50 protein-coding genes, 1 tRNA gene and 4 pseudogenes (1 of these 55 cut by a window edge) are annotated in these 57,181 nt (G+C 60.2%); 27 read left to right on the top strand and 28 right to left on the bottom strand.

Annotated features, from left to right (window positions below; genetic code table 11):
- From KL786_RS03850 to KL786_RS03840, 3 genes are all read left to right on the top strand, one after another.
- A protein-coding gene (locus KL786_RS03850) for a Gfo/Idh/MocA family protein (RefSeq protein ID WP_215516804.1) crosses the window boundary here: on the top strand, positions 1–251 show its end. Its footprint begins 718 nt before the window's first position; 251 of the gene's 969 nt are visible here — the last part of the coding sequence; its start codon lies off the left edge, out of view; it ends in the stop codon at positions 249–251.
- Between the two features lie 107 nt (positions 252–358).
- Positions 359–997: a ribonuclease T2 family protein gene (locus tag KL786_RS03845; protein ID WP_215516803.1), complete on the top strand. Its 639-nt coding sequence runs from the start codon at positions 359–361 to the stop codon at positions 995–997.
- 107 nt (positions 998–1,104) lie between these two features.
- Positions 1,105–1,344, top strand: a complete 240-nt coding sequence (locus KL786_RS03840; protein WP_215516802.1) for a DUF465 domain-containing protein — start codon at positions 1,105–1,107, stop codon at positions 1,342–1,344.
- A 145-nt stretch (positions 1,345–1,489) separates the two neighbouring features.
- On the opposite strand, the gene hglS is transcribed toward KL786_RS03840, so the two are convergent.
- From hglS to KL786_RS03825, 3 genes are all read right to left on the bottom strand, one after another.
- Positions 1,490–2,860 carry a 2-oxoadipate dioxygenase/decarboxylase HglS gene (gene hglS / locus KL786_RS03835; RefSeq protein WP_215516801.1) on the bottom strand — a complete coding sequence of 457 codons (1,371 nt, stop codon included), beginning with the start codon at positions 2,858–2,860 and terminating at the stop codon, positions 1,490–1,492.
- A 179-nt stretch (positions 2,861–3,039) separates the two neighbouring features.
- A complete protein-coding gene (locus tag KL786_RS03830) occupies positions 3,040–3,354 on the bottom strand; it encodes an SCP2 sterol-binding domain-containing protein (RefSeq protein WP_215516800.1) in 315 nt (104 codons plus the stop codon).
- 56 nt (positions 3,355–3,410) lie between these two features.
- Entirely contained in the window at positions 3,411–4,121 is a 711-nt protein-coding gene (locus KL786_RS03825; RefSeq protein WP_215516799.1) for a histidine phosphatase family protein, read from the bottom strand.
- A 193-nt stretch (positions 4,122–4,314) separates the two neighbouring features.
- Between KL786_RS03825 and sohB the strand changes: the two genes are divergently transcribed.
- The gene (gene sohB, locus KL786_RS03820) at positions 4,315–5,337 is read left to right on the top strand and encodes a protease SohB (protein ID WP_215516798.1); all 1,023 of its coding nucleotides are present in this window, start codon (positions 4,315–4,317) and stop codon (positions 5,335–5,337) included.
- Between the two features lie 76 nt (positions 5,338–5,413).
- Here the strand turns inward: sohB and KL786_RS03815 are convergent, their stop codons facing one another.
- Complete coding sequence (locus KL786_RS03815; protein ID WP_215516797.1) at positions 5,414–6,955, bottom strand: MFS transporter; 1,542 nt, start codon at positions 6,953–6,955, stop codon at positions 5,414–5,416.
- Positions 6,956–7,105: 150 nt separating this feature from the next.
- On the opposite strand from KL786_RS03815, the gene KL786_RS03810 reads away from it, so the two are divergent.
- Positions 7,106–7,981 carry a LysR family transcriptional regulator gene (locus tag KL786_RS03810; protein WP_065944354.1) on the top strand — a complete coding sequence of 292 codons (876 nt, stop codon included), beginning with the start codon at positions 7,106–7,108 and terminating at the stop codon, positions 7,979–7,981.
- A gap of 10 nt (positions 7,982–7,991) precedes the next feature.
- Here the strand turns inward: KL786_RS03810 and dhaL are convergent, their stop codons facing one another.
- The 7 genes from dhaL to KL786_RS03775 all read right to left on the bottom strand — a co-directional run bounded on the left by dhaL (position 7,992) and on the right by KL786_RS03775 (position 15,374).
- Positions 7,992–8,639 (bottom strand): dihydroxyacetone kinase subunit DhaL, encoded by a 648-nt coding sequence (gene dhaL, locus KL786_RS03805; RefSeq protein ID WP_215516796.1) that lies wholly within the window; start codon positions 8,637–8,639, stop codon positions 7,992–7,994.
- A gap of 3 nt (positions 8,640–8,642) precedes the next feature.
- Complete coding sequence (locus KL786_RS03800; RefSeq protein ID WP_215516795.1) at positions 8,643–9,644, bottom strand: dihydroxyacetone kinase subunit DhaK; 1,002 nt, start codon at positions 9,642–9,644, stop codon at positions 8,643–8,645.
- Positions 9,645–9,800: 156 nt separating this feature from the next.
- Positions 9,801–10,916, bottom strand: a complete 1,116-nt coding sequence (locus KL786_RS03795; protein ID WP_215516794.1) for an MDR/zinc-dependent alcohol dehydrogenase-like family protein — start codon at positions 10,914–10,916, stop codon at positions 9,801–9,803.
- A gap of 26 nt (positions 10,917–10,942) precedes the next feature.
- On the bottom strand, positions 10,943–11,698 hold the full coding sequence (locus KL786_RS03790; protein WP_215516793.1) for an SDR family oxidoreductase: 756 nt from the start codon (positions 11,696–11,698) through the stop codon (positions 10,943–10,945).
- Positions 11,699–11,846: 148 nt separating this feature from the next.
- The gene (locus KL786_RS03785; protein WP_032857235.1) at positions 11,847–12,857 is read right to left on the bottom strand and encodes a substrate-binding domain-containing protein; all 1,011 of its coding nucleotides are present in this window, start codon (positions 12,855–12,857) and stop codon (positions 11,847–11,849) included.
- 55 nt (positions 12,858–12,912) lie between these two features.
- Positions 12,913–13,890 carry an ABC transporter permease gene (locus tag KL786_RS03780; RefSeq protein WP_215516792.1) on the bottom strand — a complete coding sequence of 326 codons (978 nt, stop codon included), beginning with the start codon at positions 13,888–13,890 and terminating at the stop codon, positions 12,913–12,915.
- Complete coding sequence (locus KL786_RS03775) at positions 13,887–15,374, bottom strand: sugar ABC transporter ATP-binding protein (protein WP_032857233.1); 1,488 nt, start codon at positions 15,372–15,374, stop codon at positions 13,887–13,889. The genes KL786_RS03780 and KL786_RS03775 overlap by 4 nt, the downstream gene beginning before the upstream one ends.
- Positions 15,375–15,656: 282 nt before the next feature.
- On the opposite strand from KL786_RS03775, the gene rpiB reads away from it, so the two are divergent.
- From rpiB to KL786_RS03760, 3 genes are all read left to right on the top strand, one after another.
- On the top strand, positions 15,657–16,118 hold the full coding sequence (rpiB, locus tag KL786_RS03770; protein ID WP_032857232.1) for a ribose 5-phosphate isomerase B: 462 nt from the start codon (positions 15,657–15,659) through the stop codon (positions 16,116–16,118).
- 63 nt (positions 16,119–16,181) lie between these two features.
- Complete coding sequence (locus KL786_RS03765; RefSeq protein ID WP_029293725.1) at positions 16,182–17,162, top strand: sugar-binding transcriptional regulator; 981 nt, start codon at positions 16,182–16,184, stop codon at positions 17,160–17,162.
- Between the two features lie 394 nt (positions 17,163–17,556).
- Entirely contained in the window at positions 17,557–19,119 is a 1,563-nt protein-coding gene (locus KL786_RS03760) for a TerC family protein (RefSeq protein ID WP_215516791.1), read from the top strand.
- On the opposite strand, the gene KL786_RS03755 is transcribed toward KL786_RS03760, so the two are convergent.
- Entirely contained in the window at positions 19,116–19,478 is a 363-nt protein-coding gene (locus KL786_RS03755) for a thioredoxin family protein (RefSeq protein ID WP_215516790.1), read from the bottom strand. The two genes, KL786_RS03760 and KL786_RS03755, sit on opposite strands and share 4 nt — an antisense overlap.
- Positions 19,479–19,812: 334 nt before the next feature.
- On the opposite strand from KL786_RS03755, the gene KL786_RS03750 reads away from it, so the two are divergent.
- The 8 genes from KL786_RS03750 to KL786_RS03715 all read left to right on the top strand — a co-directional run bounded on the left by KL786_RS03750 (position 19,813) and on the right by KL786_RS03715 (position 26,329).
- Positions 19,813–20,661 carry a transporter substrate-binding protein gene (locus KL786_RS03750; RefSeq protein WP_065944348.1) on the top strand — a complete coding sequence of 283 codons (849 nt, stop codon included), beginning with the start codon at positions 19,813–19,815 and terminating at the stop codon, positions 20,659–20,661.
- Between the two features lie 52 nt (positions 20,662–20,713).
- Entirely contained in the window at positions 20,714–21,376 is a 663-nt protein-coding gene (locus KL786_RS03745; protein ID WP_215516789.1) for an amino acid ABC transporter permease, read from the top strand.
- 12 nt (positions 21,377–21,388) lie between these two features.
- Positions 21,389–22,039: an amino acid ABC transporter permease gene (locus tag KL786_RS03740; protein ID WP_032857223.1), complete on the top strand. Its 651-nt coding sequence runs from the start codon at positions 21,389–21,391 to the stop codon at positions 22,037–22,039.
- Positions 22,036–22,803: an amino acid ABC transporter ATP-binding protein gene (locus KL786_RS03735; protein ID WP_215516788.1), complete on the top strand. Its 768-nt coding sequence runs from the start codon at positions 22,036–22,038 to the stop codon at positions 22,801–22,803. The genes KL786_RS03740 and KL786_RS03735 overlap by 4 nt, the downstream gene beginning before the upstream one ends.
- 15 nt (positions 22,804–22,818) lie before the next feature.
- Positions 22,819–23,208 (top strand): RidA family protein, encoded by a 390-nt coding sequence (locus KL786_RS03730; RefSeq protein ID WP_032857221.1) that lies wholly within the window; start codon positions 22,819–22,821, stop codon positions 23,206–23,208.
- Between the two features lie 82 nt (positions 23,209–23,290).
- Positions 23,291–24,055 (top strand): IclR family transcriptional regulator, encoded by a 765-nt coding sequence (locus KL786_RS03725; RefSeq protein WP_215516787.1) that lies wholly within the window; start codon positions 23,291–23,293, stop codon positions 24,053–24,055.
- A 17-nt stretch (positions 24,056–24,072) separates the two neighbouring features.
- Positions 24,073–25,281, top strand: coding sequence for an amino acid deaminase (locus KL786_RS03720; protein WP_215516786.1), 1,209 nt, complete (start codon positions 24,073–24,075; stop codon positions 25,279–25,281).
- 139 nt (positions 25,282–25,420) lie between these two features.
- Complete coding sequence (locus tag KL786_RS03715; RefSeq protein ID WP_215516785.1) at positions 25,421–26,329, top strand: sugar kinase; 909 nt, start codon at positions 25,421–25,423, stop codon at positions 26,327–26,329.
- Between the two features lie 115 nt (positions 26,330–26,444).
- On the opposite strand, the gene KL786_RS03710 is transcribed toward KL786_RS03715, so the two are convergent.
- The 12 genes from KL786_RS03710 to KL786_RS03655 all read right to left on the bottom strand — a co-directional run bounded on the left by KL786_RS03710 (position 26,445) and on the right by KL786_RS03655 (position 42,730).
- Entirely contained in the window at positions 26,445–26,720 is a 276-nt protein-coding gene (locus KL786_RS03710) for a peptidylprolyl isomerase (RefSeq protein ID WP_029293742.1), read from the bottom strand.
- Positions 26,721–26,761: 41 nt separating this feature from the next.
- A complete protein-coding gene (locus KL786_RS03705) occupies positions 26,762–29,311 on the bottom strand; it encodes a PAS domain-containing hybrid sensor histidine kinase/response regulator (protein ID WP_215516784.1) in 2,550 nt (849 codons plus the stop codon).
- A 143-nt stretch (positions 29,312–29,454) separates the two neighbouring features.
- The gene (locus KL786_RS03700; RefSeq protein ID WP_215516783.1) at positions 29,455–31,407 is read right to left on the bottom strand and encodes an acetoacetate--CoA ligase; all 1,953 of its coding nucleotides are present in this window, start codon (positions 31,405–31,407) and stop codon (positions 29,455–29,457) included.
- Between the two features lie 169 nt (positions 31,408–31,576).
- A complete protein-coding gene (locus KL786_RS03695) occupies positions 31,577–32,350 on the bottom strand; it encodes a 3-hydroxybutyrate dehydrogenase (RefSeq protein ID WP_032861436.1) in 774 nt (257 codons plus the stop codon).
- A 7-nt stretch (positions 32,351–32,357) separates the two neighbouring features.
- The gene (locus KL786_RS03690; protein WP_032861435.1) at positions 32,358–33,749 is read right to left on the bottom strand and encodes a GntP family permease; all 1,392 of its coding nucleotides are present in this window, start codon (positions 33,747–33,749) and stop codon (positions 32,358–32,360) included.
- Positions 33,750–34,036: 287 nt separating this feature from the next.
- A complete protein-coding gene (locus tag KL786_RS03685) occupies positions 34,037–35,443 on the bottom strand; it encodes a sigma-54 interaction domain-containing protein (protein WP_215516782.1) in 1,407 nt (468 codons plus the stop codon).
- A gap of 139 nt (positions 35,444–35,582) precedes the next feature.
- Positions 35,583–37,160, bottom strand: coding sequence for an ABC transporter ATP-binding protein (locus tag KL786_RS03680; protein ID WP_215516781.1), 1,578 nt, complete (start codon positions 37,158–37,160; stop codon positions 35,583–35,585).
- 10 nt (positions 37,161–37,170) lie between these two features.
- The gene (locus KL786_RS03675) at positions 37,171–38,193 is read right to left on the bottom strand and encodes an ABC transporter permease (protein ID WP_032861432.1); all 1,023 of its coding nucleotides are present in this window, start codon (positions 38,191–38,193) and stop codon (positions 37,171–37,173) included.
- Positions 38,193–39,254 carry a microcin C ABC transporter permease YejB gene (locus KL786_RS03670; RefSeq protein ID WP_032861431.1) on the bottom strand — a complete coding sequence of 354 codons (1,062 nt, stop codon included), beginning with the start codon at positions 39,252–39,254 and terminating at the stop codon, positions 38,193–38,195. Before KL786_RS03670 ends, KL786_RS03675 begins: the two co-directional genes overlap by 1 nt.
- Positions 39,254–41,113 (bottom strand): extracellular solute-binding protein, encoded by a 1,860-nt coding sequence (locus KL786_RS03665; protein ID WP_215516780.1) that lies wholly within the window; start codon positions 41,111–41,113, stop codon positions 39,254–39,256. The genes KL786_RS03670 and KL786_RS03665 overlap by 1 nt, the downstream gene beginning before the upstream one ends.
- A gap of 135 nt (positions 41,114–41,248) precedes the next feature.
- Entirely contained in the window at positions 41,249–41,530 is a 282-nt protein-coding gene (locus KL786_RS03660; RefSeq protein ID WP_032861429.1) for a peptidylprolyl isomerase, read from the bottom strand.
- 129 nt (positions 41,531–41,659) lie between these two features.
- Complete coding sequence (locus KL786_RS03655) at positions 41,660–42,730, bottom strand: 3-deoxy-7-phosphoheptulonate synthase (protein ID WP_032861428.1); 1,071 nt, start codon at positions 42,728–42,730, stop codon at positions 41,660–41,662.
- 621 nt (positions 42,731–43,351) lie between these two features.
- Here KL786_RS03655 and KL786_RS03650 point away from each other — a divergent pair.
- The 6 genes from KL786_RS03650 to KL786_RS03625 all read left to right on the top strand — a co-directional run bounded on the left by KL786_RS03650 (position 43,352) and on the right by KL786_RS03625 (position 47,994).
- Positions 43,352–44,101 (top strand): carbon-nitrogen hydrolase family protein, encoded by a 750-nt coding sequence (locus tag KL786_RS03650; RefSeq protein WP_215516779.1) that lies wholly within the window; start codon positions 43,352–43,354, stop codon positions 44,099–44,101.
- Between the two features lie 19 nt (positions 44,102–44,120).
- On the top strand, positions 44,121–44,561 hold the full coding sequence (locus KL786_RS03645) for a GNAT family N-acetyltransferase (protein ID WP_215516778.1): 441 nt from the start codon (positions 44,121–44,123) through the stop codon (positions 44,559–44,561).
- 219 nt (positions 44,562–44,780) lie between these two features.
- Entirely contained in the window at positions 44,781–45,422 is a 642-nt protein-coding gene (gene gacA / locus KL786_RS03640; RefSeq protein WP_029293774.1) for a response regulator transcription factor GacA, read from the top strand.
- Positions 45,423–45,438: 16 nt separating this feature from the next.
- Complete coding sequence (gene uvrC, locus KL786_RS03635) at positions 45,439–47,262, top strand: excinuclease ABC subunit UvrC (RefSeq protein WP_215516909.1); 1,824 nt, start codon at positions 45,439–45,441, stop codon at positions 47,260–47,262.
- 32 nt (positions 47,263–47,294) lie between these two features.
- Positions 47,295–47,855: a CDP-diacylglycerol--glycerol-3-phosphate 3-phosphatidyltransferase gene (pgsA, locus tag KL786_RS03630; RefSeq protein ID WP_029293776.1), complete on the top strand. Its 561-nt coding sequence runs from the start codon at positions 47,295–47,297 to the stop codon at positions 47,853–47,855.
- Positions 47,856–47,918: 63 nt separating this feature from the next.
- Positions 47,919–47,994, top strand: a tRNA-Gly gene (locus KL786_RS03625).
- Between the two features lie 247 nt (positions 47,995–48,241).
- Here KL786_RS03625 and tnpB read toward each other — a convergent pair.
- The 4 genes and pseudogenes from tnpB to KL786_RS03610 form a co-directional block, all read right to left on the bottom strand.
- Positions 48,242–48,382: pseudogene (tnpB, locus tag KL786_RS30035) on the bottom strand (IS66 family insertion sequence element accessory protein TnpB); the annotation flags it as partial.
- A gap of 135 nt (positions 48,383–48,517) precedes the next feature.
- A pseudogene (locus KL786_RS30030) lies at positions 48,518–48,673 on the bottom strand (transposase); the annotation flags it as partial.
- A 422-nt stretch (positions 48,674–49,095) separates the two neighbouring features.
- Positions 49,096–49,653, bottom strand: a complete 558-nt coding sequence (locus KL786_RS29390) for a YuaE family lipoprotein (RefSeq protein ID WP_252193584.1) — start codon at positions 49,651–49,653, stop codon at positions 49,096–49,098.
- A 261-nt stretch (positions 49,654–49,914) separates the two neighbouring features.
- Positions 49,915–51,078, bottom strand: a pseudogene (locus tag KL786_RS03610) (IS3 family transposase).
- 607 nt (positions 51,079–51,685) lie between these two features.
- On the opposite strand from KL786_RS03610, the pseudogene KL786_RS03605 reads away from it, so the two are divergent.
- The 5 genes and pseudogenes from KL786_RS03605 to KL786_RS03585 form a co-directional block, all read left to right on the top strand.
- Positions 51,686–51,823: pseudogene (locus KL786_RS03605) on the top strand (hemolysin secretion protein D); the annotation flags it as partial.
- A gap of 671 nt (positions 51,824–52,494) precedes the next feature.
- A complete protein-coding gene (locus KL786_RS03600) occupies positions 52,495–53,835 on the top strand; it encodes a TolC family protein (protein ID WP_353844640.1) in 1,341 nt (446 codons plus the stop codon).
- A 449-nt stretch (positions 53,836–54,284) separates the two neighbouring features.
- Entirely contained in the window at positions 54,285–55,061 is a 777-nt protein-coding gene (locus KL786_RS03595; protein WP_215516776.1) for an AraC family transcriptional regulator, read from the top strand.
- Positions 55,062–55,161: 100 nt separating this feature from the next.
- Positions 55,162–56,067 (top strand): aromatic amino acid exporter YddG, encoded by a 906-nt coding sequence (yddG, locus tag KL786_RS03590; RefSeq protein ID WP_215516775.1) that lies wholly within the window; start codon positions 55,162–55,164, stop codon positions 56,065–56,067.
- Positions 56,068–56,093: 26 nt separating this feature from the next.
- On the top strand, positions 56,094–57,179 hold the full coding sequence (locus tag KL786_RS03585; protein WP_252193583.1) for a B12-binding domain-containing radical SAM protein: 1,086 nt from the start codon (positions 56,094–56,096) through the stop codon (positions 57,177–57,179).
- Positions 57,180–57,181: the final 2 nt, after the last annotated feature.

Here is a 57,181-nt window from a genome sequence, read left to right as displayed (position 1 = left end):
GTCGCGAGGACCGGGTCGAGTTGATTGGCAGTCAGGGGCGTATCACTTTTTCAGTGTTCGACGAGCAGCCGTTGCAACTGGAAGCCGAGGTCAGCGAGACCCTGCACATTGCCCATCACCCCCATATCCAGTGGCACCACGTGTTGGCCATGAACGCCCATATTCGCGGCGAGAGCGTGCACCCGGCCCTGGCGATCGAGGCCTTGAAGACCGACCGGATCATGGATCGGGTGTTGCAGCGCAAGCCTTGATGCCTGGAGCTGTTGTGCTTTCTGCTGCGCGGCGGCGCGTTGGCTGACTACCAGTTGGGGCGGTGGTTCAGAACACTGGCCGTTCACTTTAATGAAGGATTAGTTCGATGAAATGGAAAACCGCCTGGATCGCCCTGTGCCTGGTGTTGGCTACGCAGGCAGGCGCCGCCTCGCGTAACCAGGGGCAGGCCGGCGACTTTGATTTTTATGTGTTGGCATTGTCCTGGTCGCCGACGTTTTGCCTGACCCACCCGCAGGACCAGCAGTGCGTCGGCAAGGGCTACGGCTTTGTGCTGCATGGCCTGTGGCCGCAATATGCACGGGGCGGGTGGCCGGCCTCTTGCCTGCCGCAGTCACGGTTGTCGGCCGAAGAAATGGCCAAGGGCCTGTCATTGTTCGTCACCGAAAAACTGCTCAAGCACGAATGGGCCAAGCACGGCACATGCAGTGGCCTGGAGGCGTCCGACTATTTGGACAAGACCGACGCCGCATTGGCTGTCGTGCAGATCCCGCAGGCGTTCCAGCCCTTCAATGTGCCCGGCCCACTCGCCGCCAGGGACATTGAAGCCTTGTTTCGCGAGAGTAACCCCAGCATGGGGCGCCACGGCATGGCCGTGATCTGCAAGGGCAAGGTGTTGTCGGAGGTGCGGGTCTGCTTGAGCAAGGAACTGCGCTTGGCCGGTTGCCCGCAGAGCATCAAGACACAATGCCGTGGTGGCGAGCTCCGGATTCCTGCACAGCGCTAGTTGTCTTCTATGTCGGCCTGGGGAATTGACCCTGGGCATGACAAGAGGCCTATGGATGGGCTAGCTTCAAGGTGTACCAGTCATTGATTAACTTGCGGAGGTACTTCATGCCAGTGAAACATGATCTTTATCAGGATTTGGGGTTGAGCAAGGAAGATGTCCAGCAGCGTCGGGCAAACCACCATCGGTTGGATGTATTGCTTACCCAATATGACGTCGCCGACAAGGAGGTATTGGAAGCTGAATCCGCAAGTGCCAATGACGATGATGTTGAAAACCTGAAGAAGAAACGTCTTTTGATCAAAGATAAAATCGTTGAGCAGTTGGAGCAAACCAAGGGGCATTAGCCAGCGCTGGCGCGTGTCCATATTTGTTCAGAATTGACCAAAGGACAGCCGTCCCGCCACTGCCTATTATCCCAACCGTTCGCCCGACCCTGGGGCACGTTGACTGCGCATGGAATGCGTTGTGGTGTCGGGCGAACTCTTTTTTCTAGGTGCGCAGCGCCTGCAGGCAGGTGTCGATCGAGCGCTGCTGGGTGTCTGCATACAACTGCAACTCATCAATGGTCCGGCGACCCAGGGCCTGTTCAAATTCAGCCTGGTTGGCGTTGGCCGCGTAGTGACTCTGCGCCGTATCGCCCAGGTTCGACTGGAAAATCCCCGCCGCGCTGACCGGCAGAAAATCCTCGTATACCAAGGGTTCAATCGCCACGTAACCGGCCTCAAGCAGTGCGTCCAGGCTAGGTCGAGGGCTCTTGTCGGCTACGCGGCCCTTGTCGGTCACGAAGTAGCGAAAGAACGCCAACCCTTGTTCGCGCATGTCCCGGTAATTATCCGCAAAGGCCTGGAAGTGCTGTTCCATCAGTTCGCTGTAGCGTTGGGCGTTGGCTTCATTGGGAAAGGCGCCCAATTCGTCCCTGGCGGCGTTGAGTAGCTGGTCGTACAGCGCCCGGCCTTTGGGCGTCAGGGCCACGCCACGTTGTTCGATCTCGCCAAACCTTGCGCTGTGACTGCCTTTGGCATCGGTAAAGGCAATGGCTTCGTCGAGGGCCTTGAAGCTGGTCTGGCGCAGCAGGATCGGGCATTGACGGCGGGGTGGGCCTTCGATCACGGCCTTGGGGGTGATGCCTTTGCCGGGCATGTCGGCTTGTACGCGGTCGATGTCCAGGGTGCGCGGGGTCAGGTGATTGATGTGCGGGCCCTTGAAGGCCACCACGTCGGCAATCAACCGGTGCTGGTCGCTGAGTTGTTGGTATTGGGCGGCGCTGACCGTGGCGGTGTGGTGCCAGCGAAAGGTTTCCAGGGCCTGTTGGATAAAGGCCTGGGCATCACGGGCATTGAGGCCGCCGTCGGCTTCGGCCTGTTCGATCAGGGCCAGGGCCTGTGGGGTGAAAATCGAGCGCTTGGCCAGGGCGGCTTCGGCAAAGGCCCGCAGTTCAAGGTTTTCGATCAGCTCCAGGCGCAGCAGCGAAGTGAAGACCCGGAACGGGCTGGTTTGCAAGGCGCTTTCATGCACTGCGCGAAAGGCCGTGGAATGCACTGGCACGCCAGCCGGGGTGAGGTCGTAGTAGCCCACCGGCTGCATGCCCATCACCGCAAACAGGCGGTTGATGGTTGCCAGTTCAAGGGCGGTGCCCAGGCGGATGGCGCCGTGGCGCTCCATGTCCAGGCGCTGGATTTCACCGGTGCGCTGCAGTTGCTGCGCCAGACCGGTATCGTTTGCTAGCACCCGGGCATTGGTTTCGGCCACCAGCTCCAGCAACGCGCCATACAGCGGCACTTCCTCGCGGTACATGTCGGACATGGCCCTGGAGAAGTCTTTGCGGATGTCGTCGGGGCTGATATGGCGCGGGGTAGACATAGAAAAATTCCTGGCTGCGATAACGGTGGTATGGGCCGTAAGCCAGATTTTGTTGGGCGTTGCCTGTGGGCGCAAACGAAGATTCCTCTGGACTTCATTCTGCAAATGAATGAGCGCGACAGGCACAAACAAAAATCCCGCCTGGGTCGGCGGGATTGGTCAACCCAGGTTGCCCTGGATCAGGCCGGGAACAGCTCGCTCAGCTTCATCGCCAGCATCATGTCGCCTTCGGTGCGCAGCTTGCCGCCCATGAAGGCCTGCATGCCGTCGGTGGAACCGTCGACGATGCCTTGCATGGTTTCACCGTCCATGACCAAGGTCACTTGGGCGTCTGGGTTCTCGCCTTCTTGCAGTTCGCAAGTGTTGTCCTTGACGATCAGCGAGAAGTTCTTGGTGTCGTCGATACGGAAACCGAACACCAGGTCCAGGCCGTCGGCGGCGCTTGGGTTGAATTTGGCTTTCATTGCTTCTACGGCTTTAGCTACGTCAGTCATGGTTCGATCCTTTTATGGGTGGTGCCAGTGACCTTGGGGTCACGGTTGGCCGCAATTCATCGGAAGGTGATGAGCTGCGGCGCCTTCAACAGCTGCAAGTGGGTATGGCTGTTGAAGGAAGCCAGTGCCACTTCGCGACCACGGAACTTCAAGTGGTTGAGCGAAGTGTTGACAATCTGCCAGTTCAGCTCGAAAGCCTGGGCGGCAGGTATGTGGGTAATCAGGTGGAGTAGGGCGGTAATGGTCCCGCCAGAGGTAAATACCGCGATTTTGTGGGTGTTGTCGGCAGTCTCAAGCAGGCGTTGCAAGCCACCGCGGACGCGTTCGACAAACCCCAGCCAGCTTTCCAGGCCGGGCGTGTCGTAAGTCCCGCTCAGCCAGCGTTCGATGATCAGGGCGAAAATGCGCTGGAACTCACCACGGTTCTGGGGGGCGTTGCGCAGGGTCTCCAGGGCTTCGGGCTCGCTGTCGAGCAAGTCCGGGAGCAGGGCGCGGATGATTGCGTCAGCATCGAATTCGTTGAAGGCGCTGTCGATTTCCAGCGCAGGCACCGGCAAGCCCTGGGCGCCGATGGACTCGAACGCGGCGTTGGCGGTGTGCTGCTGACGACGCAGGTCGCCCGACACACAGCGGTCGAACGTCAGGCCCAGGTCAGCCAGGTGGCTGCCGAGGATCTGCGCCTGCTGCACACCAACGGGCGACAGCACGTCATAGTCGTCTGCACCGAAGGAGGCCTGGCCATGTCGAATCAAATAGATGCTGCCCACGTCCGTTCACCCGGTACGTTGAAAGTCTGGCGAGGTTATGAGGATGCCGGGAAGCTGTCAATGAAAAAACATACGCTTGTTTTAAAAGCTCGTTAGAGGCCCGTCTCAAGGGGTTTCAGCTCTGGCTCCCCGGCGGTCCCGTCGGTATGCTGGGGCGATCCGCGCCTGGCGCACCGTATCTGTAAGGAGTCCCATGGAGTTTTTGGCTGAGTATGCAAGTTTTCTGGCAAAAACCGTTACGTTGGTGGTCGCCATTCTGGTGGTACTGATCAGTTTTGCGGCGTTGCGCAGCAAGGGCCGGCGCAAGAATGCCGGGCAGTTGCAGGTCAGCAAGCTCAATGACTTCTACAAGGGCTTGCGCGAGCGCCTGGAGCAGACCCTGCTCGACAAGGATCAGCTCAAGGCCCTGCGCAAATCCCAGGGCAAGTCCGAGAAAAAACACAAGAAAACCCCTGAGGCCAAGCCACGGGTGTTTGTCCTGGATTTTGACGGCGACATCAAGGCCTCGGCCACCGAGAGCCTGCGTCATGAAATCACCGCGCTGCTGAGCCTGGCGACGCCCAAGGACGAAGTGGTGCTGCGCCTGGAAAGCGGCGGTGGCATGGTCCACAGCTATGGCCTGGCATCGTCGCAATTGGCGCGGATCCGCGAGGCGGGCGTGCCGTTGACGGTGTGCATCGACAAGGTTGCGGCCAGCGGTGGCTACATGATGGCGTGCATCGGCGAGAAGATCATCAGTGCCCCGTTTGCCATCCTCGGTTCCATTGGTGTGGTGGCTCAGCTCCCTAACGTCAACCGTCTGCTGAAGAAGCACGACATCGACTTTGAAGTGCTGACCGCTGGCGAATACAAGCGCACCCTGACCGTGTTTGGCGAAAACACCGAGAAGGGTCGGGAGAAGTTCCAGGAAGACCTGGACATCACCCATCAACTGTTCAAGAACTTCGTGTCGCGCTATCGCCCGCAACTGGCGATTGATGAAGTGGCCACCGGCGAAGTCTGGCTGGGTGTCGCGGCGCTGGACAAGCAACTGGTGGACGCCCTGCAGACCAGTGACGAATACCTGGCCACCAAGGCCAAGACCGCCGAGCTGTTCCACCTGCACTATGCCGAGCGTAAAAGCCTGCAGGAGCGCGTGGGCCTGGCAGCCAGCGGTTCGGTGGACCGGGTGCTGCTGGCCTGGTGGAGCCGCCTGACCCAGCAGCGTTTCTGGTAACACGGCCCCCGCCTCTGTAGGCGCGAGCTTGCTCGCGAAAAACTCAAGACCAGCGCGGTGATCCAACAGACCCGCGTTATCCTTGACGACCTTCGCGAGCAAGCTCGCTCCTACAGGGTGTGGGAATCGGATGCCTCATCAGCAGGCCTACCACCAGCGCCCCCAGCAGGCTCAACAGCCCCGCCACCCACAACACCCTGCCAAACCCACCGACAAACGCCTGCCATGCCAAAGGTTGCACCAGCCCCTGCGCCGATTCCGGCAGCAGCGCCATGGCCGCTGGCATGTCCCCGGCCACCACCCGCGAGGCAATCCCCGGTACTTGCGCCTGCCATTGCGCACCGAGGCTGGCGTGCAGCAGATGCTCGCTATGGCTGGCCAGCAGCGCCCCGTATACCCCGATCGCCAACATGATCGCGCTGAAGCGCATGGTGGTGCTCATGCCTGACGCCATGCCCGCACGGTCCCGCGGCACACACGCCATGATGTTTTTCTGGGTATCGCCATTGAGCAGGCCGGCACCGGCGCCGGTCACTGCAATTGCCAGGGCGAACGGTAGATAACCGCCGACACTCACGGCCCAGGCGCTGAGCAGGTTGCCGCTGCCCACCAGGGCCAGCCCGGCCGCCATCAGGGTGGCCGGGGCGAAGCGGCTGGCCAGGCGTGCGCCGATCCGCGGGCAGATCAGCATGGTCAGGGCAAACGGCAGCATGCCCAGACCCGAGGCAATCGCAGAAAATCCCAGGCCGTTTTGCAGGTAGAACGGCAGCAGCGTCATCATCACCTGCGCACAACCGGCATAGGCAAACATCCCGAGCAACGCGCCGATAAACCGTGGGTACTGGAACAGCTGCAGGTCTACCATCGGCCGGCGTTGCAAATGCTCGACCCACACAAACAGACCCAGCAGGAACGCGCCGCCGAGCAACCGCGCATAAGTCAGCGGGTTGTCCCAGCCGATCCGGTTGGCTTCGATCAGCCCCCAGATCAGGCACAACAGGCTGGCGCTGAAGGTCAGGCTGCCCCAGGGATCGAGGCGCGCCGATTGGCTGTCGCGCGATTGCGGTATGGCGTGCAGGACCAGCGCCAACAACGCCAGGCCTACCGGCAAGTTGAGGTAGAAAATCCAGCGCCAGCCCATGGAGTGGGTAATCAGGCCGCCGAGGGTCGGGGCGGCGGTCATCGCCACGCCCATGCAGGCGCCCCAGAAGGCCCAGGCCTTGGCCCGTTCCAGTTCATCGTGAAAGGCGTGGCCGATGGACGCCAGGGCTGAGGTCAGCAGTAATGCCGCACCGACACCTTTGACGGCGCGGGCGATATCCAGCAACAGCACGTTGGGGGCGGCGCCACAGCCCAGGGAGGCGAGGATAAAAATAGCCAGGCCCCAGAGCAGGGTTTTCTTGCGGCCGAAGCGGTCGGCAATGCTCCCGGCCGGCAACAGCAGGGCGGCGAACGCCAGCATATAGGCGCTGACCACCCATTCGATGTCGGCGAAATTGGCCCCCAGGTCGCGGGCAATTGTCGGCAGGGTCACGGCGACGATATTGGTGTCGAGGACAATCAGCGAACAGACCCCAGAGGCGGTCAACAGGGTAAGGCGTGGGCTGACCTGGCTCATGGCGTGATTACCTGGCAGGCAACAGGCAAGGTGCAATTGACGGGCATGATGAGGACTCTCTATTGTGGGCATCCTGTCAGCTTATCGTCGGCGCCCAGTGAATCTGTTAGCCGAAGCGAAGCACATCATTACCTTTGAGCTAATCCTGCAATGGAAATACGCCATTTCCGCTACTTCCTGGCCGTTGCCCGGCACCGCAACTTCACGCGTGCCGCCGAGCAGTTGGACATTGCCCCGCCCACTTTGAGCCGGCAGATCCAGGATATGGAGCGTGCCTTGGGCACTCGCCTGTTTATCCGCCGCCAGCGCGACGTCAGCCTGACGGAGGCGGGCACTGCGCTGTTGGCCGAAGCCGAGGCCACCGTGCGCCAGTTCGAGTTTGCCCAGCGCAATGCACAGCGCGCCGGGCGTGGCGAGATCGGCCATATCGAGTTGGGTTATGTCGCGTCGGCGGTGTATTCGGGAGTGTTGCAACGGCAGGTCCAGGCATTTTGCGCAGAGTTTGCCGATGTCAGCCTCAGCGTACGGGAAAGCCCCATGGCCCTGTTGCCGGGGCTGGTGGCCGAGGGGCGCTACGACATTGGCTATATTCGCTCACCGATGACCTTGCCCGACGGTGTGGAGGCGCTACGCCTGGGCAGCGAAGGTTTTGTCCTGGCGCTGCCCCAGGGGTCGTGGCTGCTGGGTTTGAAGGCGATCACCTGCGAGCACTTGCAGAACGAGACCTTCATCCTGCCCGAGCAAATCAGCGGCACCTTGCAGGTGGCCGCGCAAGGCGGGTATGCCCCGCGCCTGGGGCCGCAGCCGGGAGGCCTGGTGGCGGTGATTGCCCTGGTGTCGCTGGGGCAGGGCGTGGCGGTGGTGCCGGAGTCGGTGGTGGGGCATGTCAGCCTGCCGGGTGTGCAATACCGCAACATCCAGGGCAGCGATGCCTCGTCGTGGCTGTCGCTGATTTACCGGCGCTTTGAAAAGGCCCCGGCGGTGGCGCGGTATATCCAGCACGTCAAACATAACCCCACTTTGTAGGTGTCGGTTCCTACAGGGTCAGTCGGGGTTGGATCGAGTCTGCCAGTCGCGTGAGGATCAGGCAGCAGGACACCGCCCCGGCATCCAGTACCCCCAGCGAGCGTTCGCCCAGGCGGCTGGCGCGGCCGATCTTGGCCACCAGGTCCTTGGTCGAGTCGCGGCCCTGGGAGGCTGCAGTTTTCATCGCGTCCAGGGCATCACCGAAGGAGGCGCCCGCTGCCTGCGCCCGCTCAAACGCCTCCACCGCCGGAATCAGGGTATCCATCAAGCACTTGTCGCCCACACCGGCTTCGGTGATGTCCTGCAACGAAGTCAGGCCGCCGCGCAGTAAATGGGCGAAGGTGGCGCCATCGATGTCTTCGCAGCCGCGTACTTCGTCGGCCATGCCGATAAACAGGCTGCCATACAGCGGTCCCATGGAGCCACCGATGCCTTCCATCAGGCTCAAGGTCAGTTCATCCAGGGCCTCGGCCAGGGTCAACTGCCGGCCTTCGATGGTGCGGCCGCAATGGGCGAAGCCTTTGGCCATATTGATGCCGTGGTCGCCATCGCCAATCGCGCCGTCGACTTCGCTGAGGTACTCACGGTTGGCGACGATCACGCTGACCAGGTCGGTGACAATTGCACTGCCATCGTGGGTAGAAAAATGCTGGCTCATGGTTTATTCCGCCTGGGTCATGCCGATGGAGCGGCAAGGTTGGTCGATCAGGGTTTTCAGCTCGGCATCCAGGCCTAGCAGGGTCAGGGTCACGCCCATCATTTCCAGGGAGGTGAAGTAGTTGCCGACGTAGCAACGATGGATCTTCAGGCCCAGGGCCTTGAGCTGGCTTTCGACTTCGGCGTAGAAAATGTACAGCTCCATCACTGGCGTCGCGCCCAGGCCCGAGACCAGCACCACCACGCTGTCGTCCTGGCTGAAGTCACGGTCGGCGAGGATCGGTGCCAGCATGCGCGCGGCCATGGCGGCGGCGGATTCGATCGGAATCACTTCGATCCCGGGTTCGCCGTGGTGGCCGATACCCAATTCCATCTGGCCGTCGGGGATCTGGAAGTTCGGCTTGCCCACTGCCGCAATGGTGCAGGGTGTGAGGCCGATACCGATGGAGCGACAGTGATCGACGGCCTTCTGCGCGACGCGAATCACTCCATCCAGGTCGTAGTGCTGCGCGGCGGCGGCACCGCCGATCTTCCACATGAAAATCTCCCCGGCCACCCCGCGACGCTTGGCGATATCGGCCTTGGGCGCCGACGCAACGTCATCGTTGGCGACTACGGTGCGGATCTGCATATCTTTGCTGGCGGCCATTTTCATCGCCAGCTTCACGTTCATATTGTCGCCGGCATAGTTGCCGTACAGGCAAGCCACGCCGGCCCCATGGTCGGCGGCGCGGAAGGCGTCGAAAAAGCTCTTGGCGGTGGGCGAAGAGAAGATTTCGCCGACGGCCACGGCGTCCACCAGGCCGGGGCCGACATAGCCGAGAAACGCCGGCTCATGGCCCGAGCCGCCACCGGTGACGATGCCGACGCAGCCCTGGCTGGAGGGCTTGGCCTTGCTGATCACGCGGGGATTGGTGTCGCTCTGGCGCAGTTCGGGATGGGCGACCAGAATGCCGCGCAGCATGTCCTCGACCACTTGGTCCGGATCGTTGATGACTCGATTCATAACGCGGGTTCCTGTTCTTGTTGTGAGCAACTGACTGTAGGAGCGAGCTTGCTCGCGAAAAACGTTAACGCTAACGCGGGCTGCCTGGATGAGTGCGTCGCCCTCAGGTTTTTCGCGAGCAAGCTCGCTCCTACAGTAAAAAGCGGTTGGGGTGTTTTAGGGTTCGAGCACAACCTTCAAGGACTTGTCCCCACGCTCCATCACCGCAAACGCTTCCTTGAAATCCGCCAATGCAAACTTGTGGGTCACCACGTCGCGCATGTCGATCTTGCGCTTACCGATAAAGTCGATGGCCCGTGGGTACATGTAGGGGCCCAGGTGCGAACCCAGCACATCCAGTTCCTTGCGGTCGCCAATGATCGACCAATCTACCGTGGCCTCGTCGTTGAATACGCTGAATTCGACAAAGCGCCCCAGCTTGCGCAGCATCGCCAGGCCCTGGTTCACCGCCTTGTGGTGCCCGGTGGCTTCGATATAGATATCGCAGCCATAACCGTCGGTGATTTCGCGGATTTTTGCCAGTACATCCACCTCGGCCGGGTTCCAGACCTCGTCGGCGCCCATGCGCAGGGCCAGTTCGGCGCGTTCGGGTTTCATGTCGAGCACGATCAGGCGTTTCGGGTTGCGCATGCGCACCGCGCCGATGATGCCCAGGCCCAGGGTGCCGGCGCCGGCCACCACCACAATATCGTCGAAATCCACATTGGCCCGTTCCGCCGCGTGCAGCGAGCAGGCCAGGGGTTCGATCAGGATCGCCTCGTCTGGCGCGATGGAATCCGGCACCTGGTGGATGATGCCTTCCTTGGTGAAGATCATGTACTGGGCCATGGCGCCCTGGACGTTGTTCTGGAAACCGTAGAGGTCGTGTTTCTGGCACATCCAGTACTGGCCGTGGTTGCAGAAGCGACAACCCCAGCAGGGCACGATCTGCTCGGAAATCACCCGGTCGCCAACCTTCACCCCACGCTTTTCGGCGCCGGGACCCAGGGCGACCACGCGGCACACAAACTCATGCCCGGGAATCATCGGCGGCTTGACGTAGCGCGGCTGCTCGGCGTCGCCCCAGAACGATGGTGCGCCGCGATAGGTCTTGATATCGCCCATGCAGATGCCACACAGCTCGACCTTGGTCAGGATTTCGTCGGGGCCGGGTGTCGGGACGTCGACGGTTTCCAGGCGATAGTCTTCCGGGCCGTGGCACACCACGGCCTGCATGGTCTTGGGGATTATCGGGTTGAGTTGTTCGGCGGTACGTTCGGTGGCAGTGGACATGACAAACCTCGCGACGAATAGATGGGTTACTGAATGCTGTAGCCGCCGTCGATCACCATATTGGCGCCGGTGATCATCTGGGCCGCGTCACTGAGCAGGTACAACGCCAGCCCGGCGATTTCATCCGGCTGGGCAAAACGGCCAGCCGGGATCTGCAACTTGGCCCGTTCGCCCACCTCGCCAGCCCAGGCTTTCTTGCCCAGGGCAGTCTCGACAATGGTCGGGGAGATGGCATTTACATTGATGTGCGGTGCCCATTCCATGGCCAGTACCTTGGTCATGCCGACAATCGCCGCCTTGCTCGCGCAATACGCCACATGTCGATCCAGGCCGATCACCGCTGCCTGGGAGGCCAGGTTGACGATGCGCCCGCTGCCTTGGGCCAGCATGTATTTGGCACAAGCCTGGGCTACGAAGAAGCTGGCCTTGAGGTTGATGTCCAGGGTGATGTCCCAGGCGTTTTCGCTGACGTCGATGGCCTTGTCCAACATCACCACGCCGGCGCTGTTGACCAGGTAGTCCAGGCGTTTGAAGTGCGCGAACACGGAGTCGATGCTGCTCTGCACCTGGTCCAGCTGGCGCAGGTCGACGACGATCCCCAGATGCCCGGCGCCGAGGCTGGCGGCGACTTCGGCCACGGCCGGATCACGGTCGAGCAAAGCCACGCGCGCGCCGCGCTCCACCAACAGGCTGGCGCACGCCAGGCCAATCCCCGCGGCCCCGCCGGTGATCACGGCGCAGCGGCCACTGAGGTCGAAGGCTTGGTTCCAGAATCCAGACATTGGTTTAACTCCATTCTCAAAAACAGTGGAGATCAAATGTGGGAGCTGGCTTGCCTGCGATAGCATCGACTGGGTAACCCTGATACACCGAGGTGCTCGCATCGCAGGCAAGCCAGCTCCCACACTGGGCTGTATTTCAACTCAATATTTATTTAGTGCCACTGACCTGCTGGTACAGCGCATCCGCATTCGCAGTGGTCACGGGCACCCACGGCAGGATGTAGCTCTTGGCGGTGCCGTCGCCCCATTGCACGTCCTTGGCATAGCGCTCCCAAATCACGGATCGCGGCTTGTAGTCCTTGCCGGCCAGGGCGCGCAGGGCTACGTCCAGGGCGCCTTGGGATTGCGCCTGGGCGTCTTGCAGAAAGGTGGTGATTTCGTTTCTCTTCGCAGCCTGGATGGCATCCGGCATGCCGTCGATGGACGTCACCGGTACTTCGGTGGGCGTCAGTCCGCGGGACTTCACCGCTTGCAGGGCGCCGAGGGCCATGTCGTCGTTTTGCGCGATGATCCCGGAGATGCCGCCATTGGGATGGGCATTGAGCCAGTCTTCGGTCAAGGCCAGGGCTTCGGCCCGGGACCAGTTGGCGGTCTTCATCTCGATAATCTTGATCTGCGGGTGCTTGTTCAGTACCTCCATCTCGCCCCGTTCCCGGTCGATCTGGGCCGACTGGCCAATCGGCCCCTGGATGATCGCCACATTGCCCTTGCCTTTGAGTTGCTCGACCATGGCCTGGGCCTGGAGCCGGCCACCCTCGACGTCATCGTTGCCCACGTAAGGAATTTTGGGGTCTGCCAGCTTGGCATTGGAGGCAATTACCGGGATGTCTTCGGCCATTGCCCGGGTCACGGTACCGATGCCGGCCTTGGTATCGATGGGGACAAACAGGATTGCATCGAAGCGCTGGGTGATCATGGTTTCGATCTGGTTGTTCTGGGTCAGCGCATCGTAGTTGCCATCGAATACGGTGATTTGCACGCTGCCGTCCTTGACCGCCGGGTGCTCTTTGAGTTCGCGCACCCAGTTCTGCATGAATTGGCCCTTGAGGCCGTAGACGGCGGCGCCGATCTTGTAGGGCTTGCCTTCGGCGGCCAGGGTGATGCTGCTGGCGAGCAGGGTGAGGGCCGCAACGGCGGCAAATGATGTAGCGAATTTCATGATGAGAACTCCGTTTATTGTTGTGGTCGTTCAGTTCGTTTCAGAGGAAAAGCGACTAGCGTTTTTTCTTGCGCCACACGTCAATCAACACCGCGAGCACGATGATCAGGCCCTTGGCGACTTGCTGGTAATAGGAGGACACGCCGAGCAGGTTCAGGCCGTTGTTGATCACCCCGATCAGCAGGGCGCCGAACAGCGTGCCGACGATGGTGCCGATGCCGCCGGACAAGCTGGTACCGCCGATCACCACGGCGGCAATCGCATCCAGCTCATAAGACATGCCGGCCTGGGGCAGGGCGGAGGTGGTGCGTGCTGCCAGAACGACACCCGCCAGGCCCGCCAGCAGCCCAGAGACCACGTACACCGAGAACGTCACCTTGCGCACCCCAATCCCCGAGGTGCGTGCGCTCTTTTCGTTGCCGCCTACTGCGTAGATGTAGCGTCCGTAAGTGGTGTAGCGCAGCACCATCCAGAAAATCAGCGCGACCACGGCAAAGATGATCACCGGCACGCCAATCGGCCCGAACTTGCCGATGCCCAGGGCCAGGTAGGCGTCCGGCAGGTCGGTGACCGGGCTGCCGTCGTTGAGGATGAAGGTCATGCCCCGGGCAATGCTGAGCATGCCCAGGGTCGCGACGAAGGGCGGGATCGACAGGTTGGCCACCATGAAACCGTTGACCACCCCCAGCATCGCGCCGGCAAACATCCCGGCGCTGACGGCGGCCAGCAAGCCGTAGCCCTGGGTCGCGACCAGGGCGCTGCACAGGCCGGCGAAGGCGAGGATCGAGCCTACCGAGAGGTCAATGCCCTTGGTCAGGATCACATAGGTCATGCCTACAGCGAGGATGCCGTTGATCGAGGTCTGGCGCAGGATGTCCATCCAGTTGCGCCAGGTCATGAAGTACTCGCTGGAAAACGCCATGACCACACACAGCAGGATAAACACCAGCGGCAGGCCAAAGCGGTCGAGGGAAAGGCGCAGGCGGCTGCGCGCGGGGGTGGTCAACGGAGCGGCAATGGTTTTGGCATTCATGAGGCAAGACTCAACAAGGCTTCCTGGGAAAGGGCGGTGTCGCTGCTGATAGTCACCAGCCGGCCACCCTTGAAGACAGCGATACGGTCACTCAGGTGCAGCAGTTCCGGGGCTTCCGACGACACCACGATGGCCGCGCCACCGGCGCGCACGAACTGGTCCAGCAAGTGATAGATCTCCTGTTTGGCGCCTTCATCGATACCCCGGGTCGGCTCATCGCACAGCAGGCACACCGGTTGGGTCGACAGGCATTTGGCAAGCACCACCTTCTGTTGATTGCCGCCGCTCATGGACGCCACCGGCAGGTCCAGGGAGGTGGTCTTGATTTGCAGGCGCTTGACCATGTCTTCGGCCAACTGGTTTTCCTTGCGTGCATTGATCAGCGACCAGCTCGACAGCTGCTTGTACGCCGATAATGCGATGTTTGAGAGGATGCTGGAGCTGAGCACCAGGCCGCTTTCCTTGCGGTCCTCGGTGACCAGGGACATGCCGGCGCGGATGGTCGCCTTAGGCAGCCCGATGGGCATCGGCTTGCCTTGCAGGGTGACGCTGCCGGCATCCGGGGTGGTCAGGCCGTAAATGCAATTGAGGAACTCGCTGCGCCCCGAGCCCATCAGGCCATAGATGCCGAGGATTTCGCCCTGGCGCAATTGCAGGCTGATGTCCTGGAATTCGCCGCTGCGGCTCAGGCCCTGGACGTCCAGGCAGCACTCGGCGGCGCTTTCACGCCCGGCCTTGTGGTCGATACGTGTCAGTTCCTGGCCGACGATGCCACGTACCAGATGGGCGCGATCGATATCGGCCATACGCCCGCTTTCGACGAAGGCGCCGTCACGGAAGATGCTGTAGTCGTCGGCGATCTGCGCCAGCTCGCTGAGGCGATGGGACACATAGACGATGCCGGCGCCACGGGCGGTGAGGCGGCGGATGGCCTTGAACAGGGTTTCGGCCTCACGCTCGCCGATGGCGGAGGTGGGCTCGTCCATGATCATCACCTGGCAGTCATGGCTGAACGCCTTGGCGATCTCCACCAGTTGAATCTGCGCCACGCTCAGGCGGTGCATGGGGGCGGTGGCCTCGACCTCGAACTCCAGGCTTTCCAGCAACTCGCGGGTGCGCCGGTTCAGTTCCTTGCTGTCGACGATGCAGCCGGCGCGCCGTGGTTCGCGGCCCAGCCAGATGTTCTCGGCGACGGTCATGTAGGGGATCGGCTCCAGCTCCTGGGTGATCATCGCGACCCCCGCCGCCAGCGCTTCACTGGGGCGATGGAAATGCACAGGGGCGCCATTGAGCAGGATGTTGCCGGCATCACGCTGGGTGATGCCCATCAGGATACTGAGGAACGTGGATTTGCCGGCGCCGTTGCCGCCGCACAGGGCATGCACACTGCCGGCCCGCAGCGAGAGACGGCCGTCACGCAGGGCAGGGATGCCGGCGTAGGCCTTGGCGACGTGTTCAGCCTGGAGCAGTAATGGCGTAGCCATCGGCGTGTCCTCGTGCTGTGAATTCTTATTAGGTACACAGTCGTGTTGCTGCGTGATCATATGTGTACCAAATGAAATTCTGATCAGTCAATCTCTTTCACTGAAAACTTGTAATTGCCTGCCAGCTCTTAATTCGTGGCGTTTTAGAGGGGTTTGACTGGCGGGTCAGTTAAAACGTGCTTGACAGTTGCGAGGGAATATCCGAGAAATGACTGATAGAAATTTCACAGAGTGATCATATGATCAGTCTTAAGTTTCACCACGGCAGCGGAGCCTAATGTCATGAACTCACCTTTCCCGGTGGCTATCGGATGTGACGAAGCAGGTTATGAGCTCAAGGAACTGTTGAAGCGCCATATCGAGGCGTTGGGGTATCCGGTGACCGACTTTGGTACCCATTCCACGGCGCCCGTGCTCTACCCGGACATTGCGCTGGCAGTGGCCACGGCCATCAACGCCGGGCAACAACGCCTGGGGGTGCTGGTCTGTGGCACGGGCATCGGCATGGCCATCTCGGCCAACAAAGTCCTGGGGATTCGTGCGGCCCAGGCCCACGACACCTATTCGGCGGAGCGGGCGCGCAAGAGCAACGATGCGCAGATCTTGTCCATTGGTGCGCGGGTGGTCGGGGCGGAACTGGCCAAGAGCATCGTCACCGCGTTTCTGGCCTCGGAGTTCGAGGCGGCGCGCTCCGGGGCCAAGGTCGAGCGCATCAATGCCATTGAGCGTGATGGGCATCAGTAGTGGACGTGGCGGGGCAAGAGTCGGGAGAATGCGCCTTTGACGCCGAAACGGAAGCCCGTCCCCATGAGTGACAGTACCCTGCGCACCGCCAGCGATATCGATCTGATGACCGAAGTGGCGATGCTCTATTACCTTGAGAACGTCACTCAGGAAGCCATCGCCAAGCGCTTTGACCTGTCCCGCGCGAAAGTCAGCCGGCTGCTCAAGCGTGCGCGCGATGAAGGGATTGTCGAGGTGCGGGTGTTGCAGCATCCGGCAATGAACAATGAATTGGAGCAGGCGCTGGTGGAGCGCTTCCAGCTGGACCGTGCGTTGATCGCGGTCGATCACAGCGACGCCGACACCCAGCGCTCCGCCGTGGCCAGCCTGGTGGCCAACTACCTGAACAAGACCCTGGGCGACGGCATGATTGTCGCCGTGGGCATGGGGCGCAATGTGGGGGCGGTGGCCGATAACGTGTTTTTGCCGGTGACGCGCAACTGCACGTTTGTCTGCGCCATTGGCGGTTCGCTCAAGGCGGGCGAATACATGAACCCCGACCATATCTGCCGGCGCCTGGCCCTGCGCTTTGGCGGCGAGAGTGAAAGCCTGTATGCCCCGGCGCTGGTCGCCAACCCGGAACTGCGCAGCGTGCTGATCAGCAACGACACCGTGCGCTCCACCCTGGACCGCGCGCGCCGCGCCGATATGGCGCTGATCGGCATCGGTGACATGAGCGAAAACAGCAATATGGTGCGCATGGGCTGGTTCTCACCCCAGGAAATCGCCCAGGCCCGCTTGTCCGGCACAGTGGGCGACATGATGGGCTACGATTTTATCGACATCCATGGCCAGCCGGCGGTCAACGCCATTCAAGGGCGGGTGATCGGCTTGACGGTACAGGAGCTGTTCCGTATTCCTGATGTAGTGGCAATCGCCAGTGAAAATACCAAGGCGGCGGCGACGCTGGGGGCGTTACGCTCGGGGGTGATCAATACCCTGGCAACCACAGTGACCAATGCCCACACCATCCTGGCGCTAGACGATGCAACCCGCAAAACCTGATACACCATGGGTCAAAATGTGGGAGCGGCGGTGCGACGATTCGACTTGCTCGCGAAGGCGGTGTATCAGTCAATCTATCTTGTGACTGATGCGCCGCCTTCGCGAGCAAGCCCGCTCCCACATGGGAATGTGCGTCGCTAGGTTACAGATCTTGTAATAGTTTTAAATTGTAGGGAATTTGTATTTCGGCTGTAGGATTAAAGTCCTTTTCTCACAGCAGGACTTGCATGAACACCCTCTCGGAGCCCCCCAGTCGTCTTTCCCCAAGACCTCTACTGTCGTTGTTCCCGCTGAAACATCCTGTATTCCGACTGCTAACCTATTCCCGGTCACCTGATCGCGTTTTGCCGTGCCCGGCATTCTGAATATCAAATAAAGAGACAGAGATTTTTATATGGAATGGTTAGCGGATCCAACGGCCTGGCTCGGCCTGTTGACCTTGATTGTGCTGGAACTGGTACTGGGCATCGACAACCTGGTGTTTATCGCGATCCTGGCAGACAAACTGCCGCCGGAGCAGCGCGACCGTGCGCGGTTGATCGGTTTGTCCCTGGCGCTGATCATGCGCCTGGGCCTGTTGGCGAGTATTTCCTGGTTGGTGACCTTGACCCAGCCGTTGTTCGAAGTGTTCGACAAGAGCTTCTCCGGACGCGACCTGATCATGCTGTTTGGTGGTGTGTTCCTGTTGTTCAAGGCCACCATGGAGTTGCATGAGCGGCTCGAAGGGCATATCACCGAGCGTACCGGCAATGCGGCCTACGCGATGTTCTGGCCGATCGTGGCGCAGATCGTGGTGCTGGATGCGGTGTTCTCCCTCGACGCGGTGATTACTGCGGTTGGCATGGTGGATGAACTGGCGGTGATGATGATCGCGGTGATCGTGTCCATCGGCGTAATGATCGTGGCCAGCAAGCCGCTGACCCGCTTCGTCAATGCGCACCCGACAGTGATCATGCTGTGCCTGGGCTTCTTGATGATGATCGGTTTCGCCCTGACCGCCGAAGGCCTGGGCTTCCATATCCCCAAAGGCTACCTGTACGCGGCCATCGGTTTCTCGATCCTGATCGAGGTGTTCAACCAGATCGCCCGGGCACGTCGCAAGAAGTCCGCGCAAGGCCTGCGACCGATCCGTGAGCGCACGGCCCATGCGGTCATGCGCTTGCTGGGTGGTCGCAGCCTGGCGGTGGAAGAAGTGGGTGAAGACGTTACCGACCTGCTCGATGGCGGCGATAACCCTCAAGGCCCGCTGTTCGACCGTCGTGAACGGATCATGATCAGCGGTGTGCTGCAATTGGCCGAGCGGCCGATCCGCACCTTGATGACGCCACGGGCGAATGTCGACTACATCGATCTGGCTGACGATCCGGAGACCACTCGCCTGAAACTGATGCACTCGTCCTACTCGCGATTGCCGCTGATCCGTAACGGCGCGGTGGATGAGCCATTGGGCTTCGTGCACAAGAAGGAATTGCTCAAGGAGTACCTGGCCGGCAATGAGCCCAACCTGGAACACTTGGCGCGTCGGGCGATCAACCTGCTGGACAGCTTCTCGATCCTCAACGCCCTGGAGCAGATGCGCCAGGAGTCGACGCACATTGCCTTCGTGATCAACGAATTCGGCGACTTCATGGGAGTGTTGAGCATGACCGACATTCTTGAGTCCATCGCCGGTGAGTTGCCGGATGCCAGTGAAGTGGAAGGGCCGGACATCGTCGAAGAGCAGGGCGGTTACCGCGCCAACGGTGCGTTGAACCTGAGCCTGATTCGCCAGCGTACCGGTTTCCAGGCGGTGGCCACCGAGGATTACCAGACCCTTGCGGGCCTGGTCATGAGCCTGTTGGATCGCCTGCCGGTGGTGGGGGACAGCCTGGAGCACGAAGGCTGGCGCCTGACCGTGGCAGCGGTGGAGGAGCGGCGGGTGACGCAGGTGCTGTTGACCCCTGTTTCGGTGGGTTAACGAGGCTTTGCGCGTTTGGTCGGCACACCCCGGGTGTGCCGCTCGAAGGTTCTCTTCAGGGTCTGCTCCTGGGTCTCCCAGGGGCCGAACCCCTTGAGTTTTTCGACCAGCCTGCCGTTCTTCAAGATCAGCAGCGTTGGTGTGCCGGTCACCTCGGGATGGCGTGGGGTCTGGGTCGTATCCAGCACATAAAGCGCAACCTGGCGGCGATAACGTCCGGCCACTTTGCTGAACAGTGGCTTGGCCGCACCGCATGCCGGGCACTGGGGCGATACAAAGAGCATGAATACCGTACGTTGGGTCTCCAGCGCACTTCTATACGCATCCGCGTCGTCGATTACCGTGTTGATCAACCCCATGACAAGCTCCCTTTATGCCCATGGCTGTGTGCTGAACGCTAAGCGAGGCGGGTGGGCGGGTCTACTGTCAGAGTTCACAGGTAGCGCCTCTGATGTGTGCAAATGCGCACTCAAATAGAACCTTCCACCTTCGGTTGGGGCGCACGGTAGCAATCTGCCTGCCGAAGCTTGCGCAATGTGGTTCCGTTGAACCCTGCGTATCTGACTGATTTAAAACAGATTCAAGGCATCGATATTTTTCTGTTACTGGCTGTGGCACACTTTCTGCTGTCTATTCCGTTGTTACATACCAAGTTCCGGTATAGCGGAATACACAACTTCTGGAGTGCTTGTCATGCATCACCGACCTTCCGTGTTCAAAGCGTGTGTTTTTCTCTTCGCCGCGCAGGCGTCTTTTGCAGGCCTGGTGCAGGCGGCAGACGGCAAACTCGACAGCGTGCTCTCCCGTGGGCACCTGATCGTCGGTACAGGCAGTACCAATGCGCCGTGGCACTTCCAGGGAGCGGATGGCAAGTTGCAGGGGTTTGATATCGATATCGGGCGCATCGTCGCCAAGGGCCTGTTCAACGACCCGAGCAAAGTCGAGTTTGTGGTGCAGTCTTCCGATGCGCGGATTCCCAACCTGCTGACCAACAAAGTCGACATGAGCTGCCAGTTCATTACCGTCACCGCCAGCCGCGCGCAGCAAGTGGCATTCACCCTGCCGTACTACCGCGAAGGCGTCGGCCTGCTGTTGCCGGCCAACAGCAAGTACAAGGAAATCGAAGACCTGCAAGCGGCGGGCGACGATGTCACCGTGGCCGTGCTGCAAAACGTCTACGCCGAAGAACTGGTCCACCAGGCACTGCCCAAGGCCAAGGTCGACCAGTACGACAGCGTCGACCTGATGTACCAGGCCGTGAACTCCGGGCGTGCCGACACCGCCGCCACCGACCAGTCTTCGGTCAAGTACCTGATGGTGCAGAACCCCGGTCGCTACCGTAGCCCTACCTACGCCTGGAGCCCGCAAACCTATGCGTGTGCGGTCAAGCGTGGCGACCAGGACTGGCTGAACTTCGTCAACACGGCCCTGCATGAAGCCATGACCGGCGTTGAGTTCCCGACCTACGCCGCATCGTTCAAACAGTGGTTTGGTGTCGATCTGCCGACCCCGGCGATTGGTTTTCCCGTCGAGTTCAAATGAATTGTGAGCGCGGGGCGTCGTTGCTGGCGTCCCGGTCAAGGTATTGCCGACCATGAACTATCAGTTGAATTTTGCCGCGGTATGGCGTGATTTCGACACCTTGCTGGTGGGGCTCGGCCTGGGCCTGCAACTGGCCTTGCTGTCGATTGCCATCGGCTGCGTGATCGGCCTGTTGATGGCCTTTGCCATGCTGTCCAAACACCGCGCGTTGCGCATCCTGGCCTCGGTGTATGTGACGGTGGTGCGCAACACGCCGATCCTGGTGCTGATCCTGTTGATCTACTTCGCCTTGCCCAGTCTGGGCATCCGCCTGGACAAGATCCCCTCGTTCATCATCACCCTGTCGTTGTACGCCGGCGCCTACCTGACCGAAGTGTTCCGTGCCGGCCTGTTGAATATTCCCAAGGGCCTGCGCGAAGCCGGCCTGGCGATTGGCCTGGGTGAGTGGCAGATCCGCGCCTATATCAGCGTGCCAGTGATGCTGCGCAATGTGCTGCCGGCCCTGTCGAACAACTTTATCTCGCTGTTCAAGGACACCTCCCTGGCGGCCGCGATTGCCGTGCCGGAGCTGACCTATTACGCCCGCAAGATCAATGTCGAAAGCTACCGGGTGATTGAAACCTGGCTGGTGACGACTGCGCTCTATGTGGCTGCCTGTTACCTCATCGCCATGCTGCTGCGTTACCTGGAGCAGCGTTTGGCGATCCGTCGATAAGAGGGGTTTTCCATGTATTGGCTGCATGAGTTGTGGATCGCCCGGGAAACCCTCTGGACTGGGTTCCAGACCAGCGTGTATTGCTCGGTGCTGGCGATTATCTTCGGCACCCTGATCGGCATCGTCGCCGGGCTGGTGCTGACCTACGGCAAGTTCTGGATGCGTGCGCCGTTTCGCCTGTACGTCGATCTGATCCGTGGCACCCCGGTGTTTGTGTTGGTGCTGGCCTGTTTCTACATGGCGCCGGCGCTCGGCTGGCAGATCAGTGCGTTCCAGGCCGGCGCCCTGGGCCTGACGCTGTTTTGCGGCTCCCATGTCGCCGAGATTGTGCGCGGTGCGCTGCAAGCCATTCCCCGTGGGCAACTGGAGGCCGGCAAGGCCATCGGGCTGACCTTCTACCAGTCCCTGGGGTATGTGTTGTTGCCCCAGGCGCTGCGGCAGATTTTGCCGACCTGGGTCAATTCCTCCACTGAGATCGTCAAGGCCTCGACCCTGTTGTCGGTGATCGGCGTTGCCGAATTGCTGTTGAGTACCCAGCAAGTCATCGCCCGGACCTTCATGACCCTGGAGTTCTACCTGTTCGCCGGGTTTCTGTTCTTTGTCATCAACTACGCCATCGAGTTATTCGGGCGCTACATTGAAAAGCGGGTGGCCTTGCCATGAATCAACCATTGCTCAACATCAGCGGCCTGCGCAAGCAATATGGCGCGGTGGAAGTCCTCAAGGGCGTCGATCTGTCGCTGCAACGTGGCAACGTCGTGACGTTGATCGGCTCCAGCGGCTCGGGCAAGACCACACTGCTGCGTTGCGTCAACCTGCTGGAAGAGTTCCAGGGTGGGCAGATCACCCTCGACGGTGAGTCCATCGGTTACCGCGATGTCGCCGGCAAACGCGTGCGCCATCCGGAAAAAGTCATCGCCCAACATCGCGCCATGACCGGCATGGCGTTCCAGCAATTCAACCTGTTCCCTCATCTGACCGCGTTGCAGAACGTTACCCTGGGCCTGCTCAAGGTCAAGAACATGGGCAAGGACGAAGCGGTGGCCCTGGCAGAAAAATGGCTGGAGCGCGTCGGCCTCCTGGAACGGCGCAACCACTTCCCCGGTCAGTTGTCTGGCGGCCAGCAGCAACGCGTGGCAATTGCCCGGGCGATTGCGATGAACCCGAGCCTGATGCTGTTCGACGAAGTGACCTCGGCGCTGGACCCGGAGTTGGTGGGCGAAGTGCTCAGTGTGATCAAGAACCTGGCGCAAGAAGGCATGACCATGCTGTTGGTGACCCATGAAATGCGCTTTGCCTACGAGGTCTCGGACAACATCGTATTTATGAACCAGGGCCGGATTGAAGAGCAGGGGCCGCCGAAGGCTATCTTCGAGCGCCCGCAATCACCGCGCCTGGCGGAATTTCTGAAAAATATTCGTTTTTAATCAAGGAGCAACTTTATGAGCATTACTCGTTACGGCGCCGGCAGCACTGCAGGTGGCGGCCAACCCCGCCCGTTCGCCCGCGCGGTGGAAGCGGATGGCTGGTTGTATGTGTCCGGGCAGGTGCCGGCGGTGGAGGGCGAAATCATCAATGGCGGGATTGTCGAGCAGACCCACCAGACCATGAAGAACGTCGTCGCGATCCTGGAAGAGGCCGGTTATGGTCTTGAAGACGTGGTGCGTGTCGGTGTATGGCTGGAAGATCCACGGGATTTCTGGAGTTTCAACAAGGTGTTCGGCGAATACTTCACCCCCGAACATGCCCCGGCCCGGGCCTGTGTGCAGGCGAACATGATGGTCGATTGCAAGGTTGAGATCGATTGCGTGGCCTACAAGAAAAAAGGCTAAATGCCCGATCTGAAGACCACTCAAACCCAATCCCACAGGGGGTTGGGTGCAAGCCCTATGATTTTCCGGACCGAAGACTGCCATGACCGAAGACACCATCAAACGCCGCGCCAAAGGCCTCGACCGAGCGTTCGATATCCTCGATTTTCTCAAGGAAGTCGGCCAGCCCCTGCGCCCCAACGATATCGCCAGCGGCATCGGCAGCCCCAAGTCCACGGTCTATGAGCTGGTCGCGTCCCTATTGGAGCGGCGGATTCTCGAAGCGGTGGGCAAGGACGGCCACGTCTACCTGGGCCGCCAGCTGTACTTCCTCGGCCAGGCCCACTTGCGCCATTTCGACCTGACCCGCGAGGCCGATCACGCCCTGCAGGAGATCGTCAGCCAGACCCATGAAACGGCGCAGATGTGCCTGCTCAACGGGCGTAAATACACGGTGGCGCTGATGCGCGAGGGCGAGCGGCATTTCCGCATTTCCTCGGACATCGGTGAGAACGCGCCAATCCCCTGGACGGCTTCCGGGCGCCTGTTACTTGGGCACTTGAGCGACCAGCAGATTATCGACTTGATCGACCACGATGACTTCATCCTGCCGGACGGCCAGCGCCTGTCCCTGGAGACTTTCCTCGGGCAAATCCGCCAGGCCACGGTCGATGGTTTTTTCTCCTTCGACAGCGTCGCCGACACCTTTACCCACTGCTTTGCCGCCCCGGTACGCGATGCCCAGGGTATCGCCATTGCGACCCTGTGCATCGTCGCTCCACGGGCCGACGCCAAGAACAACTACAACGACTATCGCCGGGTGCTGATCGAAAGCGCCAACAATCTGGCCCGGCGCATCAACGAATAGCAAAACGGAGTAACCCCATGTCTGCCTTCAATGCTGTTGAAAAAGGCGCTGCTGCCAGCGGTGCCCACCTGGTGCGCGACGTCAGCCTGCCAGCCCTGGTGCTGCACCGTGCTGCACTGGAACACAACATTCGCTGGATGCAGGACTTTGTCAGCAAAAGCGGCGCGCAACTGGCGCCCCATGGCAAGACCAGCATGATGCCGGCGCTGTTTGAGCGTCAGTTGGCGCAAGGCGCCTGGGGCATCACCCTGGCCACGGCAGTACAGACTCGCGCGGCCTATGCCGGCGGGGTGCGTCGGGTGTTGATGGCCAACCAATTGGTGGGCGCACCGAACATGGCGTTGATCGCCGAGCTGTTGACTGACCCGGGTTTTGACTTCCATTGCATGGTCGACCACCCGGACAACGTGGCTGACCTCGGTGCGTTCTTCGCTGCCCGTGGCCTGCGCCTGAACGTGATGATCGAGTACGGCGTGGTCGGCGGGCGCTGCGGTTGCCGCAGCGAGCAAGAGGTGCTGGACCTGGCACGGGCGATCAAGGCCCAGCCGGCCCTGGCGCTCACAGGTATCGAAGGTTACGAAGGGGTGATCCATGGCGAGCATGCCATCCGTGGTATCCGCGAGTTTGCCGCGTCCCTGGTGCGCCTGGCGGTGGATATGCAGAACAGCGGTGCCTTCGACCTGGGCAAACCGATCATCACCGCCTCGGGGTCGGCCTGGTATGACCTGATCGCCGAGTCCTTCGCCGCGCAAAATGCCGAGGGGCGTTTCCTCAGCGTGCTGCGCCCTGGCAGCTATGTGGCCCACGACCATGGCATCTACAAGGAGGCGCAATGCTGTGTACTCGACCGGCGCAGCGACCTCAGCGAAGGCTTGCGCCCGGCCCTGGAAGTCTGGGCTCATGTGCAGTCGTTGCCGCAGCCGGGGTTTGCGGTGATTGCCCTGGGCAAGCGTGACGTGGCCTATGACGCCGGCTTGCCGGTGCCGCTCAAGCGCTACAAGGCCGGCGTGCTGCCGGCGGCGGGCGATGATGTGAGTGGGTGCAAGGTCACGGCGGTGATGGACCAGCATGCGTTCATGAGTGTGGCGGCGGGGGTTGAGCTGCGCATTGGCGACATCATCTCCTTTGGCACCTCGCACCCGTGCCTGACCTTCGATAAGTGGCAGGTGGGGTGCCTGGTGGATGAGCAGTTGCAGGTGGTTGAGTCGCTGCGTACCTGCTTCTAGACCGCGGCCCACTGTAGGAGCGAGCTTGCTCGCGAAAATCGTCAACGATAACGCTGGCTATCTGATAACCCGTGGCGATCTTGAGTTTTTCGCGAGCAAGCTCGCTCCTACAGTGGAGGTGTATTTGGAGATCTTTGACATGAAGCCAATCCCCCGCATCGCCCTGATCGGCGAATGCATGATCGAATTGCAACACCGCGCCGACGGCAGCCTGCAACAGAGTTTCGGCGGCGATACCTTGAACACCGCCGTTTACCTGCGCCGCGAACTCGGCGCACACAGCACGGTGGACTACGTCACCGCCCTGGGCGATGACAGTTTCAGTGATGCCATGTGCCAGCAATGGGCCGCTGAAGGTCTGGGCCTGGAACAGGTCCAGCGTCTGCCGGGGCGCCTGCCGGGTTTGTATTGCATCCAGACCGATGCCAGCGGTGAGCGTAAGTTTCTCTACTGGCGCAACGAAGCCGCGGTGCGCGACTGTTTCACCACGCCGGCGGCCGAACCGATCCTGGACGCCTTGCCGAGTTATGACGTGCTGTATTTCAGCGGTATTACCCTGGCTGTATTGGGCGAAACAGGGCGCGAGCGCCTGTTGGCGGTCTTGGTTGAAGCCCGCCAGCGTGGTGCTCGGGTGGTGTTCGACAATAACTACCGTCCACGCCTGTGGGCCGGTGTCGAAGCTGCTCGCGAGGCCTATCAGCAGGTGCTTGCCCATGTGGATATGGTCTTGCTCACCGAGGACGATGAACGGGCCTTGTTTGGCTATGTCGACAGCGAGCAGGTGTTCGCCGCCTACCCGGACATCAGTGAAGTGGTGCTCAAGCGCGGGGCGGATGATTGTCTGATTCGCTGGGGTGCTGAACGTTTCGCGGTGCCGGCGGTGGTGGTCGAGCAAGTGGTGGACACCACGGCGGCGGGGGATTCGTTCAGCGCGGCGTACCTGGCCAGCCGGCTGCGCGGTGGTTCGCCGCAAGAGGCAGCTTTGGCTGGGCATTGGCTGGCGAGCCGGGTAATCCAGGTTCCGGGTGCGCTGATTCCCAGGGATTGAGGGGGTAAGGCCGCCTGCGGCGGATCGCGGTAAGCCCGGCTCCCACATTTGGCCGGGTTCACACCTCCAAGTGTGGGAGCTGGCTTGCCTGCGATAGCGGTTTTGAGCCAAGCGCTCAGTCGCGGTAGAACACCTGCACCAGGTGATAACCAAACTTGCTCTTGATCGGGCCGTGCACCACCCGCAGCGGTTTCTTGAAAATCACCGCATCGATCACTCCGACCATCTGCCCCGGCCGTACTTCACCAAGGTCGCCACCGCGCTTGCCGGACGGGCAGGTGGAGAACTTCTTGGCCAACACGTCAAAGGCTTCGCCCTTGGCAATACGTTGCTTGAGCTGTTCGGCTTCTTCGCTGGTCTTGACCAGGATATGACGGGCTTGGGCTTTCATCGGGCAGTTACCTTGCAACGGTCGGGCTTGAAGGCGCGCGATTATGCATCAACTTGGCCTTTGACGTTGATCATGCTGCGGATTTTTGTGGCCAGCAGGTCGATGGAAAATGGCTTGGCCACCATGTCCATACCGTCCTCCAGGAAGCCTTGGCGTTCGGTCGCCGTTTCGGCGTAACCGGTCATGAACAGCACTTTGAGCTGCGGGCGATGCTGGCGGGCGATTTCCGCCAGTTGCCGGCCGTTCATGCCGGGCAGGCCGACATCCGTCACCAGCAAGTCCACCCGCAGGTCAGACTCCAGCAACGGCAAGGCCGCTCGCGCGTCGGCGGCCTGGTGGGCGGTGTAGCCCAACTCATCCAGCAGGTTGACCACCAGCATGCGCACCGCCGTATCGTCTTCGACCACCACCACGGCTTCGCCGTCTCGCGCCACCGGCGCTTCCATGGGGCTTTGCGGCTGGACTTTTTCCAGCGCGGTGCCATGCAGGCGCGGCAGGTACAGGCGCACGCAGGTGCCTCGGCCCGGCTCGCTGTGGATCGTGACGTGGCCGCCGGATTGCTGGGCAAAGCCATAAATCATCGACAGACCCAGACCGGTGCCCTGGCCAATGGGCTTGGTGGTGAAGAACGGGTCGAAGGCCTTGGCCAGGATCTTTGGCGTCATCCCGGCGCCGTTGTCGCACACGCCAAGCATCACATAATCACCGGCCTTGACGGGTTCCAGGGTGGTGATGTCAGTGCCGTCCAGGTAGCTGTTGGCTGTCTCGATGCTCAGCAGCCCGCCATCGGGCATGGCGTCGCGGGCGTTGATCACCAGGTTGAGCAGGGCGTTTTCCAGTTGGCTGGCGTCGGTGTTCACCGGCCAGATATCGTTGCCCAGTTGCACCTTGAGGTCGATATGGGCGCCTTTGGTGCGACGGAACAGTTCTTCCAGGGATGTGACCAACTGGTTCGGGTCCAGGGGGCGGCGATCCAGGGACTGGCGCCTGGAGAAGGCCAGCAGGCGGTGGGTCAGCGCGGCCGCGCGATGGGCCGAGGACACGGCGGCTTCGGTGAAGCGGCCAATCTCATCACTACGGCCGGCGGCGAGGTAGCGCTGCATCAGGTCCAGGCTGCCAATGATCCCGGTGAGCATGTTGTTGAAGTCATGGGCGATACCGCCGGTAAGCTGGCCGACCGCTTCCATTTTTTGCGCATGGCGCAGTGCGTCCTCGGCGCGCTCGCGCTCGAACATCTCGTTTTGCAGGCGCTGGTTGGCTTCGGCAAGGGCCTGGGTGCGCTGGGCCACGCGTTCCTCCAGGTTGTCATTGAGATGGCGTAGCGCCTCTTCGGTGAGTTTGCGTTCGGTCTCATCGATCACAAAGATATAGAAACCGTTGACCGAGCCATCCGCACTGAAGCGCGGCAGGTACTTCATCAGTGCATGCCGTGGCCGGCCATCGCGGTGGGGGGTGATGGTGACAAAACTGCAGGCCTTACCCTTGAGCGCAGCGGCAATTTTATCGACGCGCCCGGCATAGATCTCGGCGCCGATGACTTCGCGAATGGTCTTGCCATACAGCTCTTGCGGCGTCAGGCCGTACCAGTCGAGGTAGGCGCTGTTGTTCAGGCGAAAGCGTTCTTCGTGGTCGACATAGCCGATCAGCACCGGCATGGCGTTGATGATCAGTTGCAGCTCGGTCTGGCTCTGGCGCAGGGCTTGTTCGGTCTGCTTGCGTTCGGTCAGGTCCAGTGCCGCGCCGAGAAAGCGCGCCGGCCGGCCGTGGTGATCCTTGTAGCAGCGGCCACGGGCAAACACCCAGCGCACCTGGCCGTCCGCCTGGAGCAGGCGATACTCTTCGGCGTATTCGGTGCCATGGGTAATGCAATGCTTGATGCTGCGGGTGACCATGCCGCGGTCTTCCGGGTGCACGCCTTGCAGGTAATCGCTGATGGGCAACTGTTGGGCATTGCATGGATCAACCCCGTGCAACTGGGCGAAATGGCTGTCGGCGATAAAGCGGTCTTCGCTGATGTCCCAGTCCCAGGTGCCTACCGCATCAGTGGCGGCCAGGGCCAGTTGCAGGCGTTGCTCGGTATTGTGCTGGGCCTTGAGGCTGGCGTCGGAGCGTTGTTGCAGCTCTTGGGCCAATTGCCGGCGTTCGTTGGTTTCAATCGCCGTCACCAGGATCCCGGCGACCCGGCCACGTTCATCGCGAATCGGGCTGTAGGTCAGGTCCAGCCAGATTTCCGTATCGCGGTGATTGCGCTGCAGGACAAACCGTTGCTCGGTAAAGGTACGCACCTGGCCTGTGAGGACGGCGCTGTAGATCGGGTCGGTGAAGTGTTGCAGTTCCGGCCAGACCAAATGGGTGGGTTGGCCGAAGGCCTGGGGGTGTTTGTTGCCGGCCAGCAGGGCGAAGCCATCGTTGTAGATCTGTGTGAGTTCGTCGCCCCACAGCAACAGCATCGGCATCGGAGAGTGGATGACGATATCGATTGCCGTGCGCAGGCTTTGCGGCCAGCGGCTGGCATCACCGAGGGGGCTTGTGGCCCAGTCCAGCCGCGCGATCAGTGTCGCGGCCTCGCTGACGGAGGGTGATCCGTTCATGTAAGAGTCCTGCGCGTAACGCTTGAAAAAAGACAAAAGCCGATGATCCCAGGGTGCGGGACAGGCTGAAAACCCCTCGAAAAATAGCATGCTTGAGGGGTTTTTCTTCAAATGAGTGCGTTATAGCTGAAACCTTTCATCATTTATGCCAGTTCAGGGCGGTTGCGAAATTGCTCCAGGGCTTGGGGGTTGGCCAGGGCATCGGTGTTTTTCACCGGCTCGCCATGCACCACATTACGCACGGCCAGCTCGACGATCTTGCCGCTGATGGTGCGCGGAATATCGGTCACGCTGAGGATCTTCGCCGGTACGTGACGCGGTGTGGTGTTGGCGCGGATCACCTCGCGGATCTGCTGCTCAAGGGCGGCGTCCAGGTGTTCGCCGTCATTGAGGCGTACAAACAGCACCACGCGCACATCGTCCTGCCAGCGTTGGCCAATGGCGAGGCTTTCCATGACCTGCGGGACTTTTTCCACCTGGCGGTAAATCTCCGCCGTGCCGATGCGCACCCCGCCAGGGTTGAGCACCGCATCTGAACGCCCATGGATCAGCAGGCTGCCATTGGGACGTTGTTCGGCATAGTCGCCCTGGGCCCAGACGCCGGGGAACTGGCTGAAATACGAGGCCCGCAGTTTTTCCCCTTGCGGGTCATTCCACAGGCCGATGGGCATGGCCGGGAAGTGCCGGATACACACCAGCTCGCCTTTTTCGCCAACCAGAGGCAGGCCCTGGTCGTCCCAGACCTCGATGGCCATCGCCAGGCTCTTGCACTGCATCTCACCGCGGCGTACCGGCAGCACCGGGTTGCCGATGACAAAGCAGGAGACGATATCGGTCCCCCCGGACATCGACGACAGGCACAGCTCGTGTTTGATCTCGCGGTACACGTAGTCGTAGCTCTGTGGCGAGAGCGGCGAGCCAGTGGAGATCAGGCCCTTGAGGCTGCCCAGGTCATGGCTTGCGCGCGGTTGCAGGCCGGATTTTTCCAGGGTCGCGAGAAATTTCGGGCTGGTGCCGAACACGCTGATGCGTTCCTGGTCGATCAGGTCGATCAGCCGTTCGGGGCCGGGATGAAAGGGCGAGCCGTCATACAGCACCACCGTGGCGCCGATAGCCAATACCGAGACCAGCCAGTTCCACATCATCCAGCCGCAGGTGGTGTAGTAGAACAGGCAATCGTCGCGCGACAGGTCGGCGTGCAGGCCGTGTTCCTTGAGGTGGGTCAGCAGCACGCCGCCGGTGCCGTGGATGATGCACTTGGGCACGCCAGTGGTGCCGCTGGAGTAGAGGATATAGAGCGGGTGGTCGAAGGGCACGGCGACAAACTGCGGTTCGCCGCCTGCGCTGTAAAAGTCGTCCCACAGGCTGATGTTGGCCTGGGTCTGGTAATCGTCGACACGCGCCTCGGGCCGGGCGTAGGGCACGATGATCAGTTGTTGCAGGGAGGGCAGGCGTTCGAGGATTTCGTTGAGCTTGGCGCTCTGGTCGATCAACTTGCCGGCGTAGCGATAACCGGCACAGGTGATCAGTACCTTGGGTTCGATCTGGCCGAAGCGGTCGATCACCCCTTGGGTGCCGAAGTCTGGCGAGGAACAGGACCAGATCGCGCCGAGGCTGGTGGTCGCCAGCATGCCCACCAGGGTTTGCCAGGTGTTGGGCATGCACGCTGCGACGCGATCGCCCAGGCCCACTCCAGCCGCTTGCAGGCTGCGTTGCAGGCCGGCGACGTGCGCGGCCAGTTCGGCATAGGTCAGTTGTTCGCGCTGGCCGTCTTCGCTGATCGCGACCACGGCGGGGTGGTCATCGCGACGCCGAAGCAGGTGTTCGGCAAAGTTCAGGGTGGCGCCGGGAAACCACTGGGCGCTGGGCATTTGCGTGCCTTCCACCAGCACGGCGGCGGGCGGCGTACGGAACTGCACGTCAAAGAACTCGACAATCGCCGCCCAGAAGTCCGGGCGCTGGTCGATGCTCCATTGGTGCAGGGCTGGGTAATCGTTGATCTGCAAGGCGTGGCGATCATTGATAAAGCGTCGGAACTGGTCCATCCGGGTGTGGTGGATGCGTTCCGGGCTGGGTTGCCAGAGGATGTCGGACATAAGCACGTCTCTTGTTCTTGTCGCAGATGTTTGACACTGCAAAGATCCTAAGGTGGGAGCGGGCTTGCTCGCGAAAGCGGTGGTTCAGTAATGAATAGGTTGACTGACACACTGCTTTCGCGAGCAAGCCCGCTCCCACATTTGGATCGGCGTTGTGCTGAGGATGGGGTTATTGGGCCAGCCACCCACCATCGATATTCCACGCCGCGCCACGCACCTGGCTCCCGGCTTCGCTGCACAGAAATAGCACCAACTCGCCCAATTGCGGCGGGGTCACGAATTCCAGCGACGGCTGTTTTTCAGCCAGCAGATCATGCTGGGCCTGCTGCGGGTCAACGCCGGCCGCGATGCGATCATCGATCTGCTTCTGCACCAGCGGCGTCAGCACCCAACCCGGGCAAATGGCGTTGCACGTCACATTGCTGGTGGCGGTCTCCAGGCCCACGACCTTGGTCAGGCCGATCACCCCATGCTTGGCCGCCACATAGGCAGCCTTGCCCACCGAGCCGACCTGGCCATGCACCGAGGCGATATTGACGATCCGCCCCCAACCCTTGGCCTTCATGCCCGGCAGGCTCAGGCGGGTGCTGTGGAACACCGATGAAAGGTTGATGGCGATGATCGAGTCCCAGCGCTCCACCGGAAAGTCTTCCACTGCCGCTACATGCTGGATGCCGGCGTTGTTGACCAGGATATCGATACCGCCGAACTCTTGCTCGGCGTAGGCGACCATCTCGGCGATCTGCGCCGGGTCGCTGACATCGGCCGGGTGGTGGCCGACCTTGCCGCCAAAGGCTTGCACCTGGGCAATCACCGCGCTGGCATCGCCGAAACCGTTGAGGATCAGGTTGGCGCCGGCCTTGGCCAGGCTCAGGGCAATGCCCAGGCCGATGCCGCTGGTGGAACCGGTGACCAGGGCGGTCTTGCCATTCAATGTCGTCATGAAAACCTCACACAATGCCGGTGGCGTAGAAAGTACCGATCACCACGAACACCGCGAGGGTCTTGATGATCGTGATGCCGAAAATATCCTTGTAGGCCTCGCGGTGCGTCAGCCCAGTGACCGCCAGCAGCGTGATGACCGCGCCGTTGTGCGGCAGGGTGTCCATGCCGCCGCTGGCCATGGCCGCAACCCGGTGCAGCACTTCCAGGGGGATATTGGCTGCATGGGCCGCCGAAATAAAGCTCTCGGACATGGCCGCCAGGGCAATGCTCATGCCGCCCGAAGCAGAGCCGGTGATGCCGGCCAGCAGGGTCACAGTAATCGCTTCGTTGACCAGCGGGTTGGGGATGCCTTTGAGCCAGTCCGCCAGCACCAAAAAGCCCGGCAGCGAGGCAATGACTGCGCCGAAACCGTATTCCGAAGCGGTGTTCATCGCCGCCAGCAGTGCGCCGCTGACCGCACTTTTACTGCCTTCGGCCAGCTTGCTCTTGATCGCCGAAAAGCCGAACACCAGGACCATGATGATCCCCACCAGCAAGGCGGCCTGCACCGCCCAGATGGCGGTGAGCTTGGCGATTTCGGTGGTCACCGGCGCGCTCATGCCTGGCAACGCGAGGCTGTGGGTCTTGCCATACCATTGCGGGATCCAGTGGGTGAACAGCAGGTTCATCACCCCCACCAGAATCAGTGGCGACAAGGCAATCCACGGGTTGGGCAGGCTCAGGTCTTCGGCGGTTTCCGGCTCGTTGCGCAACTCGGTGCCATAGCCTTCACCGGCACGCTGGGCCTTGTTGCGTTGGCGTGCCAGATACAGCATGCCGGCACAGAACACAAAGATCGTGCCGATCAGACCCAGCCAGGGTGCGGCCCAGGCAGTGGTGTTGAAGAAAGTGCTGGGGATGATGTTCTGGATCTGTGGGGTGCCGGGCAGGGCGTCCATGGTGAATGAGAACGCGCCCAGGGCGATGGTCGCGGGGATCAGGCGCTTGGGGATATTGCTCTGGCGGAACATCTCGGCGGCAAACGGGTACACCGCAAACACCACCACGAACAGCGACACGCCGCCGTAGGTCAGCAGGGCGCAGACCAGCACGATCACCAGCATCGCCTGGCGGGTGCCGAGCAAGCGAATGGCTGCTGCCACGATCGAGCGTGAAAAGCCCGACAGCTCGATCAGCTTGCCGAACACCGCGCCGAGCAGGAACACCGGGAAGTAGAGTTTGATAAAGCCGACCATTTTCTCCATGAACACCCCGGTAAAGGCAGGGGCGACAGCGGAGGGGTCGGTGAGCAGTACCGCGCCAAGGGCGGCGATGGGGGCAAACAGGATGACGCTATAGCCACGGTAGGCAGCCAGCATCAGCAGCGCGAGCGCCGCCAGGGCAATGATCACACTCATGGTGTGTCTCCATCGGATTGTTATTGTTGTGGGGTGAAGCTGTAGGAAGGGGCTATAGCGGGAATTGTGCCAATTTCATAACTTGTTGATATATATAGATATTTATAAACTTGTGTAGCCGGCTTTCAAATCTTGTCTCTATTTAAAGACAAATGAAGAGCAAATGTGGGAGCGGGCTTGCTCGCGAAAGCAGTGTGTCAGTCAACCGATTCATTGCTGAACCACCGCTTTCGCGAGCAAGCCCGCTCCCACATTTGGCGTGTCTTTGTTTTGAGAGTTGGATCTCTTTATTGAGACTGTTCGATGCCCAACGCCACCATCTTCTTGTACAGCGTCGACCGCCCCAGCCCCAACCGTTTGGCCGCCTCGATCACATTGCCACTGCACTGGTTCAACGCCGCAGCAATCAACTGCCGGTCAAACCGCTCCCGCGCCACGCTGAAGGTTTCGACGTCAACCGGTGCCACGGCATCGCGTTGCACCGGGCTGAACGTACCAATCGCCGCACGAATTTCCCGCGCATCCAGTATCAGGTCATCACTGAGCAAGGCGGCCCGCTCCAGCACGTTGCGCAATTCGCGGATGTTCCCCGGCCAGGCATGCTGGGCCAGTAGCGCCAGGGCTTCGCGGTCCAGTTCATGCTGGCTGCGCAGTTCTTCAAGGATCGCTTCACTCAACGCCGGAATATCATCCAGGCGTTCGCGCAGGGGCGGGACCTGGATCGGCAACACGTTGAGGCGGTAATACAAGTCGGCGCGAAACTCGCCGCGCTTGATCGCCGCTTCCAGGTCGGTGGACGTCGCGGCGATTACCCGCACGTCGCTGTGGATCATCTCGTTGGAGCCCACCGGTTCGAATTCTTTCTCCTGCAACACCCGCAGCAGTTTGCTTTGCAGGGGCAGTGGCATATCGCCGATTTCATCGAGGAACAATGTGCCGCCCTGGGCGATCTGCAATTTGCCGGGGCGGCCCTTGCGGTCGGCGCCGGTGAACGCGCCGGGCGCGGTGCCGAAAAATTCGGCTTCCAGCAGGTCATGGGGAATGGCCGCGCTGTTGATGCTGACAAAGGCTTTGTTGGCGCGAGGGGAGGCGCCGTGGATGGCCTGGGCCAGCAGTTCCTTGCCGGTGCCGGTCTCGCCCAGCAGCAACACCGGTGACTCGGCACTCGCGCTACGCCGCGCCCGGCGCTTGACTTCCAGGCTGGCGGCGCTGGTGCCGATAAAGTGTGCGAAGTTGTATTTGCTTTGGCGTGAACGCAGCAGCGAGCGGGTCGAGGCCAGCTCCTGTTGCATGCTCAGGTAGCGTTCGATCATCGGCGAAAGGTTGCGCAGTTCATCGAACAGGGCAAAGCCGATGGCGCCGATCACCTTGCCGGCATCGTCGTGGATCGGCAGGCGCATCACCACCAGTGGGCCTTTCGGTGTGTCCTGGATATCCAGCAGGATCGGCTGGTCACTGCGCACCACCTGGCGCAGCAGGCTGTTGGAAATGACCTGCTCGCACGGCTGGCCGATGGCCTGGTCGGCGCTTTTCAGGCCGAAACGCTTGGCATAGCGCTCGTTCATCCACACGATATTGGCATCGCGGTCGACAATCACCGTGCCTTCACTGGACTGCTCGATGATCTCGAACAGGGACTGGATCGCCAGGCCGCGAACGTGCTGGTAGTCCTTGAGGCTTTCGGTGGTGTTCATGCAGGCGCCGCCAATACAAAGGTTAATAGGATCACACCGCCCCTTGTAGGAGCGAGCTTGCTCGCGAAAAACCAGAGAACGCCTCGGGGTGGCAGGCTTTTCGCGTTATCGTTAACGATCTTCGCGAGCAAGCTCGCTCCTACAAGGGCAGTTGTGTGGCTGCGAGCAGTTCTTGGGTGTAGGGGTGTTGCGGTGAGTCGAACAGCGCCTGGCTCGGGCCGCGCTCGACCACCTGGCCATCCTTGATCACGATCATATCGTGGGCCATGGCGCGCACCACGGCCAGGTCATGGCTGATGAACAGGTAGGTCAGGCCGTACTTTTCCTGCAGTTCGCGCAGCAGCGTCACCACTTGTTTTTGTACAGTGCGGTCCAGCGCCGAGGTCGGTTCGTCCAGCAGCATCAGCGCCGGGCGCAGCACCAGCGCGCGGGCGATGGCGATGCGTTGGCGCTGGCCACCGGAGAACTCATGGGGGTAGCGATGGCGGCTGGCGGGATCGAGGCCGACGTCTTCGAGCACCTTGATCACTTGCGCGTCACGTTCCTTGAGGCTGCACGGCGCATGCACTTCCAGGCCTTCGCTGATGATCTGTTGCACCGACATACGTGGGCTGAGGCTGCCGAATGGGTCCTGGAACACCACCTGCATCTGTTTGCGCCAAGGGCGCATCTGCTTCTGGTTGAGGCTGTCGAGGGCTTCACCCTGGAAGCGGATGCTGCCGCTGGAGTCGAGCAAGCGCAGGATCGCCTGGCCCAGGGTCGACTTGCCGGAGCCGGACTCGCCGACGATCCCCAAGGTCTTGCCCCGTTGCAGGTCCAGGCTGATGCCGTCCACCGCCTGCAGGTATTGCTTGGGGCGAAACAGCCCGCCACCGATGGGGAAGCGCACACTCAAACCGTCGACCTGCAAGACGTTTTCGCGCGTGTCCTGGCACAGTGCCGTGCCGACCGGCTCGGCGTCCAGCAGCAGGCGGCTGTAGGGATGTTGCGGGGCATTGAACAGGGTTTGGCAGTCGGCCTGCTCGACAATTTCCCCGGCCTGCATCACGCACACGCGCTGGGCAATGCTGCGCACCAGGTTGAGGTCGTGGCTGATCAGCAACAGCGACATGCCCAGGCGCTGCTGCAAGGATTTGAGCAGCAGCAGGATCTTGCGCTGCACGGTGACGTCCAGCGCGGTGGTCGGTTCGTCGGCGATCAGCAGTTCCGGCTCGCAGGCCAGGGCCATTGCAATCATCACCCGTTGGCGTTGGCCGCCCGACAACTGATGGGGGTAGGACTTGAGGCGCTCCCGGGGCTTTTGGATGCCCACCAGCTCCAGCAGTTCAAGGATGCGTGCCTGCGCCGCCTTGCCGCCCAGCCCCTTGTGCAGCAGCAGGGTTTCGCCGATCTGCTTTTCGATGCTGTGCAAGGGGTTGAGGGAGGTCATCGGCTCCTGGAAGATCATCGCAATCCGGTTGCCGCGCAGTTTTTGCAGGGTGCTGGGGCCGGCGCCGATCAGTTCCTGGCCACGATAACGCACCGAGCCTGTGGTCGTGGTGCCGGCCTGGGGCAGCAGTTGCAGGATCGAATGGGCGGTCACCGACTTGCCGGAGCCAGACTCACCCACTAGCGCCAGGCACTCGCCGGGGCGAACATCCAGGCACAGGTTGCGCACCACGGTCTGGCCGCTGAAGGCGACGCACAGGTTGCGGATCTCGATCAGGTTGTCGCTCATACGGATTCACTCATGAACGTGGGTCGAAGGCATCGCGCAACGCCTCGCCGATAAATACCAGCAGCGACAGAATCAGTGCCAGGGTGAAAAACGCCGTCAATCCCAGCCATGGCGCTTGCAGGTTCTGCTTGCCTTGGGCGATCAGCTCACCGAGGGACGCGCTGCCTGCGGGCATGCCGAAGCCGAGGAAATCCAGGGCGCTGAGGGTGGAAATCGCCCCGGTCAGGATAAAGGGCAGGTAGCTCAAGGTGGCCGTCATCGCGTTCGGCAGGATATGCCGGCGGATGATCTTGCCGTCACCCAGGCCCAGGGCGCGTGCGGCTTTCACATATTCCAGGTTACGCCCGCGCAGGAACTCGGCGCGCACCACATCCACCAGGGCCAGCCAGGAAAACAATGCCATGATTCCCAGCAGCCACCAGAAGTTGGGCTCGACAAACCCCGAGAGGATGATCAGCAAGTACAGGACCGGAAGCCCCGACCAGACCTCCAGGATGCGCTGGCCGAGCAGGTCGACCCAGCCGCCGTAGTAGCCCTGCAAGGCGCCGGCGGCAATGCCGATGGTGGCGCTGATGACGGTCAGGGCCAGGGCGAACAGGATCGACACTCGCGCGCCGAAGATCACCCGCGCCAGCACATCCCGGGACTGATCGTCGGTGCCCAGCCAGTTCACCGCTGAAGGCGGGCTGGGGGCAGGGCGGGTCAACTCGTAGTTGGGCGTGTCGTCGCTGAACGGGATTGGCGGGAACAGCATCCAGCCGCCGTCCTTCTTGATCAGTTGCTGCACATAGTCGCTGCGATAGTCGGCCTGGAACGGCAACTGGCCGCCGAACTGTTGTTCGGTGTAGCGCTTGAACACCGGGAAGTACAGTTCGTCCTGGTAACTGAGTACCAGCGGCTTGTCGTTGGCGATCAACTCGCCGCCCAGGGTCAGGATGAACAGGCCGATAAACAGCCACAGCGACCACCAGCCCCGGCGGTTTTGCTTGAAACGTTCGAAGCGCCGACGGGCCACGGGAGACAGATTGAGCATCAGGCGTTCCTCGCGGCGAAGTCGATACGCGGGTCTACCAGGGTGTAGCAGAGGTCGCCGATCAGTTTTATCAAGAGGCCGAACAGGGTGAAGATAAACAGCGAGCCGAAGACCACTGGATAGTCCCGCGACACGGCGGCTTCGTAACTCATGCGGCCGAGGCCGTCGAGGGAGAAAATCACCTCGATCAGCAGGGATCCGGCAAAAAACACACTGATAAACGCCTGGGGGATGCCGGAAATCACCAGCAGCATGGCGTTGCGAAATACATGGCCGTAGAGCACGCGCCGTTCGCTCAGGCCCTTGGCGCGCGCCGTAACCACGTACTGGCGGGTGATTTCATTGAGGAACGAGTTTTTGGTGAGAATGGTCAAGGTGGCGAACCCGCCGATCACCAGGGATGTGACGGGCAACACCAGGTGCCAGAAGTAATCGGCGATCTTGCCGACGGTGCTCAGTTGCTCGAAGTTCTCCGACACCAGGCCACGCACCGGGAACCAGTTCAGCGTGGTGCCGCCGGCGAAGACCACGATCAGGAACATCGCAAACAGGAACGCCGGCATGGCGTAGCCGATGACGATGGCGGTGCTGCTCCATACATCAAAACTGCTGCCATGGCGCACCGCCTTGCGAATCCCCAGGGGGATCGACACCAGGTAGGTGATCAGCGTTGCCCAGAGGCCGAGGGACAGGGTCACCGGCAGTTTTTCCAGGATCAGGTCGGTCACCGTCGCGCCGCGAAAGAAGCTGTTGCCGAAATCCAGTTGGGCATAGCTCTTGAGCATTAGCCACAGGCGTTCGTGGGCTGGCTTGTCGAAGCCGTATTGTTTTTCGATGTCCTTGATCAGTTTCGGGTCAAGGCCGCGGCTGGCCCGCGAGCCGCTACTGACCCCGTCGCCGGACGCGCCACCGACGCTTGCGCCGCCGATGCCTTGCAGGTGGGCGATGGCCTGTTCCACCGGCCCGCCGGGCGCGGCCTGGACGATGACGAAGTTGACCAGCAGGATAATCACCAGCGTCGGAATGATCAGCAGCAGGCGCCGCACGATATAGGCAAACATCAGTGCGTACCTCGGGTCTTGTCCAGCTCGGCTTTCATCTGTTCATTGGTCAAGGGTGTCGGGCTGACTTCCCACCATGACTCCAGCGCTTCGTCGTTGCTGGCTGCGATGGCTGGGCGTCCGAAGCGGTTCCACCAGGCGGCCGAGGTCCCGGGCGGGTAGTAATTGGGGATCCAGTAGTAATTCCATTGCAGCACCCGGTCCAGGGCATGGGCGTAGCTGAGCATCTGCGCCTGGGTGGTGGCGCGTACCAGGCCGGTGACCAGGGTGTCGACCGCCGGGTTCTGCAGGACGAAGTAGTTGTTGGCGCCTCGGTCGAACGCGGCGGCTGAGCCGAAGTAGTTGTACAACTCAAGACCCGGGGAGGTGGTGACGGGAAAGCCGCTGACGATCATGTCGTAGTCGCGACTCATCAGCCGGTTGACGTACTGCGAGGAGTCGATACGCCGGATGTTCAGGGTGATGCCGATCTGCGCCAGGTTGCGCTTATAAGGCAACAGCAGGCGTTCAAGGCCGTTTTGCACATTGAGAAAAGTGAACTCCAGCGGCTCGCCGGCGGCATTCACCAGTTTGTCGCCCTTGGGCGTCCAGCCTGCTTCTTCCAGCAGGGCCAGGGCTTGCAACTGCTTGTCGCGGATCATCCCGCTGCCGTCGGTGGTTGGCGCCTTGAATACCTGGGTGAAGACTTCGTCGGGGATTTGCCCGCGCAAGGGTTCGAGAATCGCCAGCTCCTGGGCGTCGGGCAGTTGCGTCGCGGCCAGCGGGCTGTTGGAAAAGTAGCTTTGCTGGCGGATGTACAGGTTGCGCATCATCTGCCGGTTGGCCCACTCGAAATCCCAGAGCATGGCCAGGGCCTGGCGTACGCGGCGGTCCTGGAACATCGGTTTTTGCAGGTTGAACACGTAGCCCTGGGACGATTGCGGCGCGTCCTTGGCCAGGTGTGCGCGTTGCAGGCGGCCATCATCCAGGGCCGGGCCGTTGTAGCCGATGGAGTAGCCGGTGGCGGAAAACTCACGGTTGAAGTCGTAGGCGCCGCCACGCAGGACCTGGCGGGCGACTTCGGTATCGCCGAAGTACTCCAGGCTCAGGTGGTCGAAGTTGTACAGGCCGCGGTTGACGGGCAAGTCCTTGCCCCACCAGTCCGGGTCGCGCTGGAAGGTGATGGTGCTGCCGGAGTTGATCTTGCTGACCTTGTACGGGCCGCTGCCCAGAGGGGCTTCATAACCGCCGCCGTTGGCAAAGTCGCGACTTTTCCACCAATGCTCGGGAAACACCGGCAGGGTTGCGACATCCAGGGGCAGGGTACGGTTTTCATTGCTGGAAAAGTCAAAGCGCACTTGCAGGGGACCTTCCACTTCGACGTGCTTGACGTCGGCGAACAGCGTGCGAAAGCGCAGGCTGCCCTGGGTCATCAGCAGGTTGAAACTGTAGCGTACGTCTTCGGCGGTGATGGGCTTGCCGTCGGCAAACCGCGCCTTGGGGTTGAGGAAAAACCGCAGGAACAAGCCGTCCTCGGCGCGTTCCATTTTTTGCGCCACCAGGCCGTAGACGGTGTAGGGCTCATCCAGCGAGCGGTAGGCCAGGGGCGAGTACACCCAACCGTCCACTTGGCTGACGCCGATGCCTTTGTCGATATAGGGCAGCACATGGTCAAAACGACCGACCTCAAGGGCCGAACGCTTCAGGCTGCCACCCTTGGGCGCCTCGGGGTTTACATAATCGAAGTGGCTGAAGCCGGCAGGGTACTTGGCGGGTTCGCCGTAGACGGTCAGTGCGTGTTGAGGGGCCGCGAGCGATGCCGTGCTCGCCAGCAGCAGGGCCAGGGTAGAGCCAACTAACGTGAGGAAGTCCAGTCGCATTATCAGCCTTGAGCGCCGGGTGAAGAAGGAAGGGGACTTGTACCCTAACCGCGCGCGGGTCGCCAGTCACCCCGCCGGGGCACAAACACAACGGCCCACCAAAAGGCGGGCCGTTGTGGTTTGCTAAGACGCTGATCAGTCCTGGCGGCTGGTCACTTCCAGCAGGTGGTAACCGAACTGGGTTTTCACCGGACCTTGCACGGTGTTGACCGGGGCGCTGAATACGACAGTGTCGAATTCCTTGACCATCTGGCCTGGGCCGAACGAACCCAGGTTGCCGCCATCACGGCTCGATGGGCAGCTGGAGTTGGCTTTGGCGATTTCTGCGAAATCAGCGCCGCCTTCGATTTGGGCCTTGAGTTCGTTGCACTTGTCTTCGGTGGCAACCAGGATGTGGCGGGCGGTGGCTTTGGCCATGGTGGGTAACTCCTTGAATAAAAAAGGTGAGCCTACCGGATTCAGGCGGTTATTTCCCGGCAAAGTTCCACTGACTTGCGTCGGTACCTGATGTAAAGCCATCGCCGGCTTGCCGGCGATAGCGGTAGCTCAGGCGTGGTCGCGCAGGCGTTGTGCCGCTTCACGCAACAACTGCTCGGTGCCGTCCCAGCCCAGGCAACCGTCGGTCACCGAAACCCCGTAGCGCATCGACGGGCTGAGCGGCTGGCAGCCTTCGAACAGGTGACTTTCCAGCATCATGCCGATCAGCGAGGTGTCGCCTTGCAGGCGTTGCTCCAGCACATCATTGAAGACTGCAGGCTGGCGCATTGGGTCTTTGCCGCTGTTGGCATGGCTGCAATCGACCATGATCCTCGTGGCCACTTTGCTTTTGGCCAGGTCGGTCTTGACCTGGGCCACGCTCTGGCGGTCGTAGTTCGGACCACGGTGGCCGCCACGCAACACCAGGTGGGTGTCAGCGTTGCCCGGGGTCTGGATGATCGCCGGATGCCCCTGGCTGTCGACGCCGAAGTGGCGGTGCGGGTGGGCTGCGGAGCGCATGGCGTCGCAGGCGATGGCCACGCCGCCATCGGTGCCGTTCTTGAAGCCGACAGGCATGCCCAGGCCACTGGCCATTTCCCGATGGATCTGCGATTCGGTGGTGCGCGCGCCGATGGCGACCCAGCTGAGCACGTCTTCGAAGTAGCCGGCGGCCATCGGTTGCAGCAGCTCGGTGGCGACCGGCAAGCCCAGGCGCAGCATTTCGCGCATCAATTCCCGGGACAGGCTGAGGCCAGCGGCCATGTCATCGCTGCCATCCAGGTGCGGGTCGTAGGCCAGGCCTTTCCAGCCAATGGTGGTGCGCGGTTTTTCGACGTAGGCGCGGATCACCAGCAACATCTGGTCACTGACGTCATTGGCCAGTTTCTTCAGATTGCGCGCGTATTCCATGGCGGATTCGGGATCATGGATCGAGCAGGGTCCGACGATGACCAGCAACCGGCTGTCTTCGCCATTGAGGATTGCACGGATAGCCTGGCGATGAGCATTGACTTGCTCGGTCAGGAACGGGCTCAGGGGCAACTGGTGCTTGAGCTCAAGGGCGCTGGGCAAGCGCTGGGTCAGCGCTTCATTGGCGCTGGACAGGGTGGTGACGGGCAGGGCGGCGATGGAGGAGTTCATATTTTCGGCTTCCTGGGCAAGCGGCGGGCTGTTCCCGCACGCTCTGCCCTACTGGGGTGTTCGACAATTGGCCGTATTGGCTGCGTGTGTTGGCTTGCCACCAATAGGTGACCGATCGGAGGCGGCAGGCTGTCCCGAACGGAGCTTGCTAAATCGCCAGGCGGTGCAGGTGTCGTAACGGTAATAAGTGGTGTGGTTCATGGTGTGATTTCCTTTAAGTTCGGTGTGTAGCAAAAATTGTTCAGGGCTGAAAAAACAAAACCCCCGGTCGGGGAGCCGACCGGGGGTTAGATTTCTCTGGCAGGCGACCCCTTGAGTAGTGGGCGCCGATTTCAGGTATCAGGCGCGCCACTGGCTAAACCAATACCCAAAATAAAAGCTGACCAGTGCGCTCAAACCGTTCACGCGGGTAGCCACGACCGAACGCTGTGCGTTGGCAGTAGGGCGAGCCTGGGTGAGAGTGAGTTGCAACATGGTATTTCTCCAAATGATGGGATGGAGCTTAACTGAGGCATGCCGCTGGATTCAATCAGTAATTTCTATCGCGATGAGTGACTTAGCGCTATGACGCAAGTCCCGATATGCTGGATGGATACTCACACCCATTGCCAGGACGCGACCATGACCACCTTGACCCTTGCCAGTGCCCAAACCTGCTCCATCGCTGGCGACCTGGCAGCGAATATCGAGCGCCACCTGGCATTGATGGTCGCTGCTGCCGAGCACGACGTGCAATTGCTGGTGTTCCCGGAACTGTCCTTGACCGGCTATGAACCTTTCCGGGCAATGGAGTTGGCGATCGCGCCGGACGATGCGGTACTGACGCCGCTGCGGGAAATGGCGCGTGAGCTGAACATGACGGCGGTGGTCGGCATGCCCATTCGCTTGCCGTCGAGCACTGGGGTGCTGATTGGAGCGTTGGTACTGGCCGCGGATGGCTCGTTGGCGGTGTACAGCAAACAACATCTGCACTCCGGTGAAGAACTGGCTTTTATGCCGGGACAGGGTGGCGAGGCGCTGGTATGGGGTGATGACCGGATCGCCCTGGCGGTTTGCGCTGACTTTTCCCACGCCAGCCATCCGCGTGATGCGGCGGCGCTCGGGGCTACAGTCTATGCAGCAGGCGTTTTGATCAGCGACGGTGGTTACGCTGCCGATAGTGCGTTGCTCCAGGGCTATGCTGGCGAACACTCGATGGTGGTGCTGATGGCCAACCATGGCGGGCCGTCCGGTGGCTGGGTATGTGCCGGGCGTAGCGCGATCTGGGGCTGCGACGGCGCATTGATTGCGGCTGCGCCAGGTGTCGGCGATGCCCTGGTCATCGCGCGCAGGGAGGCAGGCAACTGGAGTGGCTGGTCAGTCGCGCTGTGATGCCATGGAGCACATTGATATGGCATTCACGCTCAGGGCTGCATCGGATCAACACCTGGCCTTTGCGCGCAGCCTGACGCATCAGGCAATGGATCACTACTATCGACAGTACGATCTGACGTGGTCCGACAAAGGCTTCGATACCGCCTGGGCCGGGCGGGAGAACTGGTTGATCTGCCAGGGCGACAGGTTGCTGGGGTTTGTGAGCCTGAGCCGGGATGACCATGCGTTGTACATTCGCGAGCTGCACATTCTTGATGCTTTCCGCTGCCAGGGCGCGGGCAGTTGGGTGTTGGAGCAGATGATCGCCAAGGCTCAAGTGGAAAGCCGCGATTACTTGCGGTTGACGGTATTCAAGGCCAATCCGGCAAAAAGACTCTATCAGCGCAAGGGCCTGAGTATTGTCGCTGAGGAGGGCTGTTTCTGGCGTATGGAGTCTGGCTGGCTGTCCGCAGGCTGAGCAGCACCTTGGCAGAGTATTCCTCTGTGGTGCATGGAAAAACCCGGCCGGTCCTCAAGGAATCCTGACCTTTTGCCCAGGAAACAACCCCGTTTGTCGCTCGGCAGGCGGTCGTAGCGTATTGAAACTCTATATATATGACGCGTTCAGCTAGGTCTGTGCCTTGGTTTTTTGCTAAGGTGTTCAGCAACCTATAAGACCATTTCGCGAGGTGTCTGCTTGATTAGGGTGCTAGTAGTCGATGACCATGATCTCGTTCGTACAGGCATTACACGAATGCTGGCTGACATCGATGGCCTGCAAGTAGTCGGCCAGGCCGAGTCGGGAGAGGAATCCCTGATCAAGGCGCGCGAGTTGAAACCCGATGTGGTTTTGATGGACGTCAAGATGCCGGGGATCGGGGGGCTTGGCGCTACCTGCAAGTTGTTGCGCAGTCATCCGGATATCAAGGTCGTCGTGGTCACCGTCTGTGAAGAAGACCCTTTTCCTACCAGGCTTCTGCAGGCCGGCGCGGCCGGTTACCTGACCAAGGGCGCGGGGCTCGCGGAAATGGTCCAGGCCATCCGCCTGGTATTCGCCGGCCAACGCTACATCAGCCCACAGATTGCCCAGCAACTGGCGATCAAGTCGTTTCAGCCCGTCAGCGACTCGCCATTTGATGCCTTGTCCGAGCGCGAGATTCAGATCGCCTTGATGATTGTGGGCTGCCAGAAGGTCCAGTCGATTTCCGACAAGCTCTGCCTGTCGCCGAAAACCGTGAACACCTACCGTTATCGAATTTTCGAGAAGCTATCCATCAGCAGTGATGTGGAACTGACCTTGCTGGCGGTTCGCCACGGCATGGTGGACGCCAGCGCCTGAAATGCAAGCCACTGAAATAACCGCCGCGTTTGACCCGAGTGCATTTCTTGCGACCTGCAGTGGCCGGCCTGGCGTGTATCGCATGTTCGACAGCGAGGCGCGCCTGCTGTATGTCGGCAAGGCCAAGAACCTCAAGAAACGCCTGGCCAGCTATTTTCGCAAGACCGGCCTGGCGCCGAAGACCGCCGCCCTGGTGGGGCGGATCGCCCAGGTCGAAACCACCATCACCGCCAATGAAACCGAGGCGCTGCTGCTTGAGCAGACGCTGATCAAGGAATGGCGGCCGCCCTACAATATTCTGTTGCGTGACGATAAGTCCTATCCGTACGTGTTTCTGTCGGACGGTGACTTTCCGCGCCTGAGCATCCATCGCGGGGCGAAGAAGCAAAAGGGTAAGTATTTTGGTCCATACCCCAGCGCCGGAGCGATCCGCGAGAGCCTGAGCCTGCTACAAAAGACGTTCTTTGTGCGCCAGTGCGAAGACAGCTTCTACAAGAACCGCACCCGCCCGTGCCTGCAATACCAGATCAAACGCTGCAAGGCGCCCTGCGTGGGGTTGGTCGAACCGCAGGAGTATGCCGAGGATGTGCGTCACTCGGTGATGTTCCTGGAAGGGCGCAGCAACGCCCTGGCCGACGAGTTGTCCGGTGCCATGGAGCAGGCGGCCAGTGTCCTGGACTTTGAGCGAGCCGCCGAGCTGCGCGACCAGGTGTCCTTGCTGCGCCGAGTCCAGGACCAGCAAAGCATGGAAGGCGGCACCGGTGACGTGGATGTGATTGCGGCCTTCGTCAATCCGGGCGGCGCCTGTGTGCACTTGATCAGTGTGCGTGGCGGCCGGGTACTGGGCAGCAAGAACTTCTTTCCGCAGACGGGAATCGAGGAGGAGGTGGCCGATGTCATGGCGGCGTTCCTCGGCCAGTACTACGTCAGCAGCCCCGAGCGCGACCTGCCGTCCGAACTGATCGTCAACGTGGTGCACGAAGACTTCCCCACGTTGATCGAGGCGATCCACGCACTGCGTGGCCGTGAACTGGACATCAGTCACCGGGTGCGCGGCACGCGTGCGCGCTGGCAGCAATTGGCGGTGACCAACGCCGAACAGGCGCTGAGTGCGCGCCTGGCCAACCGCCAGCATGTGGCCGCACGTTTTGAAGCGCTGGCTGACGTACTCAAGCTTGACGAGCCGCCGCAACGCCTGGAGTGCTACGACATCAGCCATTCCAGCGGCGAGGCGACCGTGGCGTCTTGTGTGGTCTTCGGCCCGGAAGGGCCGATCAAGTCCGATTATCGACGCTATAACATTGAAGGCGTCACCCCTGGCGACGACTATGCTGCCATGCATCAGGCCCTGACCCGGCGCTTCAGCAAACTCAAGGACGGCGAGGGCAAGCTGCCGGATATCCTGCTGGTGGACGGTGGCAAGGGTCAATTGTCCATGGCCCGTGACGTACTCAACGAGTTGGCAGTGCCCGACCTGATCCTGCTCGGCGTGGCCAAGGGCGCGACGCGCAAGGCCGGTTTTGAAACGTTGTACTTGAATGATGCGGCCCATGAGTTCACCTTGAAGGGCGATTCACCGGCGTTGCACCTGATTCAGCAGATTCGCGACGAGGCTCACCGTTTCGCCATTACCGGTCACCGCGCCCGACGTGGCAAAACCCGACGCACCTCAACCCTGGAAGGGGTGGCGGGCGTAGGACCAAAGCGGCGCCGCGAGCTGTTGAAACATTTTGGTGGTTTGCAGGAATTGTCCCGTGCCAGCATTGAAGAAATAGCCAAAGCTCCCGGTATCAGTAAAAAGCTTGCTGAGTTGATTTATGCAAACCTACACAGCGAGTAGAATGCCCTCTCACCTCGTAGCCAGTTGTGCCGATGAATATCCCTAATCTGATCACCGTTCTACGCGTCCTGCTCATTCCGATTTTCATTTTGCTGTTTTACCTGCCCTATGAATGGAGCTACATGGCCTCCAGTTCGGTCTTTGCCTTCGCGGCCGCGACCGACTGGCTGGATGGCTACCTGGCACGACGCCTGGAGCAGAGCACGCCGTTTGGCGCGTTCCTCGACCCTGTGGCCGACAAGCTGATGGTCGCCGTAGCCCTGGTGCTGCTCGTCCAGGAACACGGCAACCTGTGGCTGACCCTGCCCGCCGCTGTGATCATCGGTCGTGAGATCGTCGTCTCGGCCCTGCGTGAATGGATGGCCGAAATCGGCGCACGGGCCCACGTGGCCGTGTCCAACATGGGCAAATGGAAAACCGCCGCGCAGATGCTGGCGCTGGTCATCCTGCTGGCCAACCCGTCGAACTTCACCTTCTGGGTCCTGCTGGGCTACGCCTTGCTGTTGATCGCCGCGGGCCTGACCCTGTGGTCCATGCTGCAATACCTGCGCGCCGCCTGGCCCCATCTGCGCACGACGGTTGAAAAGAAATAAAACTTTTTTGAATCAAGGGGTTGACGTGTGTTCTGGAATCTATAGAATGCACACCACCAAGACGCGGGAATAGCTCAGTTGGTAGAGCACGACCTTGCCAAGGTCGGGGTCGCGAGTTCGAGTCTCGTTTCCCGCTCCAAATATTGCACTGCAGAGTTCCACTGAATTCTGTAAGTGATTGAAATCAGGACCTTCGGGTCCTTTTTTCGTTCCGGCGGGAACCACTGAAATCCAGCGCTATCCGGTGCGTTTAAGTCCAGAATCCTGGCGCGTACTGAATCGGTTTGTTGCTGGAGCAGTTTGCGCAGCGAGACGAGCATCTGGCCCTGACTCTGTTCAGGAGCTCGCGATGGCACTCTCAGAAATGACAGTTCGGCATGCCCGAATCACGGGTTACGAATTGGCCTGCGCCAATCAATGCCCCCCAACAACATCGATAGCTGCGCCACCGTCAGCGAAACGCTACCGCTGGTTGCTTGTGGCCAAACGAAGCGGCCTTGTTCCAGACGCTTGCAAAACAAACACAAACCGTCGCCGTCCCTACTTCTATCAGGATTTCTGAATGAAGTTGTTGCGGCAGCGACGTTGGTGGTGGCAATTCGATTGGCGCTTCGATCACCTCGACTGGCAGGAGCGTTGTGCTTTGACCGACAGGGGTCGAATGCCCCGTCCTGGTATTGCTGTCGCCAGCGAAAAACCATGTTGGCATTGACGTCGTGCTCGCGAGCGATCATCGACACTGAAGCGCCAGGTTTGTACGAGGCTTCAACGACCTTGCGTTTGAATGCGGGAGGGAAGTTCGGCGGCGACCGGGGCAACGAGCTAGAGCTATATCCAAGATAGTGTCCACTAAAAAATGGTGTCCACTATCTTGGCGAGTTTGGAGAGTTGTCAGTAGTGGGGGGCTGCGGTCCACGGCAGGGGTAAATCATGCGATGAATCGGCTTCACTGCATGAGCAAGCGTCCCTAGGTTGTGCATTCAAGGATCAAGCTACCAACTGACTCTCAGGCCCACATTGCCCAAATTTATTGGCTATTAGCATGCACTCAGCGCAGGATGAAGGCAGCATGCTCACTTAATGCTTGTGGCCAGCCTATTCTTCTTAATTTATCCTGCGCGTGACAATAATCGTTGAGCCCTGAAAAAACGGTAGCTCTCGAAATGGAGGGGGTGTCGAGTGAGCGGGGGCGGAATGTTTAGAGCCTTTAGGGCGTAAGAAACGCCCTAAAGTTTAATCGTTATCGAGCTTGGCGAACCACAAGTTGCGACAGGCGGACTTTGACTCGAAAGCAGAATTCACGAATCTGAAATTGATACCCCGGCATCACCATATCGTTTATATCAGAACTAATTGAATCTTTAACCTGTATGTATTTATTGAGCTTGCTGGCAATGACCTGAAACTCTGCATCGTACTTATCATAAGATGCCTTGTTGTAAAGTTTTATTGTGTCCAGCTCTCTACGGCATTGTTGGACGCGCAGTTGATTTGTGCTTTCTGCGGATTCTGATTGAGCGGCCACCGATGAGGTCGGTTGAGCGTCAGCTCTGAGGTTCACAGATACAGCTTGTCGCGCTGGCGGGTTTGCCAGTGTCGCAGGTACGGGGGCATGCGGTGCTTGCTGGAAGGCAGCAGACGCTGGTGTCACGCTAGGTTTTTCTGGGATTTTCGTCGCGCATCCCGAGAGGACTAGCCCTGCTAATACAACCATGCTGGAGATTTTATTCATCTGTTTCACCAAAGAGTTATTATTGTTGCCTGAGTTGTTACGTTCGGGGTAACGGTAATAACTCATTCAATGATCGAGTGTAAAAGTTTCTAGCTTCAAGGCACTCAATTTCTCCCTACGAGTGCGTAGGGTAGGGATACTAGTAAAGAAATAATGAAATGACGAGTAAAAACTGTCAGAAACGCCACAAAATTTAATGGGCAATCCTGGATGAGGTGCGCTAGTGAGGCGCTGCACCTCCCGCATCGCTTCTGCTTGTGCGCCAGGCCTGGCGCGTTGCGCGCAAGCGCAACCAGCTTGGCTGTGGTGGCCTCGCTGGTGTAGTGGTCAACTAATCCCGGACACGACGTTAAGTTTTTCATCGGCTCGTGCTGGCGCCAACCCATCGTTGAATTGATGAGGCCGAATCCAGTTGTAGCGATGCATCAAAAAATGGCTGATATCGCGCTGTGCTTCCTGTGCATTTCGATAGCCCACGGTCGGTATCCATTCTGTTTTCAAGCTGCGGAATACGCGCTCCATCGGTGCGTTATCCCAGCAGCTTCCTCGACGGCTCATGCTCTGGCGCATGCGATATCGCCACAACCGCTGGCGAAAGAGTCGGCTTGCATATTGGGCGATCCTTGGTCCGAGTGGAATAGCAGACCCGAAGGCCTGCCACGCTGTTCGTAGGCCATATCCAACGCCTTTATCACCAGCTCAGCGTCTGGCTTTTCCGACAGCGCCCAACCCACGACTCGACGCGTACATAGATCCAGGACGACAGCCAGGTAATGCCATTTTCCTTGCGCACAAATTAGGTGATATCGCCGCACCAGACTTGATTGGGAGCTGGCACATCAAACCCACGGTTCAACGTGTTCGGGATATCGAGTCTTTCTATCGTCGCTCTTTTGTAAATGTGAGAGCCGGGTTGTTTGCTGACCAAACCAAGCTCGCGCATCAAGCTACGCACTTTGAATCGACCAAGTTGCTCACCGTCTTCACGCATCAGCGAGAGGATGCTGCGGCTGCCAGCAGCGCTACGACTTTGCGAGAACAGTTCATTGACGCGACTACGCAATCGAAGCCGTTCAACGTCGGGTGTGCGGCGCCGCAGGCGCTGGGCGTAGTAGCACGAGCGAGTGACGTCAAACACCTTACACAGCCAATCAATCGGCTCAACGGCGCTCAATTGATCAATCAGCGCGAACGCTCGTGATCTTCCGACATCAAGAGCGCGGTAGCCTTTTTTAATATTGATTTCTCTCGCTCAAGCCGAGCGATCCGGGCTTCCAGTTCCTGAATTTTTTGCTGTTCCGGAGTCAGTACCTTGCTCTGCGGGGTGATGCCTTTATGTTCTTTCTGAATCTGGTCAACCCAGCGGCGCAATGCCGACTCACCAATGCCGAGTGAACGGCTGGCTTCGATGTAGCTGTAGTTTTGTTTGAGCACGAGGTCAGCAGCCTCACGCTTGAATTCAGCAGAAAAGGAACGGCGTTGTTTGGTCATCTGACACCTCGATCTGGCGAGCACTCTCGCCTAAATGGGTGTCCGGTTTCATTAGACCACTACAGTCTCGCCGAGAGTTTGGAGGTGAAAGTCCTCTTGAGGTGCCTGCTCGCCCTGCGTTCCAGCTCGTTATGTGCTTTGGGTCTCTGGCTTTTGGGACAGGTCTCATTCAGCCCATCCCTCCATCTTGTCAGAATTATCCTACTGGTTTCCAGCGTCTGTGCTGCCTGGTCGGTGCCGGCCCTGAAACGCCCATTCCATTGTGATCGCCGGTTGGCGGTACGAATTCAGGACTCTTGTGATGACGACTGATGCGCCTGTTGATTCAAGCGTTACGGCTAAGGCTTTGCCTGTGCCTCAAGCGACTATTCAGGACACCTTGTTGCAAAGCGTTTCCTGGATCTGCGACCACTACGGTGTCGGCAAATCCCCGGAAACCCTGACCGCTGGTTTACCCAAGGGGGGACTGTTGGCGCCTTCGTTGGCCTTGGAGGCACTGTCCGCCGCCAATCCGTCGGCCGGCCTGGTGGAGCGCCGCGTACAGGCCCTGCCCAAGCAACGGGTGCCGATGGTGTTGCTGCGCAAGGAGCAGGGCGGCTGCATTGAATTGACAGCGGGTGGCAAATCATTGCCGATCATTCCGGGGATGGTCGCATCGGTCGAGATCCGTACCGGCGAAAAGACCATTCTGGATTACCTGTTAAAGCCCGTGTTCAACGCACGTGAAGCATTCCGGGAGCGATGAGCATGGACATCAAACATTACCCGCCAACTGAGCTGCGGGCTCCGGATCTGTTTGCGCCGCGTAATTGCCTGAACCTGGCAAGGTCGTTGTTTTTGTGCCTGTCGACCTGTGCTAGCTCCAGCCTGATGGCTGACGAACTGTCAATGTTCATTGCGCTAGCCTCGAAGGCATCGACTCAGTCTGACTTGCCGCCGCAGTTAAAATCGACGACAGCGACTTCACCTGTTACACAAGTGCAATCCAGACCGATGGCAGCGGCTACCACCGTCGTGCCTGTACAGTTCAAACCAGCGATAGCGGCTTCATCTGACACGCAAGTGCAATCCAGGTCGCAAGCTGCGACTCCCACTGTCGTACCGGTGCAGTTCAAATCGGTGGCAGCGACGTCACAGGTTACACAAGTACAATCCAGGCCGCTTGTAGCGACTCCGGCTGTCGCTCCGGTGCAATTCAAACCTGTAGCGGCGGTTGCACCTGTCACTCCAGTTGAACTCAAGCCAGTGACAGCCGTCTCCCCCTATCCGTCGCCTGCGACTACGGTTTCACGGCCGTCGAGGCCTGTCACCAATACGCCGCAATTTTCGAAAGTGGCAGAGCCGGCGACGGCTACCTTTGCGCCGGCTCGTCTAAGCGAATCTGCACCGTCCACCAAACAGGCATCGAGTAATGGCGTGAGCGCCTTAAAAACCGTTGTCGCACCTGCTGCAGCTACTGCTGTAAGCGGAGTCTCGGCGTTGGCCTTCAACGGCGTGCCGGCGCGTCTGGCTGGCCGTCAGGGCATCGTGGGGGGGCCTTCGGAGCAAGAGCTCAAAGAAATGTTCTACCGTGCTGTCCAGGCCGCCGCCGAACGCAGCCCCAAGGTACAAAGGGCTCACGCTGAACTGGCGGCAGCGGACTCGGATATTGATGAGGCCAAGGGGCAGCGTTATCCGCAAGTTGACCTGGGCACCCAGGCCGGTTCGAAGCGGTTCGGTTCAGGGGCGCAAGACACTGAAGGCAATAGCACTGGTATTACTCTCAACGTAGTGACGCCGGTATATGACTGGGGACGAATTCGCAATACCATCGACAGCCGTCGCCACCTGTCTGCCGCCGCTACCGCAGCCATTGACGCGGAGCTGGAAAGTATGGCGTTCGACGTCACCAGCATCATGACGGAGTTGGGCAAGCAACGCATTATCGTTGACCTCAGCCAGCAATATGTAGACCGTATGAATGAGCTGGTGAAGATGCTGGCGGGTATCGTGGCTGTGGACAAGGGACGCTCCAGCGAATTGACCCAGGCCAAAGCACGCCTGCTTCAAGCTCAGGCAGCACGGGATTCGGCCAGTACACGGGCCCAGGATGCTGAAATCAACCTGCGCAAGCTGGTCGGTGAACGGCCAATCATGATTCCTCGAACCAAGGAGTGGAACATTCGCCTTGCGAATCTGGATCATCTCTTGGCGCAGACTGAGAATCACCCTGTTATCAATCAGGCCAAGGCCCAGACCGAATCAGCCGAGTTGCAGGCCAAGGTGGTGCGTTCGTCGTCGTTGCCACAGCTCAATTGGGTAGTCAGCAAGTCCACCGCCGAAGACGCCGTGGGCCGTGAGCAGCCTTGGGAAACTCACTTGGCCGTGACGTGGGGTGCCTTTCGCGGCGGCTCGACACGGGCTTCGGAACGGGCTGCATTACAGCGGGCCGAAGCCAGTCGCCAGGAAGTGGAACAGCAGCGTCTGGACCTGGAGTACCGGATCCGCACTGCGAACCACGACGCAAAGACCTTTCTGGAACGGGCTGAACTGTACCGCAATCTGACAGTTGAGTCGGAGGGTATTCGCTTGGCATTTTACGAACAGTGGTATCACTTGGGTAAGCGTACCTTGCTCGATGTATTGTCGGCTGAAAGCGACCACTACGGTAACCGGGTGAGTGAGATCACCAACCGCTTTGATGGCTACCAGGCAGTTTTGCGCCAATACGCGGGGGCCGGTACCTTGGGGCAGTGGTTGAGTGGCGCGCAGCATTGAGCCATCCGGTTCAGGCTGCGAACTCCCCCCGCCAGAGAGATCGCCTGGTGGGAGATTCCATGAGTGAAGTAAACCTTATGTCATGGAATCTCCCGCATTTGATCTTCGCTCTTGGTTCTTTAGCTCAACCCACTATTGCCGTCCTGCACCAAGGAGCTGTATTGCAAGCTTGACCACCTTGCTGTCAACTCTGGCAATTAAACTAGACACTGTTTAAGTTGGCCTCAAACAAGAGCAGGGCCATTTATTAATGCCAGTCAGTTAAGCGGATTCTGCTTTCTGTAGGAGCTAGGCGTCTCCCTCGCTCCTACAAAAAGGTTTAACTGACTGGCATTAGGCCTATGTATGTTTAAATAATCCGTATCCTGCCTCATTGCTACCGTTAGCAGGCGGGTTCCTGGAATTATTGTTGACGTAAGATAAGTGGCTCGGATTAAGGAGAGTGATGGATGAACGATATAACCCCCCAACCATTCTCTCTGGCTCTGCGCTCCTATTCTGGTCAGGTCGAGCTTCACGAGCACGACTTTCATCAAATAGTCCTGCCCCAGTCCGGTTGTATGGAGATTGAGGTCGATGGACGTGGCGGCAAGGTTGATGCGAGCCAGGGCGTGGTGATCGCCTCCGGTGCCCGGCATACATTCCTGGCCAACACCCATAACAGTTTCCTGGTGCTGGACGTATTGACTCAGCGTGCCGATGGACACAAAAGCACCGGACAGTTGCTTGACCCTCTCTATGACAAACGCTTTTTTGCGGTCAGGCCCGATATCCGTCATTTGCTCGATTACGCAAGCAGCAATGGACCACGGTTGATCAGTTCGCCCACGATGGCTGAGTCATGGAGCCGGTTGCTGCTGGGTTCTTTATTGCAGCCAGAGGTTGCACCGAACGATCCCGGGCAGTTTATCCTCGCCAGGGCATTGGCCTACATCGAACAGCACCTGAGTACGCCTATGACGGTGCATGACATTGCCCGTAACGCTGGCACCAGCGAGCGGCGCTTGTATGCCCTGTTCGGGCGGCACCTGAAAATCACTCCGTTTACCCATATAGCGACCTTGCGCCTCAATCTGGCCATCGACCTGTTGCACCAGACCGCTCTGTCGATCACTGATATTGCGCATCGCGCCGGTTACGCCGACCAGAGTGCACTGAGCCATGCCCTGAAGAGAGCCCGCAACCTGACCCCTGCCTCGGTGCGCAAGCAAGCGCGCGACCACTAAAAGCAGCAGACCTGAACAATTTTTTAGCGGGCTCGATCAATACGTCCTCGTACAACCTATCTATTGTCCCCGTATCAGGATTATCCGCAGACGGGCTAGCATGAACACAACTAACGCATCCATTGCCATCACCAAAGGCGCCGTAGGTGCCACTCTGATTGGCGTAATTGCGGTGTTCCTGTGGGCGTGCCTGGCGCTACTGACCACCTTGACCGTCGGAATCCCAGCCTTTCAGTTGTTGGCATCGAGTTTCGCCGTCGCGTTCGTGGCCAGTCTCTGCATGCTCGGCCTGCGTGGCGCCGGGGGGTTCAGCAGTTGGCGACAGCCCTGGTATGTATGGGCAACGGGGTTCGCCGGCATCTTCATTTACCACTCGTTGTATTTCTTTGCCCTGAAGACCGCACCGGCGGCTGAGGCCAGCCTGATTGCCTACCTGTGGCCTCTATTGATTGTCCTGCTCTCAGGATTTTCTACTGGCGAGTCGTTGCGCAAGCGTCAACTGGTAGGAGCCTTGCTCGGCCTGGCGGGGACAGCCTTCATCATGCAACAGCGTGCCCAGGGTGAAAGCATCGGCATGCCGCTTATCGGTTACGCCGCAGCCTTTGCTTGCGCGTGGGTCTGGTCGATCTATTCGGTGGTCAACCGGCGTTTCAGCAATGTCCCAAGCAGCATCATCGGTGGCATTTGCGGCCTGATCGCAGTGGCTGGGCTGCTCTGCCACCTGGCTTTTGAAACCACGGTGCGGCCGGACGCAGGCCAATGGGCAGCAATCATCGCCCTGGGGCTGGGCCCAGTGGGTCTGGCCTTCTTCGCCTGGGATCACGCGACCAAACACGGAAACCTGGCGATGCTTGGCGCCTTGTCTTACCTGGCGCCGTTGTTCTCCACCCTGCTGCTTATTGCCGTGGGGCAAAGCGATGCCAAGCCGATCCTGATAATTCCCGCAGTACTGATCATCACGGGGGCTGTCATTGCCACTTCCCGGTCACGTAAGACCTCACTGTGATATCGACCAACTAAGGAGACAGGCAAATGGATTTGATCGCTTCGCAGGGAACCATGAGGATCGAAAGCAACGGGCCCAGTTTTTCGGTCGCCCCCACGCGGCCCTTGCTCAACCATCTGGGACAGCCATCGCTACTCAGTAGCCGTACTGGCATCCGCCGTCGCGCCAATGGTGAGCCGCCTCGCGTGTTGCTGTTCGTGCCACCCTACACACGTCTGATTGAACCCACACCTCACGACAGCGCGTTCGCCCGCATTGGTATTGATACGTTTGAAGTGATGAAACGCGCCGGTACCCCCATTGGCCTGTTGCGCATCACCACGGTGGCCCGTCGCGCCGGTTATGAGGTGCAAATTGTCGATGCACCTTTTGCCGGCTGGTCCCAGGAGTCCAGCCTGGTCAAGGTCGATCAGGGGCATCTGATCCGCTACGGCCTGACCGATGCGCAGATGCGCGAGATCATCGAAACCGCACAGCCTGATATTGTCGGCATTCAATGCAATTACACGGTGCAATGGGGCAATGCACGGGCGCTGGCAGACCTGGTGAAAACCATCGATCCCAATCTGGTGTTGGTAACCGGTGGCGCCCACTCCAGTGGTGACTGGAAAAACGCACTGCTGGATTCGGCCTTCGACTTTACGCTCATCAATGAAGCCGACCGTGCCTTTACGCTATTGCTTGATGCCTTGACCCACGAGGGCAAGAACATTAATGCCGTGCCTGGGGTGGCCTACCGCGATAGTCATTTGCAACTGGTTCGCCCCACCCATAAATCCAGCTACCTGAGCATCGTCCCCAAGCGCCAGGATCTCGATGAGCGACTTGGCCTCATGCCATTGCCGGACTTCAGTTTTCTGGATATGAGCCATTACTTGCAGTCTTATCACTCATCAGGTGCCCGGGTACGCAAGCACGGCGCCTGGGCGCAGATCTTCTCCACGATTGGCTGCAACGTGAACTGTAATTTTTGCTACATCCCGAAAATCAACGGCCCGTGGCGTGCACTCGGCCTGGACTGGTTTGATCTGCACCTGGCTGACCTAGTCAAACAGGGCGTGGACTGCCCCCGAAAAGTTGGACAGTTTCAGCTAGCAGCCTCAGCAGCATGAGT

Source organism: Pseudomonas sp. TAE6080 (assembly GCF_018732265.1).
In the GTDB taxonomy this organism is placed as follows: domain Bacteria; phylum Pseudomonadota; class Gammaproteobacteria; order Pseudomonadales; family Pseudomonadaceae; genus Aquipseudomonas; species Aquipseudomonas brenneri.
This window is presented reverse-complemented; position numbering and strand designations above follow the sequence as displayed.

Bases quoted from the DNA above. Each gene is read 5' to 3' on its own strand.
- KL786_RS03785 (WP_032857235.1), bottom strand. From the start codon at position 12,857: ATGAAATTCGCTACATCATTTGCCGCCGTTGCGGCCCTCACCCTGCTC.
- KL786_RS03735 (WP_215516788.1), top strand. From the start codon at position 22,036: ATGAATCAACCATTGCTCAACATCAGCGGCCTGCGCAAGCAATATGGC.
- KL786_RS03585 (WP_252193583.1), top strand. From the start codon at position 56,094: ATGGATTTGATCGCTTCGCAGGGAACCATGAGGATCGAAAGCAACGGG.
- KL786_RS03765 (WP_029293725.1), top strand. From the start codon at position 16,182: ATGAGTGACAGTACCCTGCGCACCGCCAGCGATATCGATCTGATGACC.
- KL786_RS29390 (WP_252193584.1), bottom strand. From the start codon at position 49,653: ATGAGTTATTACCGTTACCCCGAACGTAACAACTCAGGCAACAATAAT.
- KL786_RS03645 (WP_215516778.1), top strand. From the start codon at position 44,121: ATGGCATTCACGCTCAGGGCTGCATCGGATCAACACCTGGCCTTTGCG.
- KL786_RS03845 (WP_215516803.1), top strand. From the start codon at position 359: ATGAAATGGAAAACCGCCTGGATCGCCCTGTGCCTGGTGTTGGCTACG.
- KL786_RS03750 (WP_065944348.1), top strand. From the start codon at position 19,813: ATGCATCACCGACCTTCCGTGTTCAAAGCGTGTGTTTTTCTCTTCGCC.
- KL786_RS03755 (WP_215516790.1), bottom strand. From the start codon at position 19,478: ATGGGGTTGATCAACACGGTAATCGACGACGCGGATGCGTATAGAAGT.
- rpiB (WP_032857232.1), top strand. From the start codon at position 15,657: ATGAACTCACCTTTCCCGGTGGCTATCGGATGTGACGAAGCAGGTTAT.
- KL786_RS03780 (WP_215516792.1), bottom strand. From the start codon at position 13,890: ATGAATGCCAAAACCATTGCCGCTCCGTTGACCACCCCCGCGCGCAGC.
- KL786_RS03730 (WP_032857221.1), top strand. From the start codon at position 22,819: ATGAGCATTACTCGTTACGGCGCCGGCAGCACTGCAGGTGGCGGCCAA.
- KL786_RS03670 (WP_032861431.1), bottom strand. From the start codon at position 39,254: ATGTTTGCCTATATCGTGCGGCGCCTGCTGCTGATCATTCCGACGCTG.
- KL786_RS03840 (WP_215516802.1), top strand. From the start codon at position 1,105: ATGCCAGTGAAACATGATCTTTATCAGGATTTGGGGTTGAGCAAGGAA.
- KL786_RS03740 (WP_032857223.1), top strand. From the start codon at position 21,389: ATGTATTGGCTGCATGAGTTGTGGATCGCCCGGGAAACCCTCTGGACT.
- KL786_RS03695 (WP_032861436.1), bottom strand. From the start codon at position 32,350: ATGACGACATTGAATGGCAAGACCGCCCTGGTCACCGGTTCCACCAGC.
- KL786_RS03810 (WP_065944354.1), top strand. From the start codon at position 7,106: ATGGAAATACGCCATTTCCGCTACTTCCTGGCCGTTGCCCGGCACCGC.
- KL786_RS03815 (WP_215516797.1), bottom strand. From the start codon at position 6,955: ATGAGCCAGGTCAGCCCACGCCTTACCCTGTTGACCGCCTCTGGGGTC.
- KL786_RS03800 (WP_215516795.1), bottom strand. From the start codon at position 9,644: ATGAATCGAGTCATCAACGATCCGGACCAAGTGGTCGAGGACATGCTG.
- pgsA (WP_029293776.1), top strand. From the start codon at position 47,295: ATGAATATCCCTAATCTGATCACCGTTCTACGCGTCCTGCTCATTCCG.
- KL786_RS03720 (WP_215516786.1), top strand. From the start codon at position 24,073: ATGTCTGCCTTCAATGCTGTTGAAAAAGGCGCTGCTGCCAGCGGTGCC.
- KL786_RS03700 (WP_215516783.1), bottom strand. From the start codon at position 31,407: ATGTCCGACATCCTCTGGCAACCCAGCCCGGAACGCATCCACCACACC.
- KL786_RS03790 (WP_215516793.1), bottom strand. From the start codon at position 11,698: ATGTCTGGATTCTGGAACCAAGCCTTCGACCTCAGTGGCCGCTGCGCC.
- KL786_RS03650 (WP_215516779.1), top strand. From the start codon at position 43,352: ATGACCACCTTGACCCTTGCCAGTGCCCAAACCTGCTCCATCGCTGGC.
- KL786_RS03705 (WP_215516784.1), bottom strand. From the start codon at position 29,311: ATGAACGGATCACCCTCCGTCAGCGAGGCCGCGACACTGATCGCGCGG.
- KL786_RS03795 (WP_215516794.1), bottom strand. From the start codon at position 10,916: ATGTCCACTGCCACCGAACGTACCGCCGAACAACTCAACCCGATAATC.
- KL786_RS03660 (WP_032861429.1), bottom strand. From the start codon at position 41,530: ATGGCCAAAGCCACCGCCCGCCACATCCTGGTTGCCACCGAAGACAAG.
- KL786_RS03710 (WP_029293742.1), bottom strand. From the start codon at position 26,720: ATGAAAGCCCAAGCCCGTCATATCCTGGTCAAGACCAGCGAAGAAGCC.
- KL786_RS03715 (WP_215516785.1), top strand. From the start codon at position 25,421: ATGAAGCCAATCCCCCGCATCGCCCTGATCGGCGAATGCATGATCGAA.
- KL786_RS03830 (WP_215516800.1), bottom strand. From the start codon at position 3,354: ATGACTGACGTAGCTAAAGCCGTAGAAGCAATGAAAGCCAAATTCAAC.
- KL786_RS03655 (WP_032861428.1), bottom strand. From the start codon at position 42,730: ATGAACTCCTCCATCGCCGCCCTGCCCGTCACCACCCTGTCCAGCGCC.
- KL786_RS03725 (WP_215516787.1), top strand. From the start codon at position 23,291: ATGACCGAAGACACCATCAAACGCCGCGCCAAAGGCCTCGACCGAGCG.
- KL786_RS03675 (WP_032861432.1), bottom strand. From the start codon at position 38,193: ATGCTCAATCTGTCTCCCGTGGCCCGTCGGCGCTTCGAACGTTTCAAG.
- KL786_RS03685 (WP_215516782.1), bottom strand. From the start codon at position 35,443: ATGAACACCACCGAAAGCCTCAAGGACTACCAGCACGTTCGCGGCCTG.
- KL786_RS03745 (WP_215516789.1), top strand. From the start codon at position 20,714: ATGAACTATCAGTTGAATTTTGCCGCGGTATGGCGTGATTTCGACACC.
- KL786_RS03680 (WP_215516781.1), bottom strand. From the start codon at position 37,160: ATGAGCGACAACCTGATCGAGATCCGCAACCTGTGCGTCGCCTTCAGC.
- KL786_RS03760 (WP_215516791.1), top strand. From the start codon at position 17,557: ATGGAATGGTTAGCGGATCCAACGGCCTGGCTCGGCCTGTTGACCTTG.
- KL786_RS03595 (WP_215516776.1), top strand. From the start codon at position 54,285: ATGAACGATATAACCCCCCAACCATTCTCTCTGGCTCTGCGCTCCTAT.
- KL786_RS03775 (WP_032857233.1), bottom strand. From the start codon at position 15,374: ATGGCTACGCCATTACTGCTCCAGGCTGAACACGTCGCCAAGGCCTAC.
- hglS (WP_215516801.1), bottom strand. From the start codon at position 2,860: ATGTCTACCCCGCGCCATATCAGCCCCGACGACATCCGCAAAGACTTC.
- KL786_RS03665 (WP_215516780.1), bottom strand. From the start codon at position 41,113: ATGCGACTGGACTTCCTCACGTTAGTTGGCTCTACCCTGGCCCTGCTG.
- dhaL (WP_215516796.1), bottom strand. From the start codon at position 8,639: ATGAGCCAGCATTTTTCTACCCACGATGGCAGTGCAATTGTCACCGAC.
- yddG (WP_215516775.1), top strand. From the start codon at position 55,162: ATGAACACAACTAACGCATCCATTGCCATCACCAAAGGCGCCGTAGGT.
- KL786_RS03690 (WP_032861435.1), bottom strand. From the start codon at position 33,749: ATGAGTGTGATCATTGCCCTGGCGGCGCTCGCGCTGCTGATGCTGGCT.
- sohB (WP_215516798.1), top strand. From the start codon at position 4,315: ATGGAGTTTTTGGCTGAGTATGCAAGTTTTCTGGCAAAAACCGTTACG.